The 41,234-nt window shown below is 73.7% G+C and carries 40 protein-coding genes; 14 read left to right on the forward strand and 26 right to left on the reverse strand.

From position 1 onward, the window contains the following. Positions 1-146: 146 nt before the first annotated feature. Complete coding sequence (locus tag ACFF45_RS16725) at positions 147-782, forward strand: GNAT family N-acetyltransferase (RefSeq protein WP_381346839.1); 636 nt, start codon at positions 147-149, stop codon at positions 780-782. Positions 783-807: 25 nt separating this feature from the next. On the opposite strand, the gene ACFF45_RS16730 is transcribed toward ACFF45_RS16725, so the two are convergent. Both ACFF45_RS16730 and ACFF45_RS16735 read right to left on the reverse strand, forming a co-directional pair. Continuing rightward, complete coding sequence (locus tag ACFF45_RS16730) at positions 808-1,395, reverse strand: TetR/AcrR family transcriptional regulator (protein WP_381346840.1); 588 nt, start codon at positions 1,393-1,395, stop codon at positions 808-810. A 26-nt stretch (positions 1,396-1,421) separates the two neighbouring features. Beyond that, on the reverse strand, positions 1,422-2,432 hold the full coding sequence (locus ACFF45_RS16735) for an aldo/keto reductase (RefSeq protein ID WP_381346841.1): 1,011 nt from the start codon (positions 2,430-2,432) through the stop codon (positions 1,422-1,424). Between the two features lie 192 nt (positions 2,433-2,624). Here ACFF45_RS16735 and ACFF45_RS16740 point away from each other — a divergent pair, with 192 nt between their 5' ends. Further along, positions 2,625-3,737 carry an endonuclease/exonuclease/phosphatase family protein gene (locus ACFF45_RS16740; RefSeq protein WP_381346842.1) on the forward strand — a complete coding sequence of 371 codons (1,113 nt, stop codon included), beginning with the start codon at positions 2,625-2,627 and terminating at the stop codon, positions 3,735-3,737. A gap of 171 nt (positions 3,738-3,908) precedes the next feature. Here the strand turns inward: ACFF45_RS16740 and ACFF45_RS16745 are convergent, their stop codons facing one another. Then, on the reverse strand, positions 3,909-5,291 hold the full coding sequence (locus ACFF45_RS16745) for a glycine--tRNA ligase (RefSeq protein ID WP_381346843.1): 1,383 nt from the start codon (positions 5,289-5,291) through the stop codon (positions 3,909-3,911). A 160-nt stretch (positions 5,292-5,451) separates the two neighbouring features. On the opposite strand from ACFF45_RS16745, the gene ACFF45_RS16750 reads away from it, so the two are divergent. From ACFF45_RS16750 to ACFF45_RS16765, 4 genes are read left to right on the forward strand one after another with little or no spacing between them, the layout of a single operon-like run. Beyond that, a complete protein-coding gene (locus tag ACFF45_RS16750) occupies positions 5,452-6,429 on the forward strand; it encodes a zinc ABC transporter substrate-binding protein (RefSeq protein ID WP_381346844.1) in 978 nt (325 codons plus the stop codon). Between the two features lie 17 nt (positions 6,430-6,446). After that, the gene (locus ACFF45_RS16755) at positions 6,447-7,253 is read left to right on the forward strand and encodes a metal ABC transporter ATP-binding protein (RefSeq protein WP_381346845.1); all 807 of its coding nucleotides are present in this window, start codon (positions 6,447-6,449) and stop codon (positions 7,251-7,253) included. Next, entirely contained in the window at positions 7,253-8,155 is a 903-nt protein-coding gene (locus ACFF45_RS16760; RefSeq protein WP_381346846.1) for a metal ABC transporter permease, read from the forward strand. The genes ACFF45_RS16755 and ACFF45_RS16760 overlap by 1 nt, the downstream gene beginning before the upstream one ends. 59 nt (positions 8,156-8,214) lie before the next feature. Beyond that, positions 8,215-8,637, forward strand: coding sequence for a Fur family transcriptional regulator (locus ACFF45_RS16765; RefSeq protein WP_381346847.1), 423 nt, complete (start codon positions 8,215-8,217; stop codon positions 8,635-8,637). 14 nt (positions 8,638-8,651) lie between these two features. On the opposite strand, the gene ACFF45_RS16770 is transcribed toward ACFF45_RS16765, so the two are convergent. The 6 genes from ACFF45_RS16770 to ACFF45_RS16795 all read right to left on the reverse strand — a co-directional run bounded on the left by ACFF45_RS16770 (position 8,652) and on the right by ACFF45_RS16795 (position 12,048). Further along, the gene (locus tag ACFF45_RS16770; protein WP_381346848.1) at positions 8,652-9,056 is read right to left on the reverse strand and encodes a hypothetical protein; all 405 of its coding nucleotides are present in this window, start codon (positions 9,054-9,056) and stop codon (positions 8,652-8,654) included. A 27-nt stretch (positions 9,057-9,083) separates the two neighbouring features. Next, positions 9,084-9,920: an isoprenyl transferase gene (locus ACFF45_RS16775; RefSeq protein WP_381346849.1), complete on the reverse strand. Its 837-nt coding sequence runs from the start codon at positions 9,918-9,920 to the stop codon at positions 9,084-9,086. Between the two features lie 23 nt (positions 9,921-9,943). Then, complete coding sequence (recO, locus tag ACFF45_RS16780) at positions 9,944-10,690, reverse strand: DNA repair protein RecO (protein WP_381346850.1); 747 nt, start codon at positions 10,688-10,690, stop codon at positions 9,944-9,946. Between the two features lie 35 nt (positions 10,691-10,725). Then, the gene (locus tag ACFF45_RS16785; RefSeq protein ID WP_381346851.1) at positions 10,726-10,959 is read right to left on the reverse strand and encodes a hypothetical protein; all 234 of its coding nucleotides are present in this window, start codon (positions 10,957-10,959) and stop codon (positions 10,726-10,728) included. A gap of 135 nt (positions 10,960-11,094) precedes the next feature. Then, entirely contained in the window at positions 11,095-11,532 is a 438-nt protein-coding gene (locus tag ACFF45_RS16790) for a VOC family protein (protein ID WP_381346852.1), read from the reverse strand. Between the two features lie 72 nt (positions 11,533-11,604). Then, a complete protein-coding gene (locus ACFF45_RS16795) occupies positions 11,605-12,048 on the reverse strand; it encodes a phosphatase domain-containing protein (RefSeq protein ID WP_381346853.1) in 444 nt (147 codons plus the stop codon). A gap of 637 nt (positions 12,049-12,685) precedes the next feature. On the opposite strand from ACFF45_RS16795, the gene ACFF45_RS16800 reads away from it, so the two are divergent. From ACFF45_RS16800 to ACFF45_RS16820, 5 genes are read left to right on the forward strand one after another with little or no spacing between them, the layout of a single operon-like run. Beyond that, the gene (locus tag ACFF45_RS16800; RefSeq protein ID WP_381346854.1) at positions 12,686-14,317 is read left to right on the forward strand and encodes an ABC transporter substrate-binding protein; all 1,632 of its coding nucleotides are present in this window, start codon (positions 12,686-12,688) and stop codon (positions 14,315-14,317) included. A gap of 2 nt (positions 14,318-14,319) precedes the next feature. After that, positions 14,320-15,279: an ABC transporter permease gene (locus ACFF45_RS16805; RefSeq protein ID WP_381346855.1), complete on the forward strand. Its 960-nt coding sequence runs from the start codon at positions 14,320-14,322 to the stop codon at positions 15,277-15,279. Beyond that, positions 15,279-17,255: a dipeptide/oligopeptide/nickel ABC transporter permease/ATP-binding protein gene (locus ACFF45_RS16810; RefSeq protein WP_381346856.1), complete on the forward strand. Its 1,977-nt coding sequence runs from the start codon at positions 15,279-15,281 to the stop codon at positions 17,253-17,255. The genes ACFF45_RS16805 and ACFF45_RS16810 overlap by 1 nt, the downstream gene beginning before the upstream one ends. Next, on the forward strand, positions 17,252-18,274 hold the full coding sequence (locus ACFF45_RS16815; RefSeq protein ID WP_381346857.1) for an oligopeptide/dipeptide ABC transporter ATP-binding protein: 1,023 nt from the start codon (positions 17,252-17,254) through the stop codon (positions 18,272-18,274). The genes ACFF45_RS16810 and ACFF45_RS16815 overlap by 4 nt, the downstream gene beginning before the upstream one ends. Then, complete coding sequence (locus ACFF45_RS16820; protein WP_381346858.1) at positions 18,271-19,206, forward strand: dihydrodipicolinate synthase family protein; 936 nt, start codon at positions 18,271-18,273, stop codon at positions 19,204-19,206. The genes ACFF45_RS16815 and ACFF45_RS16820 overlap by 4 nt, the downstream gene beginning before the upstream one ends. A gap of 7 nt (positions 19,207-19,213) precedes the next feature. On the opposite strand, the gene ACFF45_RS16825 is transcribed toward ACFF45_RS16820, so the two are convergent. The 3 genes from ACFF45_RS16825 to leuA form a co-directional block, all read right to left on the reverse strand. Beyond that, positions 19,214-20,407: a sialidase family protein gene (locus ACFF45_RS16825; RefSeq protein ID WP_381346859.1), complete on the reverse strand. Its 1,194-nt coding sequence runs from the start codon at positions 20,405-20,407 to the stop codon at positions 19,214-19,216. 112 nt (positions 20,408-20,519) lie between these two features. Beyond that, on the reverse strand, positions 20,520-21,215 hold the full coding sequence (locus ACFF45_RS16830) for a tellurite resistance TerB family protein (protein ID WP_381346860.1): 696 nt from the start codon (positions 21,213-21,215) through the stop codon (positions 20,520-20,522). A gap of 172 nt (positions 21,216-21,387) precedes the next feature. After that, entirely contained in the window at positions 21,388-23,109 is a 1,722-nt protein-coding gene (gene leuA, locus ACFF45_RS16835) for a 2-isopropylmalate synthase (protein WP_381346861.1), read from the reverse strand. 367 nt (positions 23,110-23,476) lie between these two features. On the opposite strand from leuA, the gene ACFF45_RS16840 reads away from it, so the two are divergent. Continuing rightward, positions 23,477-24,532 carry a M4 family metallopeptidase gene (locus tag ACFF45_RS16840; RefSeq protein WP_381346862.1) on the forward strand — a complete coding sequence of 352 codons (1,056 nt, stop codon included), beginning with the start codon at positions 23,477-23,479 and terminating at the stop codon, positions 24,530-24,532. Between the two features lie 42 nt (positions 24,533-24,574). Continuing rightward, positions 24,575-24,841: a protealysin inhibitor emfourin gene (locus tag ACFF45_RS16845; protein ID WP_381346863.1), complete on the forward strand. Its 267-nt coding sequence runs from the start codon at positions 24,575-24,577 to the stop codon at positions 24,839-24,841. A 30-nt stretch (positions 24,842-24,871) separates the two neighbouring features. Here ACFF45_RS16845 and era read toward each other — a convergent pair whose 3' ends face one another. The 7 genes from era to ACFF45_RS16880 all read right to left on the reverse strand — a co-directional run bounded on the left by era (position 24,872) and on the right by ACFF45_RS16880 (position 30,996). Continuing rightward, the gene (gene era, locus ACFF45_RS16850; RefSeq protein ID WP_381346864.1) at positions 24,872-25,825 is read right to left on the reverse strand and encodes a GTPase Era; all 954 of its coding nucleotides are present in this window, start codon (positions 25,823-25,825) and stop codon (positions 24,872-24,874) included. A 185-nt stretch (positions 25,826-26,010) separates the two neighbouring features. Further along, entirely contained in the window at positions 26,011-26,364 is a 354-nt protein-coding gene (locus ACFF45_RS16855) for a cytidine deaminase-like protein (RefSeq protein WP_381346865.1), read from the reverse strand. Between the two features lie 32 nt (positions 26,365-26,396). Further along, on the reverse strand, positions 26,397-26,756 hold the full coding sequence (locus ACFF45_RS16860; protein ID WP_381346866.1) for an MmcQ/YjbR family DNA-binding protein: 360 nt from the start codon (positions 26,754-26,756) through the stop codon (positions 26,397-26,399). Beyond that, positions 26,753-28,060, reverse strand: a complete 1,308-nt coding sequence (locus ACFF45_RS16865) for a hemolysin family protein (protein ID WP_381346867.1) — start codon at positions 28,058-28,060, stop codon at positions 26,753-26,755. Before ACFF45_RS16865 ends, ACFF45_RS16860 begins: the two co-directional genes overlap by 4 nt. Next, positions 28,057-28,554, reverse strand: a complete 498-nt coding sequence (ybeY, locus tag ACFF45_RS16870; protein ID WP_381346868.1) for an rRNA maturation RNase YbeY — start codon at positions 28,552-28,554, stop codon at positions 28,057-28,059. The genes ACFF45_RS16865 and ybeY overlap by 4 nt, the downstream gene beginning before the upstream one ends. Before the next feature lie 12 nt (positions 28,555-28,566). Beyond that, complete coding sequence (locus ACFF45_RS16875; RefSeq protein WP_381346869.1) at positions 28,567-29,640, reverse strand: PhoH family protein; 1,074 nt, start codon at positions 29,638-29,640, stop codon at positions 28,567-28,569. Between the two features lie 201 nt (positions 29,641-29,841). Continuing rightward, positions 29,842-30,996, reverse strand: coding sequence for a carbohydrate kinase family protein (locus ACFF45_RS16880; protein ID WP_381346870.1), 1,155 nt, complete (start codon positions 30,994-30,996; stop codon positions 29,842-29,844). 416 nt (positions 30,997-31,412) lie between these two features. Between ACFF45_RS16880 and ACFF45_RS16885 the strand changes: the two genes are divergently transcribed. Further along, on the forward strand, positions 31,413-32,600 hold the full coding sequence (locus ACFF45_RS16885; RefSeq protein WP_381346871.1) for an MFS transporter: 1,188 nt from the start codon (positions 31,413-31,415) through the stop codon (positions 32,598-32,600). A 31-nt stretch (positions 32,601-32,631) separates the two neighbouring features. Here the strand turns inward: ACFF45_RS16885 and ACFF45_RS16890 are convergent, their stop codons facing one another. The 7 genes from ACFF45_RS16890 to ACFF45_RS16920 form a co-directional block, all read right to left on the reverse strand. After that, the gene (locus tag ACFF45_RS16890; protein WP_381346872.1) at positions 32,632-33,621 is read right to left on the reverse strand and encodes an adenosine deaminase; all 990 of its coding nucleotides are present in this window, start codon (positions 33,619-33,621) and stop codon (positions 32,632-32,634) included. Between the two features lie 20 nt (positions 33,622-33,641). Then, positions 33,642-34,547 carry a ribonuclease Z gene (locus ACFF45_RS16895; RefSeq protein WP_381346873.1) on the reverse strand — a complete coding sequence of 302 codons (906 nt, stop codon included), beginning with the start codon at positions 34,545-34,547 and terminating at the stop codon, positions 33,642-33,644. 6 nt (positions 34,548-34,553) lie between these two features. Next, complete coding sequence (locus tag ACFF45_RS16900) at positions 34,554-34,907, reverse strand: histidine triad nucleotide-binding protein (protein ID WP_381346874.1); 354 nt, start codon at positions 34,905-34,907, stop codon at positions 34,554-34,556. Between the two features lie 87 nt (positions 34,908-34,994). Then, on the reverse strand, positions 34,995-38,210 hold the full coding sequence (locus ACFF45_RS16905; protein ID WP_381346875.1) for a S41 family peptidase: 3,216 nt from the start codon (positions 38,208-38,210) through the stop codon (positions 34,995-34,997). A gap of 45 nt (positions 38,211-38,255) precedes the next feature. Then, entirely contained in the window at positions 38,256-38,792 is a 537-nt protein-coding gene (locus tag ACFF45_RS16910) for a hypothetical protein (protein WP_381346876.1), read from the reverse strand. Between the two features lie 287 nt (positions 38,793-39,079). Continuing rightward, entirely contained in the window at positions 39,080-39,820 is a 741-nt protein-coding gene (locus ACFF45_RS16915) for a 16S rRNA (uracil(1498)-N(3))-methyltransferase (protein WP_381346877.1), read from the reverse strand. Further along, a complete protein-coding gene (locus ACFF45_RS16920; RefSeq protein WP_381346878.1) occupies positions 39,817-40,890 on the reverse strand; it encodes a nitronate monooxygenase in 1,074 nt (357 codons plus the stop codon). The genes ACFF45_RS16915 and ACFF45_RS16920 overlap by 4 nt, the downstream gene beginning before the upstream one ends. Positions 40,891-41,234 lie beyond the last annotated feature (344 nt).

Raw genomic sequence — 41,234 nt, forward strand, 5'->3', positions numbered from 1 at the left:
GTCGAGCCCGCGTCGGCCGCCGGGGCCGGGGCGGCCGCCGGCTCGGCGCGGCGGGTAAGCGGCCAGGAAGCACCGGAGCGCGCCGGCGGGCGCGCGGCGCCGGAAAACGCTTGTGGGAGCGCTCTCAGGTTCGGCAGCATGCCTGGATGACCACCACACCTCACGCTCCCGCCGTGCGCCCCTACCGCCCCGAGGACCGGGCGGCCCTGGACGACATCTGCGTCCGCACCGCCCACGTCGGCCAGGACAGCCGCCCCCACTACCGCGACCCCGGGATCTTCCCCGCCACCTTCGCCGCCCCGTACGTCCACCTGGAGCCGGAGCTCGCCTTCGTCCTCGACGACGGGCACGGGCGGGCGGTCGGGTACGTCCTGGGCACCGCGGACACCCCGCGGTTCGTCGCGGAGTTCCGCGCGAAGTGGCTGCCGCTGGTCGCGGACGCGTACCCGGACCCGGTCGGGGAGCCCGCCACGCCCGACGAGTCGATCGTGCGGCTGCTGCACCGGCCGGAGCGCATGATCGTGCCGGAACTGGCGGACCATCCGGCGCACCTGCACATCGACCTGCTCCCCGCGTGGCAGCGCCGCGGCCACGGCCGGGCCCTGATGCACCGGTTCCTGCGCGCCCTGGCGGACGCCGGGGTCCCGGCCGTGCATCTGAGCATGGCCACGGCGAACACCGCCGCGCGGGCGTTCTACGACCGTCTGGGCTTCCGTCCGATCGACGTGCCCGACCCGGGCCCGGTGACGTATCTGGGCCGCACGACGAGGACCGCGGAGTGAGACCCGCTCCGCACGGCGGGCCGCCTCAGGCCCGCAGCCCCCGCACCACCAGCTCCACCACCGCCGCGAAGTCCGCCGCCGCCTCCGGCCGCGCCCACTCCGGCGCGTGACAGGGGTCGTGGAAGCGGCCGGTGGCGTGGAACACCGCGCGGGCGGCGGTCTCCGGGTCGGTGGCGGCGAAGACGCCCGCCGCCACCCCCTCCCGGACGATCCGGGCCAGCTGGGCGGTGAGTTCGGCGATGTGCGCAGCAACGGCCTCACCGCTCTCCCCGGTCAGCACCGTGTACGTCGCGAACAGCTCCGGATCGTCGCCCGCCTTGCGGCGCTTGGCGTCGAACAGCCCGCGCAGCCAGGCCCGCAACCGCGCCTCCGGGTCGCGGTCCCCGGCGGCGATCTCGGCGAGCGCCTCGGCGGTGCGGTCCAGCCACCGCTTCGTGACCGCCTCGCGCAGCGCGGCCTTGGTGCGGAAGTGCCGGTACACGCTGCCGTGGCTGACGCCGAGCGCGCGGGCCACGTCGACCACGGTGGCCTTGGCCGGGCCGTGGCGGCGCAGCACCTCCTCGGTCGCCTCCAGGATGCGTTCGCCGGTCAGCGGCTCGCCGGTCGGGGACATGGGGATGACGGCACCCTCCGCCCGGATCAGCGCTCGCTGTCGAGGTGCGCCATCTGCTGCGCCGGGTAGCGGTCGCCCGCCGCCGCGTCCGCCGGGACGGCCTCCTCGACGGCCCGCAGGTCGGCCTCGTCCAGCACCACGTCCAGCGCGCCCAGCGCCTCCGCCAGCCGGTCCCGGCGCCGGGCGCCGACCAGCGGCACGATGTCCTCGCCGCGCGAGAGCACCCAGGCGACGGCGAGCTGCGCGACGCTCACGCCCTTCCGCCCGGCGATCGCGCGCAGCGCCTCCACCAGGTCCAGGTTGTGCCGCAGGTTCTCGCCCTGGAAGCGGGGCGACAGCGCCCGGAAGTCGTTCGCGGCGAGTTGCCGGCCGGCGCCGAAGTGGCCGGAGATCAGCCCGCGCGAGAGCACGCCGTACGCGGTGATCCCGATGCCCAGTTCCCGGGCGGCCGGCAGGATCTCGGCCTCGATGCCGCGCGAGAGCAGCGAGTACTCGATCTGGAGGTCGCAGATCGGGGCGGTGGCGGCGGCCCGGCGGAGCGTCTCGGCGCCGACCTCGCTGAGCCCGATGTGCCGGACGTACCCCTTCTCGACCAGCTCCGCGATCGCGCCGACCGTCTCCTCGACGGGCACGTCCGGGTCCAGCCGGGCGATCCGGTAGACGTCGATGTGGTCGACGCCGAGGCGCTGGAGCGAGTACGCGGCGAAGTTGCGCACGGCGGCCGGGCGGCCGTCGTAGCCGGCCCAGCCGCCGTCCGGGTCGCGCAGGGCGCCGAACTTCACGCTGAGCAGCGCCCGTTCCCGCCGGGCGGCGGGCGCGGAGCGCAGGGCCTCGCCGATCAGCAGCTCGTTGTGGCCCATACCGTAGAAGTCACCGGTGTCGAGCAGGGTGACGCCCGCTTCGAGGGCCGCGTGGACGGTCGCCACGGACTCGGTGCGGTCCGCGTCGCCGTACAGCGCGGACATGCCCATGCAGCCGAGGCCGAGGGCGGAGACCTGGGGGCCGGTGGTTCCGAGGGTGCGGGTCCGCGTCGTCATGCCTCCACCATGCCCCGGAGGCTGACAGATTTCAACGTCTGTCAGTTGTCAGTCGCCGGCCCGGTGAAGAGCCCCGCTGCGTTCGACAGGGTCAATGGCCGCCCGGACAATGGGAGATGTCGGCGTGCAGTCACCCCGGCGGCGCCTGCCGCCGGCCGAGCGGCCCCTCTGCGCCGCCCGAGGAGGCGCGCCATGACCGTCCGCATCGCCACGTTCAACGCCGAGAACCTCTTCCGCCGCCTCAAGGTCTTCGCACTCCAGGAGGACGAGGAGCGGCAGGAAGTGCTGGAGGACTACACCGAGTTGGTCTCACTCCTCGAACAGGAGAGTTACGCGCGCGACCGGAAGCGGATCGCCGCGCTCATCAAGAAGCACGCGGTCTACGACGGCGACCGGGACAGCACGCGGCAGTTCTCCGTCCAGGAGACCCGCGGCCGGCACACGCTGTTCAGCGTGCGGCGCCGCCAGGACGACGTCGTCGTCGACGTCGAGGCGGAGGGCCGCGCGGACTGGACGGGCTGGGTGGACCTCGTCCGCGACGACCTCGACTGGCCCGCCGTGCGCAACACCGGCCGGGTGGTGTCCGAGGTCGACGCGGACATCCTGCTCCTGGTGGAGGTCGAGGACCGGCTCACGCTGGAGCGCTTCAACACGCAGGTCCTGGCCGGCGCGCTCGGCAGGCGGCCGTACCCCTACAACATGCTGGTCGACGGCAACGACGGCCGCGGCATCGACGTCGCGCTCCTCAGCCGCCACCCCATCACGTCCGTCCGGCCGCACGTCTTCGACCCCGACCCGGAACGTCCCGGCGAGCACCTGTTCAGCCGCGACTGCCCCGAGTTCGAGATCCAGCTCAACGGCACGCCCCTGGTGCTCCTCGGCAACCACCTCAAGAGCAAGGCCAACGACGACCCGGTGCTGCGCCTGGCCCAGGCCAGGCGGGTCGCGGAGATCTACGAGGCCGCCCGGGAGCGCACCCCGCACGTCGCGGTCGCCGGGGACCTCAACGACCATCCGGAGAGCGAGCCGGTCGAGGCGCTGCTGGACACCGGCCTGCGCGACGCGATGAGCCACTCCGCCTACCGGGGAGTCCCCGGCACCTACGCCCCCTGCGACACGGAGCAGCGCAAGATCGACTACCTGCTGTTCCCGCCGCCCCTGTGGCACCGCGTGCAGCACGTCGGTCTGGAGACGCGCGGGATCTTCTGGTTCCCGCCCCCGGAGATCAAGCACTTCGACGAGGTGACGTCGAAGGCCACCGCGGCCTCCGACCACGCCGCGCTCTACGCGGACCTGGACATGTGAGACGAAAGCGCGGCTCCCCGCCCCCTCAGGGGCGCGGGGAACCGCGCGGTGGGCCCGGTGCGGCGCGCACCCGGCGGGAGGACCCCGGCCGGGCGGGCGCGCCGCGCCGATCGGCCAGTGCCGCGGCAGGCGACGTTTGCGCCGCGACGGCGGACGCCGCCTGCCGCGGCGCTAGCAGCCGACCAGACGCGCGGCCAGGTAGCCCTCGATCTGGTCCAGCGACACGCGCTCCTGCTTCATGGTGTCGCGCTCGCGCACGGTCACCGCGTTGTCCTCCAGGGTGTCGAAGTCGACCGTCACGCAGTACGGCGTGCCGATCTCGTCCTGGCGGCGGTAGCGGCGGCCGATGGCGCCCGCGTCGTCGAACTCGATGTTCCAGTTCTGCCGCAGCGTCTGGGCGAGGCCCTTGGCCTTCGGCGACAGCTCGGGGTTGCGCGACAGCGGCAGCACGGCGACCTTCACCGGGGCGAGGCGGTGGTTCAGGCGCAGCACGGTGCGCTTCTCCATCTTGCCCTTGGCGTTGGGCGCCTCGTCCTCGACGTAGGCGTCGAGCAGGAACGCCAGCATCGCGCGGCCGACACCGGCCGCGGGCTCGATGACGTACGGCGTCCAGCGCTCGCCGGCCTCCTGGTCGAAGTAGGACAGGTCCTGGCCGGACGCCTTGGAGTGGGCGCCGAGGTCGTAGTCGGTGCGGTTGGCGACACCCTCCAGCTCGCCCCACTCGCTGCCGCCGAAGCGGAAGCGGTACTCGATGTCGGCGGTGCGCTTGGAGTAGTGGGAGAGCTTCTCCTTGGGGTGCTCGTACCAGCGCATGTTCTCCTCACGGAGACCCAGGCCGGTGTACCAGTTCCAGCGCTGCTCCATCCAGTACTCGTGCCACTGCTCGTCCTCGCCCGGCTTGACGAAGAACTCCATCTCCATCTGCTCGAACTCGCGGGTGCGGAAGATGAAGTTGCCCGGCGTGATCTCGTTGCGGAACGACTTGCCCATCTGGGCGATGCCGAACGGCGGCTTGCGGCGCGAGGTGGTCTGCACCTGGGCGAAGTTGGTGAAGATGCCCTGCGCGGTCTCGGGCCGCAGGTAGGCGACGGAGCCGGAGTCCTGGGTCGGCCCGAGGTGGGTCGACAGCAGGCCGGAGAACTGCTTGGGCTCGGTGAACTGGCCCTTGGTGCCGCAGTTCGGGCAGTTGATGTCGGCCAGGCCGTTCTCGGGGAAGCGGCCCTTCTTCTCCTCGTACGCCTCCTCCAGGTGGTCCGCGCGGAACCGCTTGTGGCAGGAGGTGCACTCGGTCAGCGGGTCGGTGAAGGTGGCGACGTGGCCGGAGGCGACCCAGACCTCGGAGGCCAGGATGACGGACGAGTCGATACCGACGACGTCCTCGCGCGACGTCACCATGTAGCGCCACCACTGGCGCTTGAGGTTCTCCTTCAGCTCGACACCCAGCGGACCGTAGTCCCAGGCGGCACGCTGGCCGCCGTAGATCTCACTGCAGGGGAATACGAAGCCACGGCGCTTGCTCAGGCTGACGATGGTGTCGATCTTGTCGGCGGCCACGGTGCTCTCTTCATTACGACGACGGGCGACGAAGCGAGATTGCTTCCAGCGAATGCTTCAGGTTACCGGCGCGGACTCCCCCTGAACCAAATCGGGCTCCTCCGGAGCCGGATCGGCACTTTGTTGACAACCGTTTCCAATTTCGTTGAAAATGACTCTCATGAACATACGACGACGCCTGCTCCCCACGGCCGCGCTGACCGCGCTCGGCCTCACCGCCGTCTCCGCCTGCTCCGGCGACGGCACGGGCACGGGCGCGGGCGCGGGCACGGGCAACACGGACGCGTTCGACGTCGTCGCGTCGTTCTACCCGATGCAGTTCCTCGCCGAGCGGATCGGCGGGGACCTCGTGAACGTCACCACCCTGACCGAGCCCGGCCAGGAGCCGCACGACCTGGAGATCAGCGCCCGGCAGACCGCGCAGCTCCAGGAGGCGGACGCCGTCCTCTACCTCAAGAGCCTCCAGCCCGCCGTCGACGAGGCCGTCGGCCAGGCCGACGTGCCGGCGAAGATCGACGCTGCCTCCCTCACCGAACTGGAGGACCACGGCGGCGTCGAGCACGAGCACGCCGGCGAGGAGCACGCGCCGTCCGAGGAGGAGGAGGAGGAGGAGCACGCCCTCGATCCGCACGTCTGGCTGGACCCGGTGAAGTACGCCGAGATCGCCCGGGGCGTCGGCGCCGCCTTCGAGAAGGCCGACCCCGGCCACGCGGCCGACTACCGGAAGAACACGGCCGCGCTGGTCGGCGAGTTGAACGAGCTGGACACCGAGTTCGAGACCGGGCTGCGCGACACCGCCACCAAGGTCTTCTTCACCAACCACACCGCCTTCGGCTACCTCGCCGAGCGCTACGGCCTGACCCAGGAGGCCATCTCCGGCCTCGACCCGGAGTCGGAGCCGAGCCCCGCCCGGATCAAGGAACTCCAGGAGGAGGCCAAGGCCGACGGCGTGACCACCGTCTTCTACGAGACACTGGTCAGCGACAAGACCGCGAAGACGCTCGCCGAGGACGCCGGCCTCAGGACCGACGTGCTGGACCCGCTGGAAGGCATCACCGACCGGTCCGAGGGCGACGACTACGTCCAGGTCATGCGGTCCAACCTCAGCGCGCTGAAGACGGCCCTCGGCGCCAAGTGATCGTTACGGAGGCCACAGTGAGCGAGCCCGTCATATCCCTGCGCGGCGTCCACGCCCAGCTGGGCTCGCGCCCCGTCCTGCGCGGCATCGACCTCACCGCCCACCGCGGCGAGGTCGTCGCGCTGCTCGGCGCGAACGGCTCGGGCAAGTCGACGGCGGTGCGCACCGTCATCGGGCAGGTGCCGGCCGGCGCCGGGCGGATCGAGTTGTTCGGCACCCCGCGGGACCGGTTCCGCGACTGGGCGCGGGTGGGCTACGTCCCGCAGCGCACGACGGCCGCGGGCGGGGTGCCCGCCACGGTGGCGGAGGTCGTCTCCTCCGGCCGGCTGGCCAGGGCCCGCTTCGGGATGCTGCGCCGGGCGGACCGCGCGGCCGTGCGCCGCGCCCTGGAGCTGGTCGGCATGGCCGACCGGGCCCGGGACTCGGTCAGCGCCCTCTCCGGCGGCCAGCACCAGCGCGTGCTGATCGCCCGCGCCCTGGCCGGCGAACCCGAACTGCTGATCATGGACGAGCCGATGGCGGGCGTCGACCTGGCCAGCCAGGAGGTGCTCGCCGCGACCCTGCGCGAACAGGTCGCCCAGGGCGCGACCGTGCTGCTCGTCCTGCACGAACTGGGCCCGCTGGAGCCCTTGATCGACCGGGCGGTGGTGCTGCGCGACGGCTGCGTCCTGCACGACGGCCCGCCCCCGAAGGCGGTCGGCCAGCACGCTCCCCCAAGCACTCAACTCCGTTCGTGCAGGGGGTGCCCCCACCCCGGCCACGACCACGTCCATCCGCACGCGGCCCACGACGCCGAGCCGATCCGGACGGGACTGCTGAGCTGATGGAATTCCTGAACTACGACTTCATGCAGCGGGCCCTGCTCGCCGCCGTCCTGGTCGGCATCACCGCCCCCGCGGTCGGCATCTACCTGGTGCAGCGCCGCCAGGCCCTGATGGGCGACGGCATCGGCCACGTCGCCATGACCGGCGTCGGCCTGGGCTTTTTGCTCTCCTGGTCCCCGGTCTGGATGGCGACCCTGGTCTCCGTCCTGGGCGCGGTCCTGATGGAGCTGATCCGCTGGTACGGCAGGACCCGCGGCGACATCGCCCTGGCGATGCTCTTCTACGGCGGCATGGCCGGCGGTGTGATGTTCATCAACCTCGCGCCCACGGGCTCCAACGCCAACCTCACCTCGTACCTCTTCGGCTCCCTGTCGACGGTCTCGGAGTCGGACGTCACGGCGATCTGCGTGCTGGCCGCCTTCGTGGTGCTCGTCACCCTCGGACTGCGCCGCCAGCTCTTCGCGGTCAGCCAGGACGAGGAGTTCGCGCGGGTCACCGGGCTGCCGGTGCGCGCCCTGAACCTGCTGACGGCGATCACGGCGGCGGTGACCGTGACGGTCGCGATGCGCGTGGTCGGGCTGCTGCTGGTGTCCGCGCTGATGGTGGTGCCCGTGGCCGCCGCCCAGCAGCTCACCCGCAGCTTCGCGGCGACCTTCGCCGTCGCGGTCGCCATCGGCGTGGCGGTCACCCTCGGCGGCACGGTCACCTCCTACTACCAGGACGTTCCGCCCGGCGCGACCATCGTGCTGCTGACCATCGGGGCGTTCGTCGTCATGACCGCGCTGGCGGCTCCGCTGGCCCGGCGCCGGGCGCGGGCGGCGGCCGCGGCGCAGCCCGCCGGGGACCCGGCGGAGTGCGCTATTCCGGCCACGCGTGCGGCCGGGGACGGACTCGGCGTCTGACCCCGCACGATCCGGGCTGGCACAATGGCCCGGCAGACGCAGAGGCAAGGAGGCAACCGGTGACCACCGCTGGACCGCCCGTGAAGGGCCGCGCCACGCGGCAGCGCGCCGCCGTGGCGGCAGCCCTGGAAGAAGTCGACGAGTTCCGCAGCGCGCAGGAACTGCACGACATGCTCAAGCACAAGGGCGACTCCGTCGGGCTCACCACCGTCTACCGCACCCTGCAGTCCCTCGCCGACGCCGGCGAGGTCGACGTCCTGCGCACCGCCGACGGCGAGTCCGTCTACCGCCGGTGCTCCTCCGGCGAACACCACCACCACCTCGTCTGCCGCTCCTGCGGCAAGGCCGTCGAGGTGGAGGGCCCCGCGGTGGAGACCTGGGCGGAGGCCATCGCCGCCGAGCACGGCTACGTCAACGTGGCCCACACGGTGGAGATCTTCGGCACCTGCGCGGACTGCGCGCGGGCGGCGGCGGAGATCTGACCGCGCCCGCCCGCTCAGGGCAGCATGTCGCCGCGGTCCAGGCACCGGTAGGAGCCGTCCTCGTTCCGCCCGACGCTGTCGTAGGACCAGCAGTGCAGCATCGGCGCGAGTGTCCACGTCCGCAGCACGACGAGGGCCGCGACGCAGGCGGCGGCGATCCACCCGGCGTACGACCGCGGTCCGGACAGCAGGACGCCGCCCGCGGTGACCAGGACGGCGATCACCAGCATCATGACGACCACCGGGGCCGGGTTCTGGTCCAGCCACGGAGCGGTGTCGACCTCGATCGTGCCGCCGAAGGCGAACAGCACCACCAGCACGGCGAAGGCGAACACGACGGCCGCCGCACAGCCCCGGACGATCCTCGTGCGGCGCCTGACGGGATCCCGCCCCGTGTCCGTGTCCGTGTCCATGGCCATGGGGCGGGATCGTACCGGCAGTAATGATCAGCTCTGCTGCTCGCCCTCCATGGCCAGCAGCTCCTCGTTCGGGATCGCCCCGCCGAACCGGCGGTCGCGGGAGGCGTACTCCACGCAGGCGCGCCACAGGTCGCGGCGGTCGAAGTCCGGCCACAGCACGTCCTGGAAGACCATCTCGGCGTACGCGCTCTGCCACAGCAGGTAGTTGGACGTGCGCTGCTCGCCGCTGGGCCGCAGGAACAGGTCGACGTCCGGCATGTCCGGGTAGTACAGGTACTTCTGGAGGGTCTTCTCGGTCACCTTGGACGGGTCCAGGCGCCCGGCCTTCACGTCCTCGGCGAGGGCCTGCGCGGCGTCGGCGATCTCCGCGCGGCCGCCGTAGTTCATGCAGAAGTACAGGGTGAGCCGGTCGTTGTCCTTGGTCTGCTCCTGGGCGACCTGGAGCTCCTTGGCGACCGACTTCCACAGCCTGGGCATCCGGCCCACCCAGCGCACCCGGATGCCGAGTCCGTCGAGCTGGTCGCGGGTCTTGCGGATGAAGTCGCGGTTGAAGTTCATCAGGAAGCGCACCTCGTCCGGCGACCGCTTCCAGTTCTCGGTGGAGAAGGCGTACAGCGAGATCGCGCCGACGCCCATCTCGATCGCGCCCTGGAGCACGTCCAGCACCCGCTCGGCACCGACCTTGTGCCCCTCGGTGCGCGGCAGCCCGCGCTCCTTGGCCCAGCGTCCGTTGCCGTCCATGACGATCGCCACATGGCGGGGCACCAGCTCACCGGGCAGCCTCGGCGCGCGGGCACCGGACGGATGCGGCTCCGGCGTCGTGTACTCGCGCCGCTGGCGCCCCAGGAACCCGCGTACGGCCATCTGCTTCTCGTCTCCCTCAGCTCTTACTTTTCCACGTACCGAAGTGAGCGCAGCCCGCGCTCCAGGTGCCAGTGCAGATACGCGGACACCAGTCCGCTGCCCTCGCGCACGTGCCGCGGCGCGCAGGCGTCCGCGGTCTCCCAGTCTCCCGTAAGCAGCGCCCCGAGCAGTTCCAAGGTCTGCGGTGCGGGTACGACGCTGCCCGGCACCCGGCAGTCCACGCAGACCGAGCCGCCGGAGGCGACCGAGAAGAACCGGTTCGGGCCGGGCAGCCCGCACTTGACGCAGTCGCTGAAGCTGGGCGCGTAGCCGTTGACGGCCAGGGAGCGCAGCAGGAAGGCGTCGAGGACGAGGTGCGGGGCGTGCTCGCCGCGGGCGAGGGTGCGCAGGGCGCCGACCAGCAGCAGGTACTGCTGCACGGCCGGCTCGCCCTCGTGGTCCGTGAACCGCTCCGCCGTCTCCAGCATCGCCGTCCCGGCGGTGTAGCGCGCGTAGTCGGTCACGATCCCGCCGCCGTAGGGGGCGATGGTCTCGCTCTGCGTGCACAGCGGCAGCCCGCGGCCCACCAGCTCGCTGCCCCGGGCGAAGAACTGCACGTCGACGTGGGAGAAGGGCTCCAGCCGGGCACCGAACTTCGACTTGGTCCGCCGCACGCCGCGCGCCACCGCCCGCACCCGCCCGTGCCCCCGGGTGAGCAGCGTGATGATCCGGTCGGCCTCACCCAGCTTCTGGGTGCGCAGCACGACGCCGTCGTCCCGGAACAGACTCATGCGGCCCATTCTCCCCTACGGGCACGGCCCCTCCTTCAAGGCGCCTCACCCCGGCTGCGGGCGTTCGCGTACGCCGTCGCCGCGCTCAGCCGCTCCGCCGCGGTCGCCTCCCGCAGCGCCTGCGGGTCGCAGTCCCACTCCTTCCCGCCGCCGACGGCTCTCAGCTGCACGTACGGCCCCTCGTGCCCCATGACGATCCCGACCTTCTCGCTGCGGGTGTCCACGGCGTAGGCGCCGACCGGCGGCTTCGGCGGCTTCTTCGGCTTCATCGGCTTCCGGCCTTTTCCCCTGGATCTGCAATTGCATCACCGTGTGGTTCCCCGGCCCGTTCGGGTTTCACTCTTCGCGACCTGCCGGCCACCCACTGCCCCTACACTCGGCAGAACCCGGCCGTGGTCCGGCGCTCAGCGTTCGGAGAGCGGCGCCGGTGCCTCCTGGACCGTCCAGCCGTTGCCGTCGGGGTCCTGGAAGAAGAGGAAGGCGTTCCACTTCTCCTCGCCCCGGCCCGCCGCCCAGCCGGCCGCGCCCACGTGCAGGACCGGTGTCACCTCCACGCCGCGCCCCGCCAGCTCGGCCCTGGCCGCCTCGATGTCCGTGACGCACAGTTGCAGGCCCTGGAGCGCACCGGGGAGCATCCGGGGCCGGCCCGGCGAGTCGGGCAGGCCGGACTCCAGCACGATGGAGCAGTGCGAGCCGGGCGGGGTGAGCTGGACGAAGCGGCCGACGCCCTCGAAGAACGACGCGTCGACGTCGGCGCGGAACCCGCACCGGTCGCGGTAGAAGGCCTTGGCCCGGTCCAGGTCGGTGACCGGTACGGCGACCACCTCAAGGGTCCATTCCATGCGCGCACCTCCTCGGCCATGGTCGGCGCCGGCCGGCGCGGCGGCCACCCGGCCGTCCGCCGCGCGCTCACCTCAGCCGGCCGCGAACCCGCGCACGTACCGGCGCTGCCACGGCGTCTCCACCGCCCGGCGGTGGTAGTGCGCGCGGACGTACGCCACGGCCCGGCCGGGCGGTACGCCGTCCAGCACCGCCAGGCAGGCCAGCGCCGTCCCCGTCCGCCCGCGCCCGCCGCCGCACGCGATCTCCACCGGCTCGGCGGCGGCCCGCTGCCAGGCCCCGGTCAGCACCGCCCGGGCGTCGGCCCGGTCCTTCGGCAGCCGGAAGTCGGGCCAGTGCAGCCAGCGCGCCTCCCACGGGAAGGCCCCCGGCGGCCCGCCCAGCAGGTAGACGCCGTACGCCGGGGCGGGCGCCGCCGGGTCGAGGGGGCGGCGCAGGCCCCGCCCGCGGATCAGGCGGCCCGAGGGCAGCCGGAGGACTCCGGGCATTCCGTCGTGCCAGCCGCTGGAGGTCGTCATGGGGTCATTCGAGCGGGTGCGCCGCGCGCGGGCAACCGCGTCCGGCGGACCGGCGGTGCCGGTGGGGGCGTACGCGCTGACGGACGGGCGCGGCGGACGGACACCGCCGCGCCGGGACCGCCCGTCACCGCCCCGCCGTCGCCGACGTCCTCGGCCACGCCGTCCGGGCCGTCGGGGCGGCCACGGACGGGCAACTGCTGGACGGGGTGGACCGGGCCGCGGCCGTGGCCGGGCTGGAGGACCGCCCGGCCCACGACAGGGGCGGCGTGCCGGGCTCCCCGTCCCTCGGCGTGCCGGCTCGGACCGGGACGAGTCCTCCATGGCGACACTGCCGCAGGGCGGGTCCGCCGCCGTCCGGTCCGCTCCGCCACGGAAGTGAACCGTCGTCACCGCGCCGCGCGCCCCGCACGTCCGGGCGCGCGGCGCGGTGAGACGGCGCGACGACGGTGAACGGCCGGACCGGGCCGGCTCCCGCCGTCGCGTGCCGCCCCCGGGCGCCGCCCCCAGGCGCATACGCCATTCGCGTGCGCCGCCTTGACCGCCTCCGGAGCCGCTCCTATCGTCGCGCTCAGCGCCAGACGTAGAACGTCGTACGTCCCTATCATCCGACCGCCTTCCCCCACCTTTCGGAGGATCCGTGCGCGACGTGACCCGCGACGTGCCGGCGCAGCACCGCCGGTCGTTCCTGAAGTACTCCGGCGCGCTGGGCGCGGCCGGTGCCGTGTCCGCGCCGCTGGCGGCCTGCACGGCGGGCCCGGAGTCCACGATCGACACCGGCGACGGGGGCCGCGGCGCGAACCGGACGCTGACGGCGGTCATCGGCTACGGCAACGACGGCACCTGGGATCCCACGCAGACCGCGTCGGCGTTCTGCATGGCCGCCAACCACCACGTCTACGAGGGGCTGCTGGACACCGACCCGATCTCCCGGCAGCCGTACCCCGCGCTGGCGACCGAGGTGCCCGCCGACCCCACCGCCACCGCCTGGACCTTCGCCCTGCGTCCGGGCGCCGCCTTCCACGACGGCCGGCCGGTCACCGCCGACGACGTCGTCTTCGTCTTCGACCGGATCCTCGACCCGGGCACCCAGACCCTGGCCAAGGGGTTCTTCGAGCCGTGGCTGAAGGAGGTGCGCAAGGTCGACGCGCGGACCGTGCGGCTGCTGCTGAGGTTCCCCTTCCCCGAAGGGGTCTCCCGGCTCACCCTGGCGAAGATCATGCCGAAGCACGTGTTCTCCCGGCCCGGCGCCTGGAACGACGCGATCCGGGGGCTGGCGGTGGGATCGGGCCCGTACCGGCAGAGCGCGCACCACCCGAAGTCCAACACCGTCTTCGAGGCCTTCGCCGGGTACAACGGCCCCCGCCCGCCCGCCTTCCGGAAGATGAACTGGCTGACGATCGTCGACGCCGCGCCGCGGGTCGCGCGGATCTCCGGCACCAGCGCGGGCGCGCAGATCGCGGACAACATCCCGTACGCCGACATCGGGCAGCTGGAGCGCGGCGGGCTGACGGTGGCGGGCGGGGCCGGGATGAACAACCTGTTCCTGATGTTCAACACCCGGCACCCGCCGTTCGACGACGTGCGGGTCCGGCAGGCGCTGCGCTACGCCATCGACAGCGACACGATGGTGGAGGTGGCCCTGAAGGGGCACGGCAAGCCGTCGACGTCGTTCCTCGACGAGGCCAACCCGGCCTACCGGCGGGCCGGGACCGTCTACGACCACGACCCCGGCAGGGCCAGGGCGCTGCTGGCGCAGGCCGGGGTCAGCGGGCTGCGGATCGAGCTCCTCGCCGCGAACGTCAGCTGGATCGTGGACTGCCTGCCGACGATCAAGGCGTCCTGGGACGCGATCGGGGTGCGCACGACGCTCGCGCCGCAGGAGACCACGGCCGTCTTCACCAAGCTGGACCAGCGGCGGGACTACCAGGTGGTGGCCGCCGCCTCGAACCCCAACCAGTTCGGGCTCGACGCCGACCTGATCATGCGGTACAACCACGGCCCCGGGAACCTCTGGATGCGGTACGCCCGCTGGGCCGGCCACCCGGTCGCCCGGCGGCTGTTCCGGGACATGGACCGGGCCACCCGGGAGACGGACCCGGCCCGCAAGAGGACGCTGATCCAGGAGTACGTCGACGTCGTCGCCGAGCAGGGCGTGCTCTACCCGGTGGTCCACAACGAGCTGATGACGGCCTGGGACCCGGACGACCTCGCCGGGATGAGGGCGCAGCCCTACCCGGGCATCAACGTCCTCCAGGCCGAGTGGGCCTAGCCGTGGCCGCCGTCCTGCGGATCCTGGCCCGCCGCGTTCTGCTGCTCGTGCCGCTGATGCTCGGCATCGTGCTGTTCGTCTTCCTGGTGATGCGGTTCTCCGACGCCGACCCGGCGTCCGCGTTCTTCCAGGGCGCCAACCCCACCCCCCGGCAGCTGCACGACTTCCGCGAGGAGCACGGCCTGCTCGACCCGCTGCCGGTGCGCTACGCCGCCTTCCTCGGCGACCTGCTCCACGGCGACCTGGGCACCAGCGCCCTGACCCGGGGCGAGGTGGCCGACCAGGTGCTGACCGCGCTGCCGCTCACCGTGCAGCTCACCTTCCTCGGCCTGGGCATCGCGGTGGTGCTGTCGCTGGCCGGCGGCGTGACCGCCGCGATCTACCGGGACCGGCTGCCGGACCAGATCATCCGGGTGGCGTCCCTGACCGGTGTGGCCGCGCCCGGCTTCTGGCTGGCGCTGCTGATGATCCAGTACCTGGCGGTCGGCCTGGGCTGGTTCCCGGCCGGCGGCTACATCAACCCGCGGGACTCCGTCACCGGCTGGCTGTGGACCATGACCCTGCCCGCCCTCGCGCTGTCCCTGCCGGTCGCCGCGCAGCTCACCCGGATCGTGCGCACGGCCGTGATCGAGGAGCTGGACAAGGACTACGTGCGCACCGCGATCGGCAGCGGGCTGCCACCACGGGTGGTGGTCGGCCGCAACGTGCTGCGCAACGCCCTGATCAACCCGCTGACCGTGCTGGGACTGCGCGTGGGCTATCTGCTGGGCGGCGCCGTCGTCATCGAGACGATCTTCGCGCTGCCCGGCATGGGCAAACTGATGATCGACGCCGTGAAGAACGGCGACCCGGCCGTCGTCCAGGGCGTCGTGCTGACCACCGCGGTCGGGTTCGTGGTCGTCAACCTCGTCATCGACATCCTCCACCTGCTGGTCAACCCGCGACTGAGGGATGCGGCCTGATGTTCTCGCGCGAGCGCCTCACCGAGGCCCTGTCCCGCCCCGGCGTCCGGCTGCGCGGCCGGCGGCGGCTGCCGGCGCTGTCGCGGGCCGCCGTCTGCTTCCTGATCCTGGTGGCACTGGTCGCGGTGTTCGCGCCGCTGCTCGCGCCCCACGACCCGCTGGCGCAGCTGCCGCCGGCCGACGGCACCGGCCGGCCGTCCGCCGAGCACTGGATGGGCCAGGACAGCCTCGGCCGGGACATCCTCAGCCGGCTGATGTACGGCGCCCGCTGGTCCCTGGCGATCGGGCTCGGCGCCACCGCGCTCGCGCTGCTGGCGGGCTCGCTGACCGGCGCGGTCGCGGCGACCTCCCGCAAGGCGGTGGACGAGACGCTGATGCGGTGCCTGGACGTGGTGATGGCGTTCCCGGGGATCGCGCTGGCCGCCGTCCTGGTCGCCGTCTTCGGCGGCGGCATCACCGTGCTGGTCTGCGCGATCGCGTTCCTGTTCACCCCGCCCGTGGCCCGGGTGGTACGGGCTAACGTCCTCGACCAGTACGGCGAGGACTACGTGACGGCCGAACGGGTCATCGGCGCCCGCACCCCGCACATCGTCCTGCGCCACGTGGCCGTCAACTGCGCGGCGCCGGTGCTGGTGTTCTGCACCGTCCAGGTCGCCGAGGCCGTCGTCTTCGAGGCGTCGCTGTCCTTCATCGGCGCGGGCGTCCGGCCACCGGACCCGTCGTGGGGCAGCGTCATCGCGGACGGCAAGAACATGGTGCTGACCGGCGGCTGGTGGGCGACCGTGTTCCCCGGGCTGCTGATGCTGGTGACCGTGCTGTCGCTGAACGTCCTGTCGGAGGGCGTCTCGGACGCCTGGGCCGCTCCGGCCCCCCGCGAGGTCGAGGCCCCCCGGGACCGCCTGGAAACCCCCGAGCCCGGCAGCGGCGAGGTCACCGCGCTGCCCGGCCTCGCCGCGGCCGCCCTGCGGCTGCGCTCCCGCGCCCGCCCGCTGCCCGACGGGCCGCCGGTGCTCGCCGTCGAGCACCTCGCCGTCGGCTTCCCCGGCCGGCACCACGGCGTGGACGTCGTCGACGGCATCGGCTTCGCGGTGCGCCCCGGCGAAGTGCTCGGCCTGGTCGGCGAGTCGGGCTGCGGCAAGTCGCTGACCGCGCTCACCGTCATGGGCCTGCAACCCAAGGGCGCCCGGGTGCGCGGGCAGGTCCGCTTCCACGGCCGCGACCTGCTCGCCGAGCCGGTGCGGGTCCGGCGCAGGCTGCTCGGCCACGAGATGGCGATGGTCCACCAGGACGCGCTGTCCGCCCTGAACCCGGCGATGACCGTCCGCGCCCAGCTGAAGCAGGTCGTCCGGCGCGGCGGGCGGCGCGGCCCCGCCGAACTGCTCACCCTGGTCGGCCTGGACCCCGGCCGCACCCTGCGCAGCTACCCGCACGAACTCTCCGGCGGCCAGCGCCAGCGGGTCCTGATCGCCATGGCCCTGTCCCGCGACCCGCGGCTGATCGTCGCCGACGAGCCGACCACCGCGCTCGACGTGACCGTGCAGGCGCAGATCATGGAGCTGCTGCTGGACCTGCGCGAGCGGCTGGGCTTCGCGCTGATCCTGGTCTCGCACGACCTGGCGCTGGTCGCCGCCGTCACCGACCGGGTGGTGGTGATGTACGGCGGGCAGATCGTGGAGACCGGCGTGACCGCCGACCTGGTCGAGGCACCGGCCCACCACTACACGCGCGGGCTGCTCGGCAGCGTGCTGTCGCTGGAGGGGGCGGCGGAGCGGATGACCCAGATCAAGGGCGTCGTGCCGGCCCCGGCCGACTTCCCGGCGGGCTGCCGGTTCGCCGACCGCTGCCCGATGGCCGACGAGGTCTGCCGGACCACGCCCCCCGCCCTGCTGGGCACCCCGGCGCACACGGTGGCCTGCCACCGTCCGGCGGTGCTGCTGGTGGACACCGGCGAGGCGGAGAGCGAGGTGGTCACATGAGCGCCCTGGTGGAACTCGCCGACGTGCACGTCGTCCACAAGGCGCGCGGCGACGGGGTGTTCACGCGGGACACCGTGTACGCCCTGACCGGCGCCGATCTCGCCGTCGCGCCCGGCGAGACGGTCGGCGTGGTCGGCGAGTCCGGCTGCGGCAAGTCGACGCTGGCGAAGGTGCTGGTGGGCGTGGAACCGCCGACGTCCGGGACGGTGTCCTTCCGGGGCCGCGACCTGTGGGCCATGCCGCCGGCCGAGCGCCGCGAGGCCGTCGGCAGCCACACCGGCATGATCTTCCAGGACCCGTCGACCGCGCTGAACCGGCGGCTGACGGTGCGCCGGATCCTGCGCGACCCGCTGGACGTGCACGGGCGCGGCACGGCCGCCGGGCGCGAGGAGCGGGTCCGCGAGCTGATGGCGCTGGTCGGCCTGCCCGGGGCGCTCGCCGACGGGCTGCCCGGCCAGCTCTCCGGCGGCCAGCGCCAGCGCGTCGCGATCGCCCGCGCGCTGGCCCTCGAACCCGAGCTGGTGGTGGCCGACGAGCCGACCAGCGCGCTGGACGTGTCGGTGCGCGCGCAGATCCTCAACCTGCTGCTGGACCTGAAGGAGCGGCTGGGACTGGCGCTGGTGTTCGTGTCGCACGACATCCAGACGGTCCGTCGGATGAGCGACCGGGTGGTCACCATGTACCTCGGCCGGATCGTGGAGGTGGCCCCGGCCGGCCGGGTCACCGACCGGGCCCGGCACCCGTACACCCGCGCCCTGTTCTCCGCGACCCCCGGCCTGCTCGACCCGGTCGACCCGATCCCGCTGGCCGGCCCGGTGCCGTCGGCGACCCGGCCGCCGAGCGGCTGCCCGTTCCGTACCCGCTGCTGGAAGGCCGACGAGGTGTGCGCCGGGTCGATGCCCGCGTTCTCCGTCGCGTCCACCCCGGCGCACCGGTTCCGCTGCCACCACCCGGTGGACGAGGACCGGTCGACCCGTGAACTCGTCGCCCAGGCGCAGCCGCCCGAGGAGCCCGCATGAACCCGTCCATGGCGCTGACCGGTGTCATCCCGCCCGTCTGCACGCCCCTGACACCGGACGGCGAGGTGGACGTCCGCTCGCTGCTCAGACTCGTCGACCATCTGATCGCCGGGGGCGTGCACGGGCTGTTCGTCCTCGGCTCGACCTCGGAGGCGGCCTACCTGACCGACCGGCAGCGCGCCCTGGTCGTACGGACCGTGGCCGGTCACCTCGGCGGGCGGCTGCCGCTGATCGCCGGGGCGATCGACATGACCACCCCGCGCGTGCTGGACCACGTCACCGCCGTCACCGAGGCGGGCGCCGACGCGGTCGTGGTCACCGCGCCCTTCTACACCCGCACCCACCCGGCGGAGATCGCCCGCCACTACCGGCTCGTCGCGGCCGCCTCCCCGGTGCCCGTCGTGGCCTACGACATCCCGGTCGCCGTGCATACGAAACTCCCCGCCGGCCTGGTGCTGGAACTGGCCGCCGAGGGGGTGCTGGCCGGGATCAAGGACTCCAGCGGGGACCTGGCGGGCTTCCGCCGGATCGTCACCGGTCTGCACGCCCACCCTGGCGCGTCCGGCTTCAGCGTGCTGACCGGCTCCGAGGTCCTGGCGGACGCGGCCCTGGCGATGGGCGCGGACGGGGTGGTGCCCGGACTGGCCAACGTCGACCCGCACGGCTACGTCCGCCTCTACCGCCTGTGCCGGGCCGGCGACCGGGACCGCGCCCGGGCCGAGCAGGAGCGGCTGTGCGCCTTGTTCGAGCTGGTCGGCGTGGGCGCCGCGGCCCGGATGGGCCAGAGCTCCTCGGGGCTCGGCGCGTTCAAGGCTGCGCTCGGCCTGCGCGGGATCATCGACTGCCCGGCGACGGCGGAGCCGCAGGTGCCGCTGGAGCCGGGCGAGGTGGAGCGGGTCGGCACGTTCCTCGCCGCGGCGGGCCTGCTCTGACCGGGCGTCACACGCCGGCCGGCGGCAGCAGCCGGAACTCGATCCGCTCGTACGCGCCCGTCGTCCCCGTCTCGTACAGCACCCCGACCGTGTCAGCGCCGACCTGCACCAGGTCGGAGTAGGCCGCCGGCTGCCGGGACAGCGTCAGCGCCTTGGTGAAGGTGGCACCGGCGTCCGTGCTGCGCCACACCGCCAGGTCCGTGCGGTCGGTGGGCACGGAGGGGCCGGAGAAGAGCAGCGGGGCGGCCGGGCCGGCGGGCTGCAGGACGCTCGCCTGGACGATGGGCACGTCGTTGAGGGTGGGCTGGACGGCGTAGGGGCGGTCGAGGGTCCGGCCGCCGTCGGAGGAGCGGCTGTCCAGGCGGTGGCCGGCGCCGCTGCCGTGCTGGTCGCGGGCGGAGAAGTACAGCGTGCCGTCGGGGAGTTCGGCGGCCGAGCTCTCGTTGGCGTTGGCGTGGCCGTCGTAGGAGTCGTCCACGAAGCCCAGCCGCCAGGTGGCGCCGCCGTCGTCGCTGTAGCAGGCGTGGGCGCCGTAGTACCGGGGCTCCTGCCCGGTGTCGGGGGACCCGGCGGGCGGGGCGGCGGAGTGGTTGGCGGGCACCACCAGGCGGCCCGCGTGCCGCCCGCGGGTGAGGGCCAGGGCGTGGCCGGGCCCGGTGGCGTACCAGCGCCAGCCGGCCCGCTTCACCTGCGGGGTGATCTCCCGCGGCGGGCCGAAGGTGCGCCCGTCGTCCGTGCTGCGCTGCACGAACACCCGGCGGCCCTGCTCCGGCGTCGCCTCCCCCCGCATGATCTGCGCCTCCGTCACGGCCCCGCTGTTGTACGAGGTGAGCAGCACGACGGCGCCGGTGCGCGGATCGACCACGGGGGCCGGGTTGCCGCGCGTGTCGCCCTGCCCGGCGGCCACGACCGTGAGCCGGCCCCAGGTGCAGCCGCCGTCGGTGGAGCGGCGCGCGACCACGTCGATGTCACCGGAGTCGCCGGCGCCCCCGCGGCGGCCCTCGGCGAAGGCGAGGACGGTGCCGGCACCGGTCGTGACGGCCGCCGGGATGCGGTAGGCGGCGTAGCCGCCGGTCCCGGCGGTGTACGGCACGGAGGAGGCGCAGCGGGCGGCGGCGGGCGGGGCGGCGGTGAGCGGGCCGGGCACCAGCGGGACGAGGAGGGCGGCGGCGGTCAGGACGGCGCGTCCGGGACGTCTCATCGGGCGGTCCCCTCAGGGTCGGTGACTGTAGGTCAGTCACCGGTGACTCTATGCAGTCACGGGCTTCCTGGAGGGCACCGGCGGATCGCCGTCCGCGGAGTGTCGCGACGGGTCAGGAGGGCGTCCGGGCCGTCGCCAGCAGGCGGGTCACCTCGTCCGAGGTGATGGTCAGGGCGGCCCCCACGGTGGCCAGGACCTCGCGTTCGGCGGCGGTGTAGGGGCCGTCCGCGAGGGCGATGCGGGCGCCCTGGAGGAGGATCGACTCGCGGCCGGCCGGCGCGAGGTGCGGGGCGAGCGGGTCGAGGGCCTCGTGCAGCTCTATGGCCAGGCCCGGGCCGCAGGGCGCGCCGAAGACCCGGCCGGTGTCCGCGGCCAGCGCCTCGACGAGGGCGTCGAGCTGGTCCTCCGTGCAGCCCTCGAAGCCGGCCTCGCGGACCGCGCCGGCGGCCGCGGTGAGCGACGGGCGGGTGCGGGTGCCGCCCGTGGCCAGCACCGCGAGGGCGACGGTGTGCACCGCGTCGCGCAGCATCGCGGAGAAACGGGTGGTGGTGGGGTGGTCCAGCACGTCGGTACCGAAGTGCCGGCGGCAGGCCGCGCACTCCACGACGGGTCCGGTGTCGCCGCGCGGCAGCACGGGCAGGCCGAGCAGGGTGAAGCGGCGGCGCCCGGTCAGCCGCTGGTAGTTGCGGTCGCCCCCGCATCCGGGGCAGAAGAACTCGCCGTCGCCGACGGCCGTCCACGCGGTCCGGATGCCCAGAACGCGCGAACGCCTGGCGGCACGGCCGATTCGTCCCCGGACTGGCAGCACGTCGCACCTCCGTAACCCCACGGCAACATCGCCGCGCTGGCGTGATGTTAGCCACATTCATGAGCCCGAGTCAGTACCCCGGACGAGACCTGGCCGTGACCTGGCCGGTAAAGAACGGCGTCCCGTCCGCCGGTCTCCGGCGGACGGGACGGGAAACACCCGGTCAACGGGGTCAGCGGGCCGCCCGGTTGACGGCCGAGACGACCGCCTTCAGCGACGCACGTGTCGTGTTCGCATCGATGCCGATGCCCCACAGGACCTTGTCGCCGATCGCGCACTCGATGTACGAGGCGGCCTGCGCGGAGGCGCCCTCGCTCATCGTGTGCTCCTGGTAGTCCAGCAGCCGGACGTCGATGCCGATGCCCTGCAGCGCGTGGAAGAACGCGGAGATCGGGCCGTTGCCGGTACCGACCAGGGTCACCTCGGACCCGTCGACCTCGGCCTCGGCGGTCAGCGTGTCCACGCCGTCCTTGTCGGTGCTGGACTGGCCGTTGCGCAACTGGATGCGGCCCCAGGGGTTGTCCGGCTTCGGCAGGTACTCGTCCTCGAAGATCTCCCAGATGTCCTTCGGGGTGACCTCGCCGCCCTCGGCGTCCGTCTTCGCCTGGATGATCCTGGAGAACTCGATCTGCATCCGGCGCGGCAGGTCCAGCTTGTGCTCGTTCTTCAGCACGTAGGCCACGCCGCCCTTGCCGGACTGCGAGTTCACGCGGATGACCGCCTCGTAGGACCGGCCGACGTCCTTCGGGTCGATCGGCAGGTACGGCACCGCCCACTCGATGTCGTCGACGGTGACGCCCTTGGCCGCCGCGTCGGCCTCCATGGCGTCGAAGCCCTTCTTGATGGCGTCCTGGTGGGAGCCGGAGAAGGACGTGTAGACCAGGTCGCCCACGTACGGGTGGCGCGGGTGGACCTCCATCTGGTTGCAGTACTCCCACGTGCGACGGATCTCGTCGATGTCGGAGAAGTCGATCTGCGGGTCGACGCCCTGTGAGAACAGGTTCATGCCCAGGGTGACCAGGTCGACGTTGCCGGTGCGCTCGCCCTGCCCGAACAGGCAGCCCTCGACGCGGTCCGCGCCGGCCATCAGCGCCAGCTCGGCCGCCGCCACGGCCGTACCGCGGTCGTTGTGCGGGTGCACGGACAGGCAGACGAACTCGCGGCGCGAGAGGTTGCGGCCCATCCACTCGAACCGGTCGGCGTGGGTGGACGGCGTCGAGCGCTCCACGGTCGCCGGCAGGTTCAGGATGATCTCGCGGTCCGGGCCGGGCTGCCAGACGTCCATGACGCCCTCGCAGACCTCCAGCGCGAACTCCAGCTCGGTGTCGGTGAAGATCTCCGGGCTGTACTGGTAGCCGAACGCGGTCTCCGGGCCCAGCAGCTTCTCGGCGTACTCCATCACCAGCCGGGTGCCGTCCACGGCGATCCGCTTGATGTCGTCCCGGGAGCCGCGGAAGACGACCCGGCGGAAGACCGGCGCGGTGGCGTTGTACAGGTGCACGGTGGCGCGGCGGGCGCCCTTCAGCGACTCGACGGTCCGCTCGATCAGGTCCTCGCGGGCCTGGGTGAGGACGGAGATCGTCACGTCCTCGGGGACGGCGCCCTCGTCCTCGATGATCGACCGGACGAAGTCGAAGTCGGTCTGGCCGGAGGCCGGGAAGCCGACCTCGATCTCCTTGTAGCCCATCTTCACCAGCAGGTCGAACATCGCCCGCTTGCGCACCGGAGACATGGGGTCGATCAGGGCCTGGTTGCCGTCGCGCAGGTCGGTGGAGAGCCAGCGGGGGGCGGCGGTGATCCGGTTCTGCGGCCAGGTGCGGTCGGGGATGTCGACCTGCTCGTAGCGGCCGTACTTGTGGATGGGCAGGGAACTGGGCTGCTGGCGGTTTGCCATGGTGGCGTGGGCTCCTCGAAAGATCCGGTGAAGTCCGGTGTCCGGAAGGACGGCCGACGACGCAACGCCGAGCTCCGCGGGGAGGGAGTCGGCCTCGACTACAGGCCCTCGCCGCGGCAGCTAAGGAGAAGCAGCCCGAAACGCATGATGCCCAGCATGCTAGCCGAGCCGCTGCGGAACATGCGGCTCCGTATCACTATGCGGGATGCGGAGTCCCCCGGAGGGAGCACGGGGAACTGTGCGACCAGCCCGTCCCGACCCGCACTCTATAACACAGCGCAATCCCCCACGACCGTCACATCCCCGCATTTCACCCATCACGGTTGCAGATGGTGACACGTACCTGACTCGGTGCCATGGTGCGGTCATGACCGCGACCTTCTGCACGATCGTCCCGCCGCACGTCCTCGACCAGCTCGCCCGGTCCGGGGACCCCGCCGTCTCCGGTCCCGCCCGCCGGACCCTCCAGCGCGACGCCTACGAGCGCACCCACCGCCGCCTCACCACCGTCCTCGGCGCCCCCGCCGCCGCCCCGCCCGCCGCAGCCGCCGCGGGCACACCGCACCGCACGATCCACGACGCCCGAAACGGGACGGACCTGCCCGGCGAGAAGGTCCGCGGCGAAGGCGACGAACCCGGCCGGGACGCCACCGTCAACCGCGCCTACGCGGGTCTCGGCGCCACCTTCGAGCTGTTCCTGCGGGCCTACGGCCGCGACTCGATCGACGGCCGCGGCCTGCCCCTGGACGCGACCGTGCACTACGACGAGCGGTACAACAACGCCTTCTGGAACGGCGAGCAGATGGTCTTCGGCGACGGGGACGGGGAGATCTTCCTCGACTTCACGATCCCGGTCGACGTCATCGGCCACGAACTCGCCCACGGTGTCACCCAGTACACCGCCAACCTCACCTACTTCGGCCAGCCCGGCGCCCTCAACGAGTCCGTCTCCGACGTCTTCGGCGCGTTGATCAAGCAGTACACGCTCGGCCAGACCGCGACCGAGGCCGACTGGCTGATCGGCGCCGGCCTGCTCGCCCCGCGGGTGAGCGGAGTGGCGCTGCGCTCGATGAAGGCCCCGGGCACGGCGTACGACGACGACGTGCTCGGCAAGGACCCGCAGCCCGCGACGATGGACGACTACGTGCGCACCGGCCGCGACAACGGCGGCGTCCACATCAACTCCGGCATCCCCAACCACGCCTTCTACCTCGCCGCCACCGCCCTCGGCGGACACGCCTGGGAGCGGGCGGGGCAGATCTGGTACGACGTGCTGACCGGCGGCGAGCTGACGGAGGACGCGATGTTCGCCGAGTTCGCCACGCTGACCGTGACCGCCGCGCGGGCGCGGTTCGGCGACGGCAGCGACGAGCTGCGGGCGGTGGCGAAGGCCTGGGAGCAGGTCGGGGTGCGCACCCTGTAGTCCGGCTGCGGTCCGGGGGCGTTCCGTACTAGACAGGGAGCCATGCGTATTCAGGTGCGGCGCACGGGCGGCTTCGCGGGCATCGAGCGGTACGCCGAGGTGGACACCTCGGGGCGGCCCGACGCGCACGAGTGGCACGCCCTGGCCGAGCAGGCGCTCGCGGCGGGCCGGGGCACGGCGCCCCTCGGCGTCCCGGACGGCTTCAGCTACCGGATCACCGTGGACGGCCGGGCGGTGTACTGCGCCGACCCCCGGCTGACCGACGCGCAGCGCAGGCTGGTCTCCCGGGTGCTCGCGGAAGGGGCCTGACCCCGCCGGCGCCGGGGGCCGGCAGGCGGCTCAGAAGCCCAGCTTGCGCAGCTGCTTGGGGTCGCGCTGCCAGTCCTTGGCCACCTTCACGTGCAGGTCCAGGAAGACGGGGGTGCCGAGCAGCGCCTCGATCTGCCGGCGGGACTTGATGCCGACCTCCTTCAGGCGCTTGCCCTTGGGGCCGATGATGATGCCCTTCTGGCTGGGGCGCTCGATGTAGACGTTGGCGTGGATGTCCAGGAGCGGCTTGTCGGCGGGGCGGTCCTCACGCGGCAGCATCTCCTCGACGACGACGGCGATGGAGTGCGGCAGCTCGTCGCGCACGCCTTCCAGCGCGGCCTCCCGGATCAACTCCGCGATCATGACCTGCTCGGGCTCGTCGGTCAGGTCGCCCTCGGGGTAGAGGGCCGGGCCCTCGGGGAGGAGCGGCACGAGGAGGTCCGCCAGCAGGCCGACCTGCTTGTCCCCCACCGCCGAGACGGGCACGATCTCGGCCCACTCGAAGCCCAGCTCCTTGCCGAGCCGGTCGATCGCGATCAGCTGTTCGGCGAGCGCCTTGCTGTCGACCAGGTCCGTCTTGGTGACGACGGCGATCTTCGGGGTCTTCCTGATCCCGGCGAGCTCCTTGGCGATGAACCGGTCACCGGGGCCGATCTTCTCGTTCGCCGGCAGGCAGAAGCCGATCACGTCGACCTCGGCCCATGTGGTGCGCACCACATCGTTGAGCCGCTCGCCGAGCAGGGTGCGCGGCTTGTGCAGGCCCGGGGTGTCCACCAGGATCAGCTGGGCGTCGGGCCGGTGCACGATGCCCCGCACGGTGTGGCGGGTGGTCTGCGGCTGGTTCGCGGTGATCGCGACCTTCTGCCCGACCAGTGCGTTCGTGAGGGTGGACTTGCCCGCGTTGGGGCGGCCCACGAAGCAGGCGAAGCCGGCCCGGTGGACGCTGTCGGCCGGCTGCTCGGATGACGGGGTACGAACGCTCATGGCGCCCATTCTCCCTGATCGCCGGAGCCCCGCCGCACCGCGCTGCGGGACGGGGCGGAGGCCGGCCCCGCCCCCGGGGCCAGGGGCGCGGTGGCGGCGCCGGGCAGCGCGTGCCCGCCTGCCCGGCGCGCGGGCGCGAGGTGGGTCCGGCGGGGGTCCCGGGTCGGCGGTCCCCGCATCCGGCCTCAGCCCGCGGCGACGGTGCGCCGCACGGCCCCGTCCGGCCCGGCCACCAGCACCGGCGTGGCCGGTCCCCCGAGGTCCCGGACGGCCGCCCGGTCCTCCGCGGACGCTCCGTCCGCCTCGGTCACCACCGCCGCCGCCTCCAGCGACTTCGCGCCCGACGCCACCGCCATGGCCACCGCCGTCCGCAGGGCGCTGAGCTTCAGCGACTCCAGGTCGACGGTCCCGGCGACATACGTACGCCCCGTCTCGTCCCGTACGGCCGCCCCCTCGGGGACGCCGTTGCGGGCCCGGGCCGAGCGGGCCAGGGTGACGATCTTGCGGTCCTCGGGATCCAGCGCGTTGCTCTCGGTCATGGACCGAGCATACGGAGCGCGGGCGGCCCGGTTCAGGGGCGGTCCAGCCGGAGCCGCTCGGCCCGCGGCAGGCCGGCCACCACCAGGTCGTAGGAGTCCTCGATCAGCTCCCGCACCAGGCGGCCGGGGAGCGGGCCGTCCACCGTCACGGTGTTCCAGTGCCGCTTGTTCATGTGCCAGCCGGGGACGACCAGGCCGGGGTGGCCGGCGCGCAGGCGCACCGCGTCCTCCGGGTCGCACTTGAGGTTCACCGTGAGCGGGCGGGCGTCCAGGGCGGTCAGGGCGAACATCTTGCCCAGCACCTTGAACACCGACGTCTGCGGCCCGAACGGGAAGTCCTCCACGGCGGCCTCGAAGGACAGGCAGAAGGCGCGCAGCTGTCCGGGCGTCACTCCGGCTCCGTCTCCTCCCGCGGCGGCCCGGCGGGGGCCACCGGCTCCACCAGCACGGTCACGATCTTGTTCCGGCGCCCGGCGGCGGCCTCGGCGGTCAGCCGCAGCTCCCGGCCGTCCGGCAGCTCGACCACCGACGTCGCCCCGGCGATGGGCACCCGGCCCAGTGCCTTGGCGAGCAGCCCGCCGACCGTCTCCACGTCCTCGTCGTCGTACGACTCCAGGCCGTACAGCTCGCCGAGGTCGCCGATGTCGAGGCGGGCGGTGACCCGGTGGCGGTCCTCCCCGAGCGGCTCGACGGGCGGCAGCTCGCGGTCGTACTCGTCGGTGATCTCGCCGACGATCTCCTCCAGGATGTCCTCGATGGTGACGATCCCTGCCGTGCCGCCGTACTCGTCGATGACGACGGCGACGTGGTTGCGCTCCTTCTGCATCTCGCGCAGCAGGTCACCGGCGTTCTTGGTGTCCGGCACGAAGAAGGCGGGCCGCATGGCCGTCGACACCAGCTCGGTCTCGGCGTCCCGGCTGATGTGCGTCTTGCGGACCAGGTCCTTCAGGTAGACGATCCCGACGATGTCGTCCTCGCTGTCCCCGGTGACCGGGATGCGCGAGAAACCGGAGCGCAGCGCGAGCGTCAGGGCCTGGCGGATGGTCTTGAACCGCTCGATGACGACCAGGTCGGTGCGCGGGACCATCACCTCGCGCACGAGGGTGTCGCCCAGTTCGAAGACCGAGTGCACCATGCGGCGCTCCTCGTCCTCGATCAGGGACTCCGCCTCGGCGAGGTCGACCAGCGCGCGCAGCTCCGCCTCGGAGGCGAAGGGGCCGCGCCGGAAACCCTTGCCGGGCGTGAGGGCGTTGCCGATGAGGATCAGCAGGGAGGGCACCGGGCCCATGATCCGGGCCAGCGGGAGCAGGACGTACGCCGCCGCCGTGGCCGTGTTGAGGGGGTGCTGGCGGCCGATGGTGCGCGGGGAGACGCCGACGGCGACGTAGGAGACGAGGACCATCACCGCGATGGCGACCAGCAGGGCCTCGGCGGTGCTGGCGAACTCGTTCAGGCAGGCGTACGTGACCAGCGCGGCGGCGGCCATCTCGCAGGCGACGCGGACCAGCAGCGCCACGTTGAGGTAGCGGGTGGGGTCGGCGGCGACCTGGGCGAGCCTGGCACCGCCGCGCCGGCCGGAGCGGACCGCCTCCTCGGCGCGGAAGCTGGAGACGCGGGCGAGGCCCGCCTCCGCGCAGGCGGCGAGCCAGGCGACGACGACCAGGGCGACGGCGCCGGTGACCAGGGGGAGGCTCATGACACGGTGGGAGCCGGGGAGGGACCGGTGAGGCCCTTCTCGGCGCGCCAGCCGTCCACGATGGCCGCCTGAAGGCCGAACATCTCGGCCTTCTCGTCGGGTTCCTCGTGGTCGTACCCGAGCAGGTGCAGCACTCCGTGGACGGTGAGCAGCTGGAGCTCCTCGTCCGTGGAGTGCTGCGTCGGGGCCTCGGCCCCCTGCTTGGCGGCGACCTCCGGGCACAGCACGATGTCGCCGAGCAGCCCCTGCGGCGGCTCGTCGTCGTCCTTCGACGGCGGACGCAGCTCGTCCATCGGGAAGGACATCACGTCGGTCGGGCCGGGCAGGTCCATCCACTGGATGTGCAGCTGCTCCATGGCGTCGGCGTCCACGACGATCACCGAGAGCTCGGAGAGCGGGTGGATGCGCATCCGTGCGAGCGCGTAGCGGGCGATGTCGAGGATCGCCTGCTCGTCGACCTCGGTTCCGGACTCGTTGTTGACGTCGATCGACATGGTGGTGCTGGTCTACTTCCCCTGGGAGCCCTTGGCGCCGGTCCTGCCGCGGCCCCGGTGGGGACCGTCCTCCGCGCCGTTCTTGCTGTCGTACTTCTCGTACGCGTCGACGATACGGCCCACCAGCTTGTGCCGGACGACGTCGTGGGACGACAGCCGGGAGAAGTGGACGTCCTCGACGCCCTCCAGGATCTCCTGCACCTGGCGCAGACCGGACTTGGTGCCGCCGGGCAGGTCGACCTGGGTCACGTCACCCGTGATCACGATCTTCGAGTCGAAGCCGAGGCGGGTGAGGAACATCTTCATCTGCTCGGGGCTCGTGTTCTGGGCCTCGTCCAGGATGATGAAGGCGTCGTTGAGGGTGCGGCCGCGCATGTAGGCGAGCGGCGCGACCTCGATCGTCCCGGCGGCCATCAGACGGGGGATGGAGTCCGGGTCGATCATGTCGTGCAGCGCGTCGTAGAGCGGGCGCAGGTAGGGGTCGATCTTCTCGTAGAGCGTGCCCGGCAGGAAGCCGAGGCGCTCGCCGGCCTCGACCGCCGGACGGGTCAGGATGATGCGGTTGACCTGTTTGGACTGGAGGGCCTGCACCGCCTTGGCCATGGCGAGGTAGGTCTTGCCGGTGCCGGCGGGGCCGATGCCGAAGACGATCGTGTGCTTGTCGATCGCGTCGACGTACCGCTTCTGGTTGAGGGTCTTGGGGCGGATCGTGCGGCCGCGCGAGGACAGGATGTTCTGCGTGAGCACCTGGGCCGGGGTCTCCTCCGGGCCCTCGCCGTTCTCCGTCGCCCGGAGCATGGCGATCGAGCGTTCCACTGCGTCCTCCGTCATCGGCTGCCCGGTGCGGAGCACCAGCATCATCTCGTCGAACAGGCGCTGGACGAGGGCGACTTCCGTCGCGGGTCCGACAGCGCTGATCTCGTTGCCCCGGACGTGGATGTCGGCCGCCGGGAAGGCCTTCTCGATCACGCGCAACAGGGAGTCGCCGGACCCCAGGACGGTCACCATGGGGTGCTGGGCGGGGACGGTGAACTGTGCTCTCGCCTGCCCCTGCGCGGGGGTGTGAGCTGTGGGTGTCTGAGTCATGGGCCGGCGCTGAAGGCCTGCACGTCCTCCTCGATACGACTCGCCTGCCACGAGGGCGGCCTGGCGATTTCCAGGGTACGCCGGGGGACTGACATCGCCGTAGGCCTTTTCGGGGCCTCCGGCCCGCCGGGGTGCGGGGCCGCCGGGCGCGCGGGGGCCGGGGTGCGGGGCCGCCGGGCGCGCGGGGGCCGGGGTGCCGGGTCAGGCGGACCGGCCGAAGCCGATCGTCGGCACCGCGCGGCGCAGCGGCCAGGGGCGGGCGGTGGCGGGGATGAGGTCCTCCAGGAAGGCGTACCGGCGCAGGGCCGCGGGGTTCTGGTGGTCGTACGACTGGACCGTGCGCCACCAGGCCGCGATCTCGGACCAGCCGGGGGCCGACAGGGAGCCGCCGAAGTCCTGGACGGACAGGGCGGCCGTCAGGCCGGCGAAGGCGAGGCGGTCGGCGAGGGGCCAGCCGGCCAGGGTGCCGGTGACGAAGCCGGCCACGAAGACGTCCCCGGCGCCGGTGGGGTCCAGGGCCTCGACGGCGATCGCCGGGACCTCGGCGTCCTCGCCGGTGCGCCGGTCGACGGCGTACGCGCCGTCCGCGCCGAGGGTGACCACGGCGAGCGGGACGTGTTCGGTGAGGGCGTGCGCGGCGGCGCGGGGGCAGGTGGCGCCGGTGTAGCGCATCGCCTCCTCGGCGTTGGGCAGGAACGCCTCGCAGTGCTCCAGGTCGGCGAGGCCGGCCAGGTCCCAGGCGCCCGTGTCGTCCCAGCCGACGTCGGCGAAGATGCGGGTGCCCCGGCTCGCGGCCTGGGCGATCCAGGGGGCGCGCCGGCCGGGCACGAGCGAGGCGACGGCGGCCCGCGCGCGCGGGGGGCAGTCGGGGGCGGGCTCCTCGGGGGGCGGCTCGTGGCCGTGGGAGACCATCGTGCGCTCGCCCTCGTACGCCATGGAGACGGTGACCGGCGAGTGCCAGCCGGGCACCGTGCGCGACGGGGTGAGGTCGATGCCCTCGCCCTGCTCCAGGGCGTCCCAGCAGTAGTCGCCGTAGTGGTCGTCACCGAAGGCCGCCGCGAGGGACGTCTTCAGGCCGAGGCGGGACAGGGCGGTGGCCATGTTGGCGACGCCGCCGGGGCTGGACCCCATCCCGCGCGCCCAGGACTCGGTGCCGCGCACCGGGGCGGAGTCGAGTCCGGTGAAGATGATGTCGAGGAAGACGGTGCCGGTGAGGTAGACGTCCCAGGGCGGGTCGGCCCGGCCGCGGCGGGCGGCCAGGGGGTCCACGTGGGCGGCGTGGCAGTTCCGGCCCTCTCGCACGGTCGGTACCGCCCTGGCGGTGGGCTGCGGCCCCTCTCCGGTGGACGCGGTCACAGTGCGCTCCCTGACGTGGTGCTGACCTCGCCAGTGTGCACCACGTCACCGACCGCACCCGCGCGGTCGGGGCGGAGGGCGCCGCGTCTGGTATAGGGGCCGGCCCGCACGGACGACAGGTCACCCCGCTCGCGGTCAGGACATGCCGGAGACAGGTGGCGTCCGCGAGGTGAGCCGGCGGGACCGAGGCGGCGGCGCCGGGCGGCGGGGGCGCGGTGCACCGGCGCCGACCGGCGGAAAGGCGCGCTTCTACCCGGCCTGGCCGATACCAAACAGAAGGTGACCCAGATCACTCACCCCGGTCTCCCGTCGGCCTCCCCCGGCTTGATACAAATTGCGCGCGCGTTCCTGTCCGTCGACGGTCGTCGCCCATCTCCCCTTCCGTGCCGCTCCTTTCGCATGCCCTGGGAACGCCCGTGTCCGCCCCCCGCACCACCCCGCCCTGGCCCCTCGTCGCCCTGTTCACGGCCGGGTACCTCGCCCCCTACCTGCTGCCGACCGTCGTCGGCAGGCTGGACTCCGCACTCGACGTCTCCGCCACCGAGGCGGGCGCCATCGGCAGCGGGCTGCTGCTGAGTTCGGCGACGGCCGGCTTCCTGCTGGCCTCCCGTGTCGACCGGACCGGCCCGCGCACCCTGGCCCGGTTCGGCCTGGTGCTCGCCGTCCTCGGCTACGGCGGCGCCACCCTCACCACCGCCGTTCCCGCGGTCGTCGCCGGCGCGCTGATCGGCGGCTTCGGCTCGGGCACGGCCACCGCGGTCGCCGCCACGGGGATCGCCGCCCGCCCCGATCCGCACCGGCTGACCACGCTCGGCCTGCTCGGCGTCTCCGCCCTCGCCGGGGCGGTCTACCTGACGGTCCCGCACCTCGGCCCCGGCCACGGCCAGCCGCTGGCCGCGATCGCGCTCACCGCGCTCGCGGTCTGGCCGCTGACCGGCCGGCTCGGCGCCCGCACGCCCGCCGCCGCCGTACGCCGTCCCCGCGAGCCCCTCCCCCACCTGCGCGCCGGGCTGCTCCTCGCCGCCGCGATGCCGTGCTGGTCGATGGCCCAGAACGCCCTGTGGGGCGTCAGCGGCCGGATCGGCGTCACCCAGGCACACCTCGGCGAGGCGGCCGTCGGCGCGGTCTTCGCCGTCGCGCTCGGCGCGGGACTGCTGGGGGTGGTCGGCGCCGGCGCCCTCGGCCCCCGGCTCGGGCACGCCGCGCCCATCGGCGCCGGCACCGTGCTCATCGCCGCCTGCATCGCGCTCAGCGCCTCCGCGACCGGCCTGACCACCTTCGCGGCCGGCGAGATCGCCTGGAACACGCTCTACCCGATCGTCCTGTCGTACGTCATCGGCCTGGCCGCCTCCCTCGACCCGCGCGGCCGCTGGGCGGTCCTGGTCGGTTCGGCGTCCTCGCTGGGCACGGCGGCGGGCCCGCTGACCGGCAGCCTGCTGGCGGCGCAGGCCGGCTTCCCCGCGATGGGCATGGTCCTGGCCGCGGGGCTGCTGCTGATCGCCGTGCCGATGACGGCGGTCGCCCTCACAGCGGGCAGGCGCTCGCTCCCGGTGGTGGAGATCCCGGTGGAGACACCCGCCTACGACAGGGCGACGGCCGCGTAGGCGCCCGGCACGAGCGTCCAGTGCCGCGGCACTAGAACTCGTACGCCGCCACCTCCGCGAGGTACCGCGCCCGCCGCTCCTCGTCGTGCTCCAGGAAGGACGCGACGAAGGAGTTGCGGGCCAACTCGCGCAGCCGCTCCTCGTCCAGCCCCAGGGCCGCGCGCACGGCGTCGAAGTTGTCGCCCGCGTACCCGCCGAAGTAGGCCGGGTCGTCGGAGTTGACCGTGCACAGCAGCCCGGCGTCCAGCATGGCGGGCAGCGGGTGCTCGGTGAGGACGTCGACGGCGCGCAGCCGGACGTTGGACAGCGGGCACAGCGTCAGCGGGATCCGCTCCCGCACCAGCCGCTCCACCAGCGCCGGATCCTCCATGCAGCGCAGACCGTGGTCGACGCGCTCGACGCCGAGCACGTCGAGGGCCTCGGTGATGTACTCCGGCGGCCCCTCCTCCCCGGCGTGCGCGACCCGCCGCAGCCCGAGCGCGGCGGCGGCCTCGTACACCTCGCGGAACTTCACCGGCGGATGACCGGCCTCCGCGGAGTCCAGCCCCACCCCGGTGATCCGGTCCAGGTACGGCTCGGCCGCGTCCAGCGTCGCCATCGCCGACTCGGCGGACTCGTCCCGCAGGAAGCACATGATCAGCTGGGTGGAGACGCCGTGCGCGCGCTCGCTGTGCTCCAGCGCCCGCCACAGGCCCTCGACCACGGTCCCCATGCCGACGCCCCGGGCGAGGTGCGCCTGCGGGTCGAAGAAGATCTCCGCGTGCCGCACGCCCTGCGCGGCGGCCCGGGCCAGGTAGGCGTTCGCGAGGTCCGCGAAGTCCCGCTCGGTGCGCAGCACGGCCATGAGGTCGTAGTACAGGTCGAGGAAGGACTGGAGGTCCTCGAACCGGTACGCCGTGCGCAGTGCCCCGGTGTCCGCGTAGGGCAGCCGGACACCGTTGCGCGCGGCGAGCTCGAACGCGAGCTCCGGCTCCAGGGTGCCTTCGATATGGAGGTGCAGTTCCGCTTTGGGGAGGGGCATCAGTTCATCGTACGGGCGTTTCACCGACGTTTCGGAACCGGCACCCTCTGCAGGTCGTGCGCCACGCTCAGCTCCCCGGCGAACCCGGCTGCCCGCGCCTGCCGCTCGAACTCGTCCGGATCGGTATAGCGCTGGCTGAAGTGGGTGAGCACCAGGTGCCGTACGCCGGCCTGGCCGGCCACCCGCGCCGCCTGCCCGGCCGTCAGGTGGCCGTACTCCGCCGCGAGCGCCTCGTCCTCGTCCAGGAACGTCGACTCGATCACCAGCAGGTCGCAGCCCTCGGCCAGCGCGTGCACGCCGTCGCACAGCCGGGTGTCCATGACGAACGCGAACCGCTGTCCGCGCCGCACCTCACTGACCTCTTCGAGGGCGACCCCGCCGAGGGTTCCCTCCCGCTGGATCCGCCCGACGTCGGGGCCCTGGATGCCGGCCGCGGCGAGCCGCTCGGGCAGCATGCGGCGCCCGTCCGGCTCGACAAGGCGGTAGCCGTAGGACTCCACGGGGTGGGAGAGCCTGCGGGCCTCCAGCGTGTAGCTCTCCGACACGGCGAGCACCCCGTCGCGGTCCACCGGGGACTGCGTGAGCCGGACGGTCTCGCGGTAGGCGGTGGCGTACCGCAGCCGGTCGAAGAAGCGCTGCCCGGAGCGCGGGTAGTGGGCGGTGACCGGGTGCGGCACCTGGTCGAGGTTGATGCGCTGGATGACCCCGGCCAGGCCCAGCGAGTGGTCTCCGTGGAAGTGGGTGACGCAGATGCGGTTCAGGTCGTGCGCGGCGACCCCGGCGCGCAGCATCTGGCGCTGGGTGCCCTCGCCGGGGTCGAAGAGGATGCCCTCGCCGTCCCAGCGCAGCAGGTAGCCGTTGTGGTTGCGGTGCCGGGTCGGGACCTGGCTGGCGGTGCCGAGGACCACCAGTTCACGGACGGACAACGCGGCTTACCCCGGGGGCCATTCGAGACCGCGGCCGCCCAGGACGTGCGCGTGGGCGTGCCAGACGGTCTGGCCGGCGCCGCTGCCGGTGTTGAAGACGATGCGGTAGCTCTCCAGCTTCTCCTCGCCGGCGACCGCCTGCGTCTCGCGCAGGACGTCGGCGGCGACCGCCGGTTCGGCGGCGGCGAGGGCGGCGGCGTCCCGGTGGTGCGCCTTGGGGATCACCAGGACGTGGGTGGGCGCCTGGGGGTTTATGTCCCGGAAGGCGACGGTCGTCTCGGTCTCCCGCACGATCGTCGCCGGGATCTGCCCCGCGACGATCTTGCAGAATAGGCAGTCGTCCTGCGGCTCCCCTGCCATTTTCCCTCCGAGGTCGGTGTGTTGTGGGGGCATCGTATCGTCGCCGGGTGCGGGCCATCGGGAGGGCTGGTCGCCCCCCGCGGGGCACTAGGCCGGCAGACCCGGCGGGGTCTTCGCGGGGCTGTCCTCCAGGGCCTCCAGGGCGAGCCGCATCGCCTCGTCCAGTTGGGGGTCCCGGCCCGCCGCGTGGTCCTGCGGGCGCTGGACGACCTCCACGTCCGGGTCCACGCCGTGGTTCTCCACGCCCCACTCGTAACCCTCCAGCCAGAAGGCGTACTTCGGCTGGGTGATCAGGGTGCCGTCCACCAGCCGGTAGCGGCTGTCGACGCCGATCACGCCGCCCCACGTGCGCACCCCGACCACCGGGCCGAGCCCCAGCGCCCTGATCGCCGCGTTGACGATGTCGCCGTCCGACCCGGAGAACTCGTTGGCGACGGCGACGACCGGCCCGCGCGGCGCGTCCTGCGGATAGCTGTACGGCCGCATCCCGCGCGGCACCGCCCAGCCGACGATCCGCCGGGCCAGCTTCTCCACCACCAGCTGCGAGGTGTGCCCGCCCCGGTTCTCCCGGACGTCCACGACGAGCCCCTCCCGGGCCACCTCCACCCGCAGGTCCCGGTGGATCTGCGCCCAGCCCGGCGCCTGCATGTCCGGCACGTGGAGGTAGCCGAGCCGCCCGCCGGACCGCTCGTGCACGTACGCCCGCCGGTCCGCGACCCACGCGTGGTAGCGCAGCGGCTCCTCGTCGCCGACCGGTACGACGACGGCGTGCCGCACCTCGCCCCCGCCGGACGGCGAGACGGTCAGCTCGACCGGCTTGTCCGCCGTACCGACGAGCAGCGGACCCGGGCCGGTCACGGGATCCACCGCCCGGCCGGCCACCGCCACGATCGCGTCCCCGGCGCGCACCGCGACGCCGGGGGCGGCCAGGGGCGAGCGGGCGTCGGGGTCGGAGGTCTCCGCGGGCAGGACCCGGTCGATGCGCCAGCTGCCGTCGGGGTGGCGGGAGATGTCCGCGCCGAGCAGTCCCTGCCGGTCGCCGCCCCCGTGGCCGCCGCGCGGGATGACGTAGGCGTGCGAGGTGCCCAGCTCGCCCTGCACCTCCCACAGGAGGTCCACCAGGTCGTCGTGGGTGGCGACCCGGTCGAGGACCGGCCGGTAGCGGTCCAGGACGCCGTCCCAGTCGACGCCGCTCATGTCCGCGCGCCAGAAGTGGTCGCGCATGATGCGGCCGGTCTCGTCGTACATCTGCCGCCACTCGGCCGCCGGGTCGACCGTCTGGCGGACGCGGCCGAGGTCGACGGTGACGTTGGTGTCGCTGTCGTCGTCGCCGGAGGCGCGCCGGTCGCTCGGTACGACCTTCAGCCGGCCGTCGGTCCACAGCAGCACCCGCTTGCCGTCGCCGCTGACCTCGAAGTGGTCGGCGTCGGCCGCGAGGTGCTCCAGGCGCTGCTGGGCGAGGTCGTAGCGCTCCAGCTCGGTCTTGGGGTCGGGGTCGTCCGGGGTGGCCCGGGAGGAGCCGAGCACGCCCTGCACGGGGTGGCGCAGCCACAGCACGCCGTCCTTCGCGGCGCGCAGGTTGGAGTAGCGCCCGGCCTCCACCGGGAACGGCACGATCCGGTCGGCGAGCCCGTCGAGGTCGATCCGTGTCGTCGGCGTGCCCTCGCTGTCGGGGGTCTCGTCCTTGTCCGGCGTCTCGAAGGGGCGGCCGTGCCGCTGCGGGCCGAACGGGGACGGGGTGGTCGCGGCCAGCGTGATCAGGTGCGGCCGGTCGCCGACCACGAACGCCAGGTCGAAGACGTGTTCGTCGTAGACCGGGTCGAAGGAGCGGTTGGACAGGAACGCCAGGTGCTTGCCGTCGGCGGTGAAGGCGGGGGCGTAGTCCTGGAAGCGCAGCGGGGTCGCCTCGGTGACCGACAGGTCGGTGGTGTTGGCGAGTTTGAGCTGGCACAGCGGGCGCGGGCCGGGGTGGGACCAGGCGAGCCAGGCCGAGTCGGGCGAGAAGACCAGCCCGCGCACGTCGCCGTCCTCGCTGCGGTCGACCTCGCGCACCTCGCCGGTCTCCCGCTCGACCAGCAGCAGCCGACCGTCGTGCGAGGCGACCGCGGCCCGGCTGCCGTCCGGGGCCATGGCGAGCGCCAGGACCCGGCCGAGCTGCCCGGCGGCGAGCCGGCGCGGGATCGAACCCGGCGTCAGCCCGGTGGCGGGCGCGAACTCCAGGGCGTCCTCGCCCTCGGCGTCCGTCACCCACACCACCCACTCCTCGCCCTCGGCGCGGTAGGTGCGCGGCAGCCGGGCCCGCACGCCGGGTTCGGCGGCCAGCGCGCGGGCGGGGCCGGAGCGGTGGGTGACCCAGTGCACCCCGCCGCGCACGGCGACCGCGCTGCCGCGCGCGGTGTGGTCGGGCGAGGCGGAGCCGAACCAGCGGGAGGCGTTCACCGGAAACGGCTGCCGGTCGGCGCGCTGCCCGCCGAGCCGGACGTCCAGGCGGCGCGGCTCGGCCCCGTCGAGGTCGTCCAGCAGCCACAGTTCACCGGCCGAGCAGTACACCACCCGGGTGCCGTCGCTCGCCGCGTGCCGGGCGTAGAAGCCGTCGAGCGGCGTGTGCCGCCGCAGGTCCGAACCGTCGGCGAGGGAGGAGTACAGGGCGCCGGTGCCCTCGTGGTCGGAGAGGAAGGCGATGCGGTCGCCGACCCAGGCCGGGTGCTCGACGTTGCCGTCCAGTTCCTCGTGCAGCCGGACGAACTCGCCGGGGACCTCCCCGTCGGGGGCGGACCGGTCGATCCACAGCTTGCCCGCCGTGCCGCCCCGGTACCGCTTCCAGGCGGCGGCCTCGCGGCCCATCGGCGCGGACAGCAGCACGGTGTGCGGGCCGTACGCGACCCCGCCGACGGGGCCGTACGGGAGCCGGGTCGCGGGGCCGCCGTCGAGCGGGACGGCGTGCGCCCAGGTGCGGCGGAGGGTGGCCTGGCCGTGGCTGGTGAGGGCGAGGACCTGCCCGTCGGGGGTCCAGCCGCGCACCCGCGTCGTCCAGCTGCCCCAGTGGGTCAGGCGTCTGGCGGGGCCGCCGTCGACGGGTGCGACGTGCACCTCGGGGGCGCCGTCACGGGTGGAGGTCCAGGCGACGGTGGTGCCGTCGGGCGAGACACGCGGCTGGGTCACCGGCACGTTGTCGGCGCTGACCCGCCAGGCGCGTCCGCCGCCGAGCGGCGCGAGCCAGACGTCGTCCTCGGCGGTAAAGGCCACCAACTCGCCCTGGACGTGCGGAAACCGGAGATACGCGGGCACTGCGGACTGGGTCACCGGATCACCCTACGCAGGCGCGGCGCCCGCGCACAGGGGTTTGGATCACTTGCCTTCGGGCCCGCACGTCGCAGCGCTGCGGCAGTGGACGGTCTCGGTGACGGTCACCGTCGTGGTGGGGCCGGCGCCGGGCGGGGCGTCGACGTGCGGGGCCGAGGTGGCGCCGCAGTCGCCCAGCCCGCTGACCCGGAACCACTCCGTGCCGCCGGCCCTCGCGGTGAGGTCGCCGCGCACACAGGCGCCAGCGACCGCCCGGGTCACCGTGCCGTTGACGGCGATGGCCCGGCCGTCGGAGGTCTCGCCCTCGCAGTCGACGTCCGCGACGGTCCGGACGCTCGCGGTCGGCGACGCCGGCCCGCCGCGCCCGCCGATCCCGGCGGTGCAGCTGAGCCACCGCACGTCGGCCCGGCGCCCCTCCAGCTCGCGGGTGACCAGCTCGTCGGTCGTGCAGGCCACGGTCACGGAGCTCATCGCCCCCGGCTCGCAGGCCACCAGCCCGGCCGGACCGGCCACCACGACCACCGTCGCACCCGTCGCCCGCCGTCCGCGCGGACGGCCCCGCACCCACCGCGCCGCCCCCACGGAAGCAGCCTGCCGCCGGCCCGGCCGTCGCGCAGCTCGCGGGTGACCAGCTCGCCGGTCGGGCAGGCCACGGTCACGGAGCTCATCGCCCCCGGCTCGCAGGCCACCAGCCCGGCCGGACCGGCCACCACGACCACCGTCGCACCCGTCGCCCGCCGTCCGCGCGGACGGCCCCGCACCCACCGCGCCGCCCCCACGGAAGCAGCCTGCCGCCGGCCCGGCCGTCGCGGTAGGGCGCGGACGGCCACCCGCCGCCGGGCGGCGGCGTCACTCCTCCCGGCGCGGGATCAGGACCAGCGTCCGGTTCGGCCGAGCAGCAGGGCCGCCGCCGCGGTGCCGGCCGTGGAGGTGCGCAGCACGGTCGGCCCCAGGCGGTAGGCGCGCGCCCCGGCCTGGGCGAAGAGGGACAACTCCTCCGGGGACACGCCCCCTTCCGGGCCGACGACCAGCACGATCTCGCCCTCGGTGGGCAGTTCGGCCGCGGCCAGCGGCTCGTCGCCGCTCTCGTGCAGGACGGCGGCGAAGTCGGCCCCCGCGAGCAGTTCGGCGACCTGCCTGCCCGTCGCCGCGTCCGCGACCTCGGGGAAGCGCACGCGCCGGGACTGCTTGCCGGCCTCCCGGGCGGTGGCGCGCCACTTGGCGAGGGCCTTGCCGCCGCGCTCGCCCTTCCACTGCGTGACGCAGCGGGCCGCGGCCCACGGCACGATCGCGTCGACCCCGACCTCGGTCATGGTCTCCACGGCCAGCTCGCCGCGGTCGCCCTTGGGCAGGGCCTGGACGACGGTGACGCGCGGTTCGGGCGCCGGTTCCTCGGACGTCGAGTCCATGTGGACGATCAGCCGGTCCTTGCCCTCGGTGTCCACCACCACGCACTCCGCCCAGCGCCCGGCCCCGTCGGTGAGGACCACGTCCTCGCCCGGCCGCAGCCGCTTCACGGAGACCGCGTGCCGGCCCTCGGGCCCGTCGAGGACGTACCGTCCGCCGCCGCCCGCGCGGAAGTGCTCGACGACGAAGACCGGCGCGGTCATCCGGCGCCCCCGGAGGACAGCGCCGCCCGGGCGGCGTCCAGTTCGGCGGCCAGCACCTCCACCAGCTGCCCGGCGGGCAGCTCGCGCGCCATCCGGTGGCCCTGGCCCGCCCACAGCGCCATGCCCTGCGCGTCGCCCGCCTTCGCGGCGGCCTTGCGGATCGGTGAGGTGAGGTGGTGGACCTCCGGGTAGGCGGCGGGGGCGTACGGGCCGTGCTCGCGCAGGAACCGGTTGACCAGGCCGCGGGCCGGGCGGCCGGAGAAGGCGCGGGTGAGCTCCGTGCGGGCGAAGAGCGGGTCGGTCAGCGCCCGCTTGTGCACGGCGCTGGCGCCGGACTCGGGCGTGGCGACGAACGCCGTGCCGAGCTGGGCCGCGGCCGCGCCGGCCGCCAGCACGGCGGCGATCTGGCCGCCGCGCATGACGCCGCCGGCGGCGACGAGCGGCAGGCCCACCGCCTCGCGGACCTGGCCCAGCAGGGACAGCAGCCCGATGGCCGAGCCGTCGTTCTCGGGGACGTCCCGGTGCGTGCCCTGGTGGCCGCCGGCCTCGGCGCCCTGGACGATCACCCCGTCCGCGCCGGCCTGCTCCACGGCCAGCGCCTCGTCGGCGGTGGTGGCGGTGACCAGGGTGAGGGTGCCGGCCCGGCGCAGGGCGTCGAGGACGTCGCGGGACGGGACGCCGAAGTGGAAGGAGACCACCGGCACCGGGTCGTCGAGCAGCACCGCCAGTTTGGCGTCGTAGCCGTCGTCCCGGCCGCTGTCGGGGTCGCCGAGCTCGGCCTCGTACCAGGCGGCCTCGCCGGCCAGCTGGTGGGCGTAGACGTCCACGGCGGCGGGCTCGGCCTGTTCGGGCTGCGGCATGAACAGGTTCACGCCGAAGGGGCGGCCGGTCAGCCCCCGCAACTGCTGGATCTCCTGGTACATGCCGTCGGCCGTCTTGTAACCGGCCGCGAGGAAGCCGAGGCCGCCGGCCTCGGACACGGCCGCGGCGAGCTGCGGCACGGAGACGCCGCCCGCCATGGGGGCCTGCACGATCGGAAGCGGGACGAGATCGGTCAGCGCGGAGGACATGACGGCATGGTGTCACGTCCTTCGGACGAGTCCGAACCCGGCCTGACCTCCGGCATGTACCGGCGGCACCCCCTCCCGGCCGGGTGCCGCCCCGCCGGGCGGGGGACGGCACGGGCGGGCCCGTCCCGCGTCGACGCCGGGCGCGCCCGCACCGGCTGCCGCGCCCGTTGAACGCGTCCTTCAACCGCGAGAACACCCCTCGCTGACCGGACTGACCCTGCCTGCCCGGAGGACACCCCCCGGACCCCCGGCCACAGTCCGGCACACCCACGACTCGCGCCGTCAGCGCCCGTTGAACGCGTCCTTCAACCGCGAGAACACCCCTCGCTGACCGGACTGACCCT

Origin of the sequence: Streptomyces cinereospinus (assembly GCF_042430725.1) — a bacterium.
Classification (GTDB): Bacteria; Actinomycetota; Actinomycetes; order Streptomycetales; family Streptomycetaceae; genus Streptomyces; species Streptomyces cinereospinus.

Coding starts and splice junctions, on each gene's coding strand:
- ACFF45_RS16725 (WP_381346839.1), top strand. CDS start 147: ATGACCACCACACCTCACGCTCCCGCCGTGCGCCCCTACCGCCCCGAG.
- ACFF45_RS16875 (WP_381346869.1), bottom strand. CDS start 29,640: ATGACTCAGACACCCACAGCTCACACCCCCGCGCAGGGGCAGGCGAGA.
- recO (WP_381346850.1), bottom strand. CDS start 10,690: ATGAGTCTGTTCCGGGACGACGGCGTCGTGCTGCGCACCCAGAAGCTG.
- ACFF45_RS16915 (WP_381346877.1), bottom strand. CDS start 39,820: ATGACCGCGCCGGTCTTCGTCGTCGAGCACTTCCGCGCGGGCGGCGGC.
- ACFF45_RS16730 (WP_381346840.1), bottom strand. CDS start 1,395: ATGTCCCCGACCGGCGAGCCGCTGACCGGCGAACGCATCCTGGAGGCG.
- ACFF45_RS16790 (WP_381346852.1), bottom strand. CDS start 11,532: ATGGAATGGACCCTTGAGGTGGTCGCCGTACCGGTCACCGACCTGGAC.
- ACFF45_RS16760 (WP_381346846.1), top strand. CDS start 7,253: ATGGAATTCCTGAACTACGACTTCATGCAGCGGGCCCTGCTCGCCGCC.
- ACFF45_RS16795 (WP_381346853.1), bottom strand. CDS start 12,048: ATGACGACCTCCAGCGGCTGGCACGACGGAATGCCCGGAGTCCTCCGG.
- ACFF45_RS16845 (WP_381346863.1), top strand. CDS start 24,575: ATGCGTATTCAGGTGCGGCGCACGGGCGGCTTCGCGGGCATCGAGCGG.
- ACFF45_RS16785 (WP_381346851.1), bottom strand. CDS start 10,959: ATGAAGCCGAAGAAGCCGCCGAAGCCGCCGGTCGGCGCCTACGCCGTG.
- ybeY (WP_381346868.1), bottom strand. CDS start 28,554: ATGTCGATCGACGTCAACAACGAGTCCGGAACCGAGGTCGACGAGCAG.
- leuA (WP_381346861.1), bottom strand. CDS start 23,109: ATGGCAAACCGCCAGCAGCCCAGTTCCCTGCCCATCCACAAGTACGGC.
- ACFF45_RS16865 (WP_381346867.1), bottom strand. CDS start 28,060: ATGAGCCTCCCCCTGGTCACCGGCGCCGTCGCCCTGGTCGTCGTCGCC.
- ACFF45_RS16890 (WP_381346872.1), bottom strand. CDS start 33,621: ATGCCCCTCCCCAAAGCGGAACTGCACCTCCATATCGAAGGCACCCTG.
- ACFF45_RS16825 (WP_381346859.1), bottom strand. CDS start 20,407: ATGAGACGTCCCGGACGCGCCGTCCTGACCGCCGCCGCCCTCCTCGTC.
- ACFF45_RS16900 (WP_381346874.1), bottom strand. CDS start 34,907: ATGGCAGGGGAGCCGCAGGACGACTGCCTATTCTGCAAGATCGTCGCG.
- ACFF45_RS16920 (WP_381346878.1), bottom strand. CDS start 40,890: ATGTCCTCCGCGCTGACCGATCTCGTCCCGCTTCCGATCGTGCAGGCC.
- era (WP_381346864.1), bottom strand. CDS start 25,825: ATGAGCGTTCGTACCCCGTCATCCGAGCAGCCGGCCGACAGCGTCCAC.
- ACFF45_RS16815 (WP_381346857.1), top strand. CDS start 17,252: ATGAGCGCCCTGGTGGAACTCGCCGACGTGCACGTCGTCCACAAGGCG.
- ACFF45_RS16840 (WP_381346862.1), top strand. CDS start 23,477: ATGACCGCGACCTTCTGCACGATCGTCCCGCCGCACGTCCTCGACCAG.
- ACFF45_RS16770 (WP_381346848.1), bottom strand. CDS start 9,056: ATGGCCATGGACACGGACACGGACACGGGGCGGGATCCCGTCAGGCGC.
- ACFF45_RS16810 (WP_381346856.1), top strand. CDS start 15,279: ATGTTCTCGCGCGAGCGCCTCACCGAGGCCCTGTCCCGCCCCGGCGTC.
- ACFF45_RS16855 (WP_381346865.1), bottom strand. CDS start 26,364: ATGACCGAGAGCAACGCGCTGGATCCCGAGGACCGCAAGATCGTCACC.
- ACFF45_RS16775 (WP_381346849.1), bottom strand. CDS start 9,920: ATGGCCGTACGCGGGTTCCTGGGGCGCCAGCGGCGCGAGTACACGACG.
- ACFF45_RS16820 (WP_381346858.1), top strand. CDS start 18,271: ATGAACCCGTCCATGGCGCTGACCGGTGTCATCCCGCCCGTCTGCACG.
- ACFF45_RS16750 (WP_381346844.1), top strand. CDS start 5,452: ATGAACATACGACGACGCCTGCTCCCCACGGCCGCGCTGACCGCGCTC.
- ACFF45_RS16740 (WP_381346842.1), top strand. CDS start 2,625: ATGACCGTCCGCATCGCCACGTTCAACGCCGAGAACCTCTTCCGCCGC.
- ACFF45_RS16735 (WP_381346841.1), bottom strand. CDS start 2,432: ATGACGACGCGGACCCGCACCCTCGGAACCACCGGCCCCCAGGTCTCC.